At 66.1% G+C, this 54,872-nt stretch carries 59 protein-coding genes, 1 tRNA gene, 1 other RNA gene and 1 pseudogene (2 of these 62 cut by a window edge); 47 read left to right on the forward strand and 15 right to left on the reverse strand.

What is annotated here, in order from left to right; all coding sequences use genetic code 11:
- Window positions 1–240, forward strand: the 3' portion of a protein-coding gene (gene rpsO, locus FM104_RS07855; RefSeq protein ID WP_087130869.1) for a 30S ribosomal protein S15. Its footprint begins 30 nt before the window's first position; the window shows 240 of its 270 coding nt (coding positions 31–270); the start codon falls outside the window, past its left edge; it ends in the stop codon at window positions 238–240.
- Between the two features lie 95 nt (window positions 241–335).
- Here rpsO and FM104_RS07860 read toward each other — a convergent pair whose 3' ends face one another.
- Complete coding sequence (locus FM104_RS07860; RefSeq protein ID WP_087130870.1) at window positions 336–1,340, reverse strand: isopenicillin N synthase family dioxygenase; 1,005 nt, start codon at window positions 1,338–1,340, stop codon at window positions 336–338.
- 140 nt (window positions 1,341–1,480) lie between these two features.
- On the opposite strand from FM104_RS07860, the gene efeU reads away from it, so the two are divergent.
- Genes efeU through efeB form a run of 3 tightly spaced genes read left to right on the forward strand, consistent with a single transcriptional unit; the run spans window position 1,481 to window position 4,928 of the window.
- On the forward strand, window positions 1,481–2,422 hold the full coding sequence (gene efeU / locus FM104_RS07865) for an iron uptake transporter permease EfeU (protein ID WP_087130871.1): 942 nt from the start codon (window positions 1,481–1,483) through the stop codon (window positions 2,420–2,422).
- Entirely contained in the window at window positions 2,419–3,651 is a 1,233-nt protein-coding gene (gene efeO / locus FM104_RS07870) for an iron uptake system protein EfeO (RefSeq protein ID WP_087130872.1), read from the forward strand. Before efeU ends, efeO begins: the two co-directional genes overlap by 4 nt.
- Window positions 3,651–4,928, forward strand: coding sequence for an iron uptake transporter deferrochelatase/peroxidase subunit (efeB, locus tag FM104_RS07875; protein ID WP_087130873.1), 1,278 nt, complete (start codon window positions 3,651–3,653; stop codon window positions 4,926–4,928). The genes efeO and efeB overlap by 1 nt, the downstream gene beginning before the upstream one ends.
- Here the strand turns inward: efeB and FM104_RS07880 are convergent.
- Window positions 4,901–6,079, reverse strand: coding sequence for an acyltransferase family protein (locus FM104_RS07880; RefSeq protein ID WP_087130874.1), 1,179 nt, complete (start codon window positions 6,077–6,079; stop codon window positions 4,901–4,903). The two genes, efeB and FM104_RS07880, sit on opposite strands and share 28 nt — an antisense overlap.
- A 119-nt stretch (window positions 6,080–6,198) precedes the next feature.
- On the opposite strand from FM104_RS07880, the gene FM104_RS07885 reads away from it, so the two are divergent.
- From FM104_RS07885 to FM104_RS07895, 3 genes are read left to right on the forward strand one after another with little or no spacing between them, the layout of a single operon-like run.
- On the forward strand, window positions 6,199–7,398 hold the full coding sequence (locus FM104_RS07885; protein ID WP_179206729.1) for an LLM class flavin-dependent oxidoreductase: 1,200 nt from the start codon (window positions 6,199–6,201) through the stop codon (window positions 7,396–7,398).
- A 1-nt stretch (window position 7,399) separates the two neighbouring features.
- On the forward strand, window positions 7,400–8,044 hold the full coding sequence (locus FM104_RS07890) for an FMN reductase (protein ID WP_087130881.1): 645 nt from the start codon (window positions 7,400–7,402) through the stop codon (window positions 8,042–8,044).
- A 31-nt stretch (window positions 8,045–8,075) separates the two neighbouring features.
- Window positions 8,076–8,822, forward strand: a complete 747-nt coding sequence (locus FM104_RS07895; protein WP_087130883.1) for an SDR family oxidoreductase — start codon at window positions 8,076–8,078, stop codon at window positions 8,820–8,822.
- 79 nt (window positions 8,823–8,901) lie between these two features.
- On the opposite strand, the gene FM104_RS16495 is transcribed toward FM104_RS07895, so the two are convergent.
- Window positions 8,902–9,075, reverse strand: coding sequence for a DUF5302 domain-containing protein (locus FM104_RS16495; RefSeq protein ID WP_087130886.1), 174 nt, complete (start codon window positions 9,073–9,075; stop codon window positions 8,902–8,904).
- A 314-nt stretch (window positions 9,076–9,389) separates the two neighbouring features.
- Between FM104_RS16495 and FM104_RS07905 the strand changes: the two genes are divergently transcribed.
- The 5 genes from FM104_RS07905 to FM104_RS07925 all read left to right on the forward strand — a co-directional run bounded on the left by FM104_RS07905 (window position 9,390) and on the right by FM104_RS07925 (window position 14,803).
- Window positions 9,390–11,663 carry a polyribonucleotide nucleotidyltransferase gene (locus FM104_RS07905; protein WP_087130889.1) on the forward strand — a complete coding sequence of 758 codons (2,274 nt, stop codon included), beginning with the start codon at window positions 9,390–9,392 and terminating at the stop codon, window positions 11,661–11,663.
- Between the two features lie 215 nt (window positions 11,664–11,878).
- Window positions 11,879–12,904, forward strand: coding sequence for an aldo/keto reductase (locus FM104_RS07910; RefSeq protein WP_087130892.1), 1,026 nt, complete (start codon window positions 11,879–11,881; stop codon window positions 12,902–12,904).
- An 87-nt stretch (window positions 12,905–12,991) separates the two neighbouring features.
- A complete protein-coding gene (locus FM104_RS07915) occupies window positions 12,992–13,594 on the forward strand; it encodes a histidine phosphatase family protein (RefSeq protein ID WP_087130895.1) in 603 nt (200 codons plus the stop codon).
- 25 nt (window positions 13,595–13,619) lie between these two features.
- Window positions 13,620–14,363: a 4-hydroxy-tetrahydrodipicolinate reductase gene (gene dapB, locus FM104_RS07920; RefSeq protein WP_087130898.1), complete on the forward strand. Its 744-nt coding sequence runs from the start codon at window positions 13,620–13,622 to the stop codon at window positions 14,361–14,363.
- A 23-nt stretch (window positions 14,364–14,386) separates the two neighbouring features.
- Window positions 14,387–14,803: a hypothetical protein gene (locus FM104_RS07925; protein WP_087131221.1), complete on the forward strand. Its 417-nt coding sequence runs from the start codon at window positions 14,387–14,389 to the stop codon at window positions 14,801–14,803.
- Window positions 14,804–14,809: 6 nt separating this feature from the next.
- Here the strand turns inward: FM104_RS07925 and FM104_RS07930 are convergent, their stop codons facing one another.
- The 3 genes from FM104_RS07930 to FM104_RS07940 all read right to left on the reverse strand — a co-directional run bounded on the left by FM104_RS07930 (window position 14,810) and on the right by FM104_RS07940 (window position 16,327).
- Window positions 14,810–15,235 carry an OsmC family peroxiredoxin gene (locus FM104_RS07930; protein WP_087130901.1) on the reverse strand — a complete coding sequence of 142 codons (426 nt, stop codon included), beginning with the start codon at window positions 15,233–15,235 and terminating at the stop codon, window positions 14,810–14,812.
- Window positions 15,236–15,326: 91 nt separating this feature from the next.
- Window positions 15,327–15,905 (reverse strand): DUF4395 family protein, encoded by a 579-nt coding sequence (locus FM104_RS07935; protein WP_087130904.1) that lies wholly within the window; start codon window positions 15,903–15,905, stop codon window positions 15,327–15,329.
- A complete protein-coding gene (locus FM104_RS07940) occupies window positions 15,902–16,327 on the reverse strand; it encodes a thioredoxin family protein (RefSeq protein WP_256971560.1) in 426 nt (141 codons plus the stop codon). Before FM104_RS07940 ends, FM104_RS07935 begins: the two co-directional genes overlap by 4 nt.
- A 91-nt stretch (window positions 16,328–16,418) precedes the next feature.
- Between FM104_RS07940 and FM104_RS07945 the strand changes: the two genes are divergently transcribed.
- The 16 genes from FM104_RS07945 to dapF all read left to right on the forward strand — a co-directional run bounded on the left by FM104_RS07945 (window position 16,419) and on the right by dapF (window position 31,965).
- Entirely contained in the window at window positions 16,419–17,225 is an 807-nt protein-coding gene (locus tag FM104_RS07945) for a thymidylate synthase (protein WP_087130910.1), read from the forward strand.
- On the forward strand, window positions 17,222–17,698 hold the full coding sequence (locus FM104_RS07950; RefSeq protein ID WP_087130913.1) for a dihydrofolate reductase: 477 nt from the start codon (window positions 17,222–17,224) through the stop codon (window positions 17,696–17,698). Before FM104_RS07945 ends, FM104_RS07950 begins: the two co-directional genes overlap by 4 nt.
- Complete coding sequence (locus FM104_RS07955) at window positions 17,698–18,459, forward strand: SDR family NAD(P)-dependent oxidoreductase (RefSeq protein WP_087130916.1); 762 nt, start codon at window positions 17,698–17,700, stop codon at window positions 18,457–18,459. Before FM104_RS07950 ends, FM104_RS07955 begins: the two co-directional genes overlap by 1 nt.
- A gap of 48 nt (window positions 18,460–18,507) precedes the next feature.
- Window positions 18,508–19,485: a 4-hydroxy-tetrahydrodipicolinate synthase gene (gene dapA, locus FM104_RS07960; RefSeq protein ID WP_087130918.1), complete on the forward strand. Its 978-nt coding sequence runs from the start codon at window positions 18,508–18,510 to the stop codon at window positions 19,483–19,485.
- A gap of 60 nt (window positions 19,486–19,545) precedes the next feature.
- Entirely contained in the window at window positions 19,546–21,222 is a 1,677-nt protein-coding gene (locus tag FM104_RS07965) for a ribonuclease J (protein WP_087130922.1), read from the forward strand.
- 82 nt (window positions 21,223–21,304) lie between these two features.
- Window positions 21,305–24,055: an FtsK/SpoIIIE family DNA translocase gene (locus tag FM104_RS07970; RefSeq protein WP_087130925.1), complete on the forward strand. Its 2,751-nt coding sequence runs from the start codon at window positions 21,305–21,307 to the stop codon at window positions 24,053–24,055.
- On the forward strand, window positions 24,055–24,630 hold the full coding sequence (pgsA, locus tag FM104_RS07975; protein ID WP_087130928.1) for a CDP-diacylglycerol--glycerol-3-phosphate 3-phosphatidyltransferase: 576 nt from the start codon (window positions 24,055–24,057) through the stop codon (window positions 24,628–24,630). Before FM104_RS07970 ends, pgsA begins: the two co-directional genes overlap by 1 nt.
- Entirely contained in the window at window positions 24,627–25,130 is a 504-nt protein-coding gene (locus tag FM104_RS07980) for a CinA family protein (RefSeq protein ID WP_087130929.1), read from the forward strand. Before pgsA ends, FM104_RS07980 begins: the two co-directional genes overlap by 4 nt.
- Before the next feature lie 180 nt (window positions 25,131–25,310).
- Window positions 25,311–25,619, forward strand: a complete 309-nt coding sequence (locus FM104_RS07985; RefSeq protein WP_087130931.1) for a helix-turn-helix domain-containing protein — start codon at window positions 25,311–25,313, stop codon at window positions 25,617–25,619.
- 26 nt (window positions 25,620–25,645) lie between these two features.
- Window positions 25,646–25,867, forward strand: coding sequence for a DUF3046 domain-containing protein (locus tag FM104_RS07990; RefSeq protein ID WP_087130933.1), 222 nt, complete (start codon window positions 25,646–25,648; stop codon window positions 25,865–25,867).
- Window positions 25,868–26,110: 243 nt separating this feature from the next.
- Window positions 26,111–27,154: a recombinase RecA gene (gene recA, locus FM104_RS07995; RefSeq protein WP_087130935.1), complete on the forward strand. Its 1,044-nt coding sequence runs from the start codon at window positions 26,111–26,113 to the stop codon at window positions 27,152–27,154.
- Window positions 27,155–27,168: 14 nt separating this feature from the next.
- Entirely contained in the window at window positions 27,169–27,972 is an 804-nt protein-coding gene (locus FM104_RS08000) for a regulatory protein RecX (RefSeq protein ID WP_256971561.1), read from the forward strand.
- 38 nt (window positions 27,973–28,010) lie between these two features.
- Window positions 28,011–29,561: a tRNA (N6-isopentenyl adenosine(37)-C2)-methylthiotransferase MiaB gene (miaB, locus tag FM104_RS08005; protein WP_087130940.1), complete on the forward strand. Its 1,551-nt coding sequence runs from the start codon at window positions 28,011–28,013 to the stop codon at window positions 29,559–29,561.
- Complete coding sequence (miaA, locus tag FM104_RS08010; RefSeq protein ID WP_087130942.1) at window positions 29,554–30,468, forward strand: tRNA (adenosine(37)-N6)-dimethylallyltransferase MiaA; 915 nt, start codon at window positions 29,554–29,556, stop codon at window positions 30,466–30,468. The genes miaB and miaA overlap by 8 nt, the downstream gene beginning before the upstream one ends.
- 68 nt (window positions 30,469–30,536) lie before the next feature.
- The gene (locus FM104_RS08015) at window positions 30,537–31,088 is read left to right on the forward strand and encodes a dihydrofolate reductase family protein (RefSeq protein ID WP_087130945.1); all 552 of its coding nucleotides are present in this window, start codon (window positions 30,537–30,539) and stop codon (window positions 31,086–31,088) included.
- Window positions 31,089–31,092: 4 nt separating this feature from the next.
- A complete protein-coding gene (gene dapF, locus FM104_RS08020) occupies window positions 31,093–31,965 on the forward strand; it encodes a diaminopimelate epimerase (RefSeq protein ID WP_087130948.1) in 873 nt (290 codons plus the stop codon).
- Here the strand turns inward: dapF and FM104_RS08025 are convergent.
- A complete protein-coding gene (locus FM104_RS08025) occupies window positions 31,962–32,624 on the reverse strand; it encodes a class I SAM-dependent methyltransferase (protein WP_087130951.1) in 663 nt (220 codons plus the stop codon). The two genes, dapF and FM104_RS08025, sit on opposite strands and share 4 nt — an antisense overlap.
- A 293-nt stretch (window positions 32,625–32,917) precedes the next feature.
- On the opposite strand from FM104_RS08025, the pseudogene hflX reads away from it, so the two are divergent.
- Window positions 32,918–34,201, forward strand: a pseudogene (gene hflX / locus FM104_RS08030) (GTPase HflX); the annotation flags it as partial.
- A 73-nt stretch (window positions 34,202–34,274) separates the two neighbouring features.
- Here the strand turns inward: hflX and FM104_RS08035 are convergent.
- Window positions 34,275–34,934, reverse strand: a complete 660-nt coding sequence (locus FM104_RS08035) for an SIMPL domain-containing protein (RefSeq protein ID WP_087130955.1) — start codon at window positions 34,932–34,934, stop codon at window positions 34,275–34,277.
- A gap of 154 nt (window positions 34,935–35,088) precedes the next feature.
- Between FM104_RS08035 and ssrA the strand changes: the two genes are divergently transcribed.
- Window positions 35,089–35,458, forward strand: a transfer-messenger RNA (tmRNA) gene (gene ssrA, locus FM104_RS08040).
- Window positions 35,459–35,611: 153 nt separating this feature from the next.
- A complete protein-coding gene (locus tag FM104_RS08045; RefSeq protein ID WP_087130957.1) occupies window positions 35,612–35,806 on the forward strand; it encodes a hypothetical protein in 195 nt (64 codons plus the stop codon).
- Between the two features lie 99 nt (window positions 35,807–35,905).
- Here the strand turns inward: FM104_RS08045 and FM104_RS08050 are convergent, their stop codons facing one another.
- Entirely contained in the window at window positions 35,906–36,445 is a 540-nt protein-coding gene (locus tag FM104_RS08050) for a TetR/AcrR family transcriptional regulator (RefSeq protein WP_256971577.1), read from the reverse strand.
- On the opposite strand from FM104_RS08050, the gene FM104_RS16740 reads away from it, so the two are divergent.
- Window positions 36,341–36,826, forward strand: a complete 486-nt coding sequence (locus tag FM104_RS16740) for a hypothetical protein (RefSeq protein ID WP_256971578.1) — start codon at window positions 36,341–36,343, stop codon at window positions 36,824–36,826. The two genes, FM104_RS08050 and FM104_RS16740, sit on opposite strands and share 105 nt — an antisense overlap.
- A 45-nt stretch (window positions 36,827–36,871) precedes the next feature.
- Here FM104_RS16740 and FM104_RS08060 read toward each other — a convergent pair whose 3' ends face one another.
- Window positions 36,872–37,444 (reverse strand): hypothetical protein, encoded by a 573-nt coding sequence (locus tag FM104_RS08060; protein ID WP_087130966.1) that lies wholly within the window; start codon window positions 37,442–37,444, stop codon window positions 36,872–36,874.
- Window positions 37,445–37,475: 31 nt separating this feature from the next.
- The gene (locus FM104_RS08065; protein ID WP_087130969.1) at window positions 37,476–38,285 is read right to left on the reverse strand and encodes an inositol monophosphatase family protein; all 810 of its coding nucleotides are present in this window, start codon (window positions 38,283–38,285) and stop codon (window positions 37,476–37,478) included.
- Between the two features lie 125 nt (window positions 38,286–38,410).
- Between FM104_RS08065 and FM104_RS08070 the strand changes: the two genes are divergently transcribed.
- Together FM104_RS08070 and FM104_RS08075 are read left to right on the forward strand one after the other, a co-directional pair.
- A tRNA-Lys gene (locus tag FM104_RS08070) sits at window positions 38,411–38,483 on the forward strand.
- A 134-nt stretch (window positions 38,484–38,617) separates the two neighbouring features.
- Entirely contained in the window at window positions 38,618–39,100 is a 483-nt protein-coding gene (locus tag FM104_RS08075; protein ID WP_087130972.1) for a hypothetical protein, read from the forward strand.
- Window positions 39,101–39,116: 16 nt separating this feature from the next.
- Here the strand turns inward: FM104_RS08075 and FM104_RS08080 are convergent, their stop codons facing one another.
- Window positions 39,117–40,343: an MFS transporter gene (locus FM104_RS08080; protein ID WP_087130975.1), complete on the reverse strand. Its 1,227-nt coding sequence runs from the start codon at window positions 40,341–40,343 to the stop codon at window positions 39,117–39,119.
- Complete coding sequence (locus FM104_RS08085) at window positions 40,340–40,798, reverse strand: MarR family winged helix-turn-helix transcriptional regulator (protein ID WP_087130978.1); 459 nt, start codon at window positions 40,796–40,798, stop codon at window positions 40,340–40,342. The genes FM104_RS08080 and FM104_RS08085 overlap by 4 nt, the downstream gene beginning before the upstream one ends.
- Window positions 40,799–40,930: 132 nt before the next feature.
- Between FM104_RS08085 and FM104_RS08090 the strand changes: the two genes are divergently transcribed.
- Genes FM104_RS08090 through FM104_RS08130 form a run of 9 tightly spaced genes read left to right on the forward strand, consistent with a single transcriptional unit; the run spans window position 40,931 to window position 49,486 of the window.
- Complete coding sequence (locus FM104_RS08090; protein ID WP_087130981.1) at window positions 40,931–42,118, forward strand: substrate-binding domain-containing protein; 1,188 nt, start codon at window positions 40,931–40,933, stop codon at window positions 42,116–42,118.
- Window positions 42,119–42,137: 19 nt separating this feature from the next.
- Window positions 42,138–42,914, forward strand: a complete 777-nt coding sequence (locus FM104_RS08095; protein ID WP_087130985.1) for an ABC transporter ATP-binding protein — start codon at window positions 42,138–42,140, stop codon at window positions 42,912–42,914.
- Window positions 42,911–43,621, forward strand: a complete 711-nt coding sequence (locus FM104_RS08100; protein WP_087130988.1) for an ABC transporter ATP-binding protein — start codon at window positions 42,911–42,913, stop codon at window positions 43,619–43,621. Before FM104_RS08095 ends, FM104_RS08100 begins: the two co-directional genes overlap by 4 nt.
- Window positions 43,618–44,493, forward strand: coding sequence for a branched-chain amino acid ABC transporter permease (locus FM104_RS08105; protein WP_087130991.1), 876 nt, complete (start codon window positions 43,618–43,620; stop codon window positions 44,491–44,493). Before FM104_RS08100 ends, FM104_RS08105 begins: the two co-directional genes overlap by 4 nt.
- A gap of 2 nt (window positions 44,494–44,495) precedes the next feature.
- Window positions 44,496–45,596, forward strand: a complete 1,101-nt coding sequence (locus tag FM104_RS08110) for a branched-chain amino acid ABC transporter permease (RefSeq protein WP_087130993.1) — start codon at window positions 44,496–44,498, stop codon at window positions 45,594–45,596.
- Entirely contained in the window at window positions 45,593–47,176 is a 1,584-nt protein-coding gene (locus tag FM104_RS08115; protein WP_306298517.1) for a class I adenylate-forming enzyme family protein, read from the forward strand. Before FM104_RS08110 ends, FM104_RS08115 begins: the two co-directional genes overlap by 4 nt.
- Window positions 47,173–47,841 (forward strand): TetR/AcrR family transcriptional regulator, encoded by a 669-nt coding sequence (locus tag FM104_RS08120; RefSeq protein WP_087130995.1) that lies wholly within the window; start codon window positions 47,173–47,175, stop codon window positions 47,839–47,841. The genes FM104_RS08115 and FM104_RS08120 overlap by 4 nt, the downstream gene beginning before the upstream one ends.
- Window positions 47,838–48,590: a 3-hydroxybutyrate dehydrogenase gene (locus FM104_RS08125; RefSeq protein WP_087130996.1), complete on the forward strand. Its 753-nt coding sequence runs from the start codon at window positions 47,838–47,840 to the stop codon at window positions 48,588–48,590. The genes FM104_RS08120 and FM104_RS08125 overlap by 4 nt, the downstream gene beginning before the upstream one ends.
- Complete coding sequence (locus FM104_RS08130) at window positions 48,590–49,486, forward strand: alpha/beta hydrolase (RefSeq protein ID WP_256971563.1); 897 nt, start codon at window positions 48,590–48,592, stop codon at window positions 49,484–49,486. Before FM104_RS08125 ends, FM104_RS08130 begins: the two co-directional genes overlap by 1 nt.
- 96 nt (window positions 49,487–49,582) lie before the next feature.
- Here the strand turns inward: FM104_RS08130 and FM104_RS08135 are convergent, their stop codons facing one another.
- The gene (locus FM104_RS08135) at window positions 49,583–50,401 is read right to left on the reverse strand and encodes an IclR family transcriptional regulator (protein ID WP_087130999.1); all 819 of its coding nucleotides are present in this window, start codon (window positions 50,399–50,401) and stop codon (window positions 49,583–49,585) included.
- 81 nt (window positions 50,402–50,482) lie between these two features.
- On the opposite strand from FM104_RS08135, the gene FM104_RS08140 reads away from it, so the two are divergent.
- Genes FM104_RS08140 through FM104_RS08150 form a run of 3 tightly spaced genes read left to right on the forward strand, consistent with a single transcriptional unit; the run spans window position 50,483 to window position 53,089 of the window.
- Window positions 50,483–51,259 carry a CoA transferase subunit A gene (locus FM104_RS08140; protein ID WP_087131002.1) on the forward strand — a complete coding sequence of 259 codons (777 nt, stop codon included), beginning with the start codon at window positions 50,483–50,485 and terminating at the stop codon, window positions 51,257–51,259.
- Between the two features lies 1 nt (window position 51,260).
- Window positions 51,261–51,914, forward strand: a complete 654-nt coding sequence (locus FM104_RS08145) for a CoA transferase subunit B (RefSeq protein WP_179206722.1) — start codon at window positions 51,261–51,263, stop codon at window positions 51,912–51,914.
- Window positions 51,911–53,089, forward strand: a complete 1,179-nt coding sequence (locus FM104_RS08150; RefSeq protein WP_087131005.1) for an acetyl-CoA C-acetyltransferase — start codon at window positions 51,911–51,913, stop codon at window positions 53,087–53,089. Before FM104_RS08145 ends, FM104_RS08150 begins: the two co-directional genes overlap by 4 nt.
- A gap of 197 nt (window positions 53,090–53,286) precedes the next feature.
- Here the strand turns inward: FM104_RS08150 and FM104_RS08155 are convergent, their stop codons facing one another.
- Complete coding sequence (locus tag FM104_RS08155; protein WP_087131008.1) at window positions 53,287–53,565, reverse strand: hypothetical protein; 279 nt, start codon at window positions 53,563–53,565, stop codon at window positions 53,287–53,289.
- Between the two features lie 211 nt (window positions 53,566–53,776).
- On the opposite strand from FM104_RS08155, the gene FM104_RS08160 reads away from it, so the two are divergent.
- On the forward strand, window positions 53,777–54,872 hold the 5' portion of the coding sequence (locus tag FM104_RS08160; protein ID WP_256971564.1) for an MFS transporter. Its footprint extends 98 nt past the window's final position; the window shows 1,096 of its 1,194 coding nt (coding positions 1–1,096); its start codon is at window positions 53,777–53,779; its stop codon lies off the right edge, out of view.

The raw sequence follows: 54,872 nt of genomic DNA on the forward strand, positions 1-54,872 counted from the left end.
ATCATGGAAGAGTACGCGACGCACCCCGGTGACACCGGATCCCCCGAGGTGCAGGTCGCGATGCTGACGCAGCGCATCAAGGACCTCACCGAACACCTCAAGGACCACAAGCACGACCACCACTCGCGTCGTGGCCTGTTCCTTATGGTGGGTCAGCGCCGTCGTCTGCTCGGCTACCTCCAGGACACCGAGATCGCGCGTTACCGTGCGCTCATCGAGAAGCTTGGACTCCGCCGCTAAGAGGCACCGCGTCCCTGCGTGCAATCGCGCAGAACATTCTTGTGAAGGCCGCCCCAGGTGTGGGGCGGCCTTCAGTGTTCTCTGGCGGGGAGTGTTCAGGCGAGAGCGCCGACCAGGTCAGCGTGGTGGATCGCTGCCACATCGGGATGTGCGCGCAGGCGTGACTTCAGCGCGTTCTCGCCGTACAGGCTGTGGATCGGGTTCAACGGATCTGCCGTGACGCCGTGCGCCTCCGCAGCGAGTTCAGCGGGCAGGTCGATGATCGGCAATTGCGCATCGAGCGCCGGATTGAAGAAGAACGGCACCGAGATGCGCTCACCCGGTGCCTTCGGCGAGATCACCCGATGGTTGGTGGCTTTGAGATACCCGCCGGTGGCGTACTCCAGCAGCTCGCCGATGTTCACCACGAAGGCGCCGTCCACGTGCGGCGCATCCAGCCACGTGCCGTCTCGCTCGACCTGGAGCCCGCCTTTGCCTGGCTCCACCCAGAGCAGCGTCAGAACGCCGGAGTCCTTGTGCGCACCCACGCCCTGCTGCGGCTCTGGTTCATCGGTTCCCGGATAGCGCACGATCTTGATCAGCGTCGAGGGATCGCCGAAGTTCTCATCGAAATACGTCTCCCCGGCGCCCAGCGCCAGTGCCCACGCGCGCAGCAGCTTGCGTGAGATGCCGGACAGGTGCGCGTGCCACTCGGCGATGACCTCGCGCAGTTCGGGCTGAGCATCCGGCCACAGGTTCGGTCCGACCAGGCGGTTGAAAGCGGGGCCGCCTTCTGCGGCATCCCGCTCGGGACCGATGTCGATCTGCTCGCGCCAGTCGACTTCGCCCTGGGTGCGCTCGCCGCCGACACGCGTGTAGCCGCGGAAGTGCGGGCTCTTCACATTCTCTATGGCGAGCTTCTCCTGCTCGGGGAGTGCGAAGAAGTCGAGCGCCGCTCGGTGCAGCCGTGCAGTCAATTCGGCGCTCACACCCGTGCCGGTCAGATAGAAGAACCCGACGTCATGGGTGGCCGTGCGCAGGTCGAGGCAGAACTGCTCAGCGGCGCGCGCGCCGCGATCGAGTTCGGAGAGATCGAGGACGGGAAGAGTGAGATCGGCCATGACGAGAGAGTAGGCAGATTGCGCGACAGAGATGCCGAGTGTTGCGCAGGATTACCGATGGCTCGCTGTTCTCGGCACAGCGGAGCGGATGCTACAGTTTTTGGGTAAGGGCCGCCTTACCTAAACCTCGAAAGAAGCTCGTGCTCGCCACCTTTCTGATCGGCCTCCGCGAAGGCCTCGAAGCGGCACTCGTCGTCGGAATCCTTGCCGCCTATCTCACGCGGATCGGCCGGAGGGACGTGCTTCCTCGCATGTGGCTGGGCGTCGGCCTGGCGATCCTGCTGTCGCTCGGCATCGGGGCGGTGCTGACATTCGGGCCCAATGCGCTGACCTTCGAGGCGCAGGAGCTGATCGGCGGGACGCTGTCGCTGGTCGCCGTCGCCATGGTCACCTGGATGATCTTCTGGATGCAGAAGGCCGGGCGCACGATGAAGGCGTCGCTGGAGGGCGGCATCGATCGCGCTCTCGCGCAGGGCGGTCTCTGGGCACTCGTCGCGATCGGCTTCCTCTCGGTAGCGCGCGAGGGCATCGAGACGACGCTTCTGCTCTGGTCGATGGTGCAGTCATTCGGAGATGCGCCCGCAGCGCTCCTCGGTGCGCTGCTCGGGCTGCTCTGCGCGGTCGTCATCGGCGGGCTGATCGCCCGCGGTGCGGTGCGGCTCGACCTGCGTCGCTTCTTCGCATTCACCGGTGGGTTCCTCGTGATCGTCGCCGCCGGCGTACTGGCCTACGCGATCATGGATCTGCAAGAGGCGGGGGCAATTCCCGGACCGTTCTCCGCCGTCGCTCCGATCGATGTCACCGGGAACGTCGCCATCGGCTGGGCAGCATTTCCCTTCGGCTGGGCCTTCGATCTCAGTGCCACCATCGCCCCAGGCGGCCCGCTCGCTGCCATTCTGCAGGCGACCGTCGGCTTCATGCCGCAGATGACCTGGCTGCAGGTCGCCGCCTGGCTGCTCTACATCCTCATCGTCGGAACCTTCTTCGTGCGGGGCCTCCGCGCGAAGCGAACCCGCTCGACGGCGCCCGCGCCTCGCGTTGTGCGCTCTCCGGAAACCGCAGAAATCCAAGGAGTCCTATGACCACCCCGACTCGCCTGATCACTGCGGTTGCAGCGACCGGTGCCGCGGCGATCATCCTCGCCGGCTGCGTCGCGAAGAATGATGTCGCTGACGCAGCAGCACTCACCGTCTCTTCCACCGATGGCGAATGCGCTGTGTCGCAGACCACGGCGACCAGCGGCACGCTGACGTTCGACGTCAGCAATGATTCGACACAGGTGACCGAGTTCTATCTGCTCGCCGAAGACGGTCTGCGCATCGTTGGCGAAGTGGAGAACATCGCGCCGTCAGCATCCCGCACCCTCACCGTCGTCGCGCAGCCGGGTGAGTACTTCACGCTGTGCAAACCGGGCATGCTCGGCGCGGGAGTCGGCAAGGCGGGTTTCACCGTCACCGGTGACGTCGTCACGGTCGACGGTCCGGACAGCGAGCAGAAGCAGCAGGCAGTCGACCTCTATGCCGCCTTCGTCAAAGACCAGGTCGGTCAGCTCGTGCCGGCCATCGACGATCTCGTCGCCGCATACGAATCGGGCGACGACGACACCGCCCGTGCGCTGTTCCCGAACACGCGCGCTTTCTACGAACGCATCGAACCCGTAGCGGAGTCGCTCGGCGCCCTGGATCCTCGCATCGACTATCGCGAAGTGGATGCTGTGGCGGAGGGCATGGACTGGACGGGCTTCCACCGCATCGAGAAGGACCTCTGGGTGCCGGCCGAGGATGCGCTGAACGCAGACGGCGAGACCCCCGCATGGCAGGACTGGGCGCCGTCGACGACCGCAGAGCGCGGCGAGTTCGGCGATCAGCTCATCGCCGACGTGCAGGAGCTCTACAGCTACGTGCACTCCGACGACTTCACCGAGGCGCTGGATGCCCAGGGCATCGCCGGCATCTCCAACGGCGCCATCGCGCTGCTCGACGAAGTCGCCACCGGCAAGATCAGCGGTGAAGAGGACTGGTGGTCGGGTACCGACCTGTGGGACTTCGCCGCGAACGTCGAGGGATCCGAGATGGCGTTCTCGCTGGTGCGGGACCTTGCCGTCGCGCAGGGCGATTCCGGGGCGGATCTGGTCGATCAGATCGAGACCGGCTACGCCGCGCTGAAGGAATCGCTGATGGCGCACGGCTCGCTCGATGACGGCTTCATCGGTTACGGAGAGCTCTCGGGCGCGGACAAGCGCGAACTGACCGACTTGATCAACGCGTTGGCCGAACCGCTGTCTCAGCTGACCGGAACGGTGCTCTCCTGATGGCAGAGGGTGACGCGCAAGCGGCGGGTGGCTCTGCGGGGCTGAGCAGAAGGGGGCTGATCGGGCTCGCGTTGAGCAGTGGCGTGGTCGGTCTCGCGGCCGGAGGCGCCGCAGGTGTCGCTGGCGGTGCGGCGGTCGCGCGGGCAGAGCAAGGCCGAGGACACGAGGAGCCGTACGCCTTCTTCGGCCCCCATCAGGCGGGTATCACGACCCCTGTGCAGGACCACCTTCACTTCGCGTCGTTCGACATGATGCCCCGCACCAGCCGCGAAGACCTCATCTCGCTGCTGCAGGACTGGTCGTATGCCGCGTCGCGCATGACTCAGGGGCTCGAAGTCAGTGCAACAGGAGCCGTGGGCGGCGACGCGCAGACCCCGCCCGATGACACGGGTGAGGCGATGGATCTCGCCGTCAACGGACTGACCATCACGTTCGGCTTCGGTCCGGGGCTCTTCGAGAACGAGGACGGCGACCGCTACGGTCTCGCAGGCCAGCGGCCCGCCGGCCTGCAGCGACTGCCCGCATTCCTCGGCGACGACCTCGACCCGGAGTCGTCACAGGGCGACCTGTGCATTCAGGCGTGCGCTGATGACCCGCAGGTGGCTGTGCATGCGATCCGCAACCTCAGCCGAATCGCGTTCGGTCGTGCCCGGCTGCGCTGGTCTCAGCTGGGTTTCGGACGCACCTCGCGCACCACCTCCGCCCAGGCCACACCCCGCAATCTCTTCGGCTACAAGGACGGCACGGCGAACATCCTCTCGGATGACACCGAGGCTCTCGACGATCATGTCTGGGTGGGCGCATCCGATGAGCCCGACTGGCTGCGGGGCGGGTCGTATCTCGTCGCACGCAAGATCGCGATGCTCATCGAGACCTGGGATCGGGTTCGCCTGGTGGAGCAGAATGAGATCATCGGCCGCGACAAGGGCGCGGGCGCTCCGCTTTCCGGTGGGGATGAGTTCACGGAGCCGGACTTCCACTCCACCGCGTTCGACGAGAACAGCCATGTGCGCCTTGCGCATTCGTCGATGAACGATGGCATCCGCATTCTCCGCCGCGGCTACAACTACGTCGATGGCAACAGCGCGCTCGGCAGGCTCGATGCCGGGCTCTTCTTTCTCTCCTATCAGCGTGACCCGGCGCAGTTCGTCACCCTGCAGCGCCACCTGTCGACAGACCTGATGAATGAGTACATCCGTCACATCGGCTCTGGCATCTGGGCTGTTCCGCCAGGAGCAGAAGCCAGTTCCTACGTCGGAGCACCGCTCTTTCGCTGAGGTCTCGCCTGTTCCGCGGTGCGCCGTGAGCCGGTCGGATCGCTGCGGTGGTCATCGGACTGTGCGAGTGCCGCGCTGTCGAACATCCATCGGGGTCTGGGCTCGATCAGAGGCCGGAAGACCCGGCGCACGGGACGTGAGGCGAGCGCGAATGCGATTGCCACCGACACGAGCGTGATGAGCGGCAGCCACAGCCAGGTCGGGTCCAGGCCGCGGAGGATGCCGGATTCGCGAAACGGGTACAGCACGAAGGAATGCAGCAGGTAGATGTACATCGTGTACTGCCCGAATTTCGTCCACCAGGTATTGCGGCGGGGGACGAGTACGAAGAAGGCGGCACTGAGCAGGATCGCCAGGGCGATGAGGGCCAATCGCACTGAACCGCTCCACCACTGCTGAGAGCCGGTGAGGTCGGCGTACGAGGCCTCGTAGAAGAACCAATGCCGCAGGTCGATGTCGTCCCACGTCGCCAGCCATCGCCAGCAGACGAACGCCCATCCCGCGAGAACTGCGACCGCCGCGACGCGCAGCCACCACGGCCGGTGGTCGATGAGCTGAAGCCGGCGCACGACGTCGCGTTCACGCAGCCACCACCCCAGCGTGAAGAAGAACAGCAGGCCGAGGGTGCGCGACAGCGAGAATGTGCTGTCGACGTTCGACATGTATCCGACCCCGATCGAGATCGCCAGCGCCCACAGCAGTGGCCAGCGCAGCAGCGAGAGGTAGGGCAGCACGAGGCGGAAGATGCCGAGTGCCAGCAGGAACCACAGGGTCCATGACTGCTGCGTCAGATTCGGATTCGCCCGACCCTCGACCAGCCATTTGGTGAGGGTCCACAGCGCTTCGAAGATGACGTACGGCACGAGGATGTCGGTGATCACTCTCGCCATCTGGCGCTTGGTGGGGCTTGCGGATTTTGAGAAGTAGCCCGAGATGATCGCGAACGCCGGCATGTGGAAGGCATAGATCGCGAGGTAGAAGGCGTAGGAGACGTCGGAGTCGTAGGTCAGCCGCTGGATGCCGTGCCACATCACGACGAGAACGACGCACGCGAAGCGCGCGTTGTCCCAGAACGGCACCCGTCGGCGGGCACGTGGGGCAGGGGCGGTCGTCGACGCCGTGACGGGCGGCTGCTGCTCGGCGCTGCTCATCATCTGAGCGTACCTGCGGGAATAAGGTTGCACCTGATGCGTTCTACCAATTACATTCACTTGCATAGAACGGATGCTGCGGCATCCCGAGCGGAGACGAAATGAACGATCACGACGCGATGCAGTTCGGCATCATGTCGGTCAGCGACATCACGCAGGACCCGACCACCGGCGTCACGCCCAGCGAGCGCGAGCGCATCCAGGCCGCTGTCACCATGGCCACGCACGCCGAGGACGCGGGCCTGGATGTCTTCGCCATCGGCGAGCACCACAATCCGCCATTCTTCTCGTCCAGTCCCACGACGCTGCTCTCCTTCATCGCCGCGCAGACCGAGAGGCTGATCGTCTCGACCTCCACGACGCTGATCACCACGAACGACCCGGTGCGCATCGCCGAGGACTACGCGATGCTGCAGCACCTGTCCGGCGGCCGCATGGACCTGATGATGGGCCGCGGCAACACCGGTCCGGTCTACCCGTGGTTCGGGCAGGACATCCGCCAGGGCCTCCCGCTCGCGATCGAGAACTATGCATTGCTGCACGAGCTGTGGACCAAGGACGTCGTCGACTGGGAGGGCAAGTTCCGTACATCCCTGCAGGGCTTCACGGCCACCCCGCGTCCGCTGGACGGCGTGGCGCCGTTCGTGTGGCACGGGTCGATCCGCACCCCCGAGATCGCCGAGCAGGCCGCTTACTACGGCGACGGATTCTTCGCCAACAACATCTTCTGGCCCAAGGAGCACTATCAGCGCCTCATCGAGCTGTACCGTCAGCGCTGGTCGCACTACGGGCACGGCGCACCGGAGACGGCGATCGTGGGCTTGGGCGGACAGGCCTTCATCCGGACGAAGTCGCAGGACGCCGTGAACGAGTTCCGGCCGTACTTCGACAACGCCCCTGTCTACGGTCACGGCCCTTCGATGGAGGACTTCACCGAGATGACGCCGCTGACCGTCGGCTCCCCGCAGCAGGTCATCGACCGCTACGCCGCCATGCGCGACACCTTCGGCGACTACCAGCGCCAGCTTTTCCTGATGGATCACGCCGGGCTGCCGCTGAAGACCGTTCTCGAGCAGATCGATCTGCTCGGCAGCGAGGTGGTCCCCGTGCTGCGCAAGGAGCTCGCGCAGAATCGTGTGCCGGACGCCCCCGACGCGCCCACGCACGCGGCTCGCGTCCGCGCCGGATACGGCGATGGTCCGGCACGCGAGGCGCGCCCCGGTGCGAACCGCGGCGACAACCTCACCACGGGCTCGCCCTACCAGGACGCGCCAGTGCCCGCCGGTGCGGCGTTCGGCCTGAGTGCGAAAGAGGTCTGAGATGAACGACCGTCGTATCGCCGTGATCTCCTCCGGCCTGTCCAACCCGTCCTCGACGCGGATGCTCGCCGACCGTCTGCTCGCCGAGACCGTGAAGGCGCTGCGCGAGCGCGACGTCGAAGCTCAGGCCGACGTGATCGAACTTCGTGACCTCGCACACGACATCACGAACAACCTGCTCACCGGTTTCGCTCCCGCGCCGCTCGAGGAAGCCATCAACCGCGTGGTCTCGGCCGACGCGATCATCGTCGTCACGCCGATCTTCTCGACCAGCTACGCCGGATTGTTCAAGTCGTTCATCGATGTTCTCGACCCGGATTCGCTGACGGGTAAGCCCGTGCTGATCGGAGCGAATGCCGGGACAGCGCGGCACTCCCTCGCGATCGACTACGCGATCCGCCCGCTGTTCACGTATCTGCATGCAGAGCCGGTCTCTACGGGGGTGTTCGCAGCTTCCAGCGACTGGGGAAAGAATGCCGATGAGGTGGCGCCGTTGAGCTCACGCATTGAGCGGGGTGCACGCGAGTTGGCAGAAGCGATCGTTCGCCGTGAGCCCGCGCAGAGTCATGACCCGTTCGATCCGGCGAACTATCTGGGGGAGGGGCGCTCATTCGGGCACCTCCTGGGCGGTCTCGCAGGGGAGTGACGCGAGCCCTCCGGCGGGGGAGGATGGGGAGATGGACATCGCCATTGCCGGAGGAACCGGGGTCATCGGCACCCATGTCGCCGAAGTCGTGCGCGCACGCGGTCATGCGGTGCGCCTGCTGACGCGGAGCGAATGCATCGATGTGCGGACCGGTGTCGGTTTGGAAGGGGCCCTGCGCGGAGCGGATGCCGTCATCGATGTGCTCAATCCGCACGGACCCGATGCGAAGAAGCCTGAGGAGTTCTTCCGACGTACGACAGCGAATCTGCTGGAGGCGGAGGGGCTCGCCAGCGTTCGGCACCACGTGGCACTCTCGATCGTCGGGGTTGATCGGGCGCCGCACGGATACTACGCGGCCAAGCTCGCGCAGGAGCAGGTGATCACGGCGTCAGATGTGCCCTGGACGATTCAGCGTGCCACGCAGTTCCACGACTTCGCGGCGCAGATGTATGCGCGGGCCCGGATCGGGCCCCTGCGCATGGCGGTGCGGATGCGCACCCAGCCGGTGGATGCCGTTGAGGTGGCGACCCGGTTGGTGGAACTCGCGGAGCACCCGGCGCACGGCAGGGCCATCGACCTCGCCGGACCCCGTGAGGAGGATCTCGCCGCGATGATGCGCGCGTGGGCGCGGCACCATCACAAAAACGGATGGATGCCGAAGATCGGCCTGCCAGGCGGCTTCGGCCGTGCGATGCGCAGTGGCGACCTGCTGCCCGGCGTGCATGCAGATCTCGGGCAGCGCACGTTCGAAGAGTGGCTGGTCGCGCAGCCCGATTAAACCGCTCAGGTCGCAGTTCATGTCGCCTGAACTGCTGTCATGCGACACGAACTGCGACCTGAATGGCGGTGCGGGGGCTTCAGCCGCTCTTGCGACGGAACTCCCGCTTCATCTGCGGGGCGTTCGTGGCATGCACGGCGGAGTCGCCGTCCAGGTGCGACTCGCCATCGCGGCTCTTCGCATTCTTGCGATCGAGCGCTTCCTTGAACTTGCGCTTCATCTCCTCGGGGGAGGCTGCTTTGTCTTCGCTCATGTGGGTCAGCCTAGTGCGCTCCACAACTGGTACGGGAGCCTCCGCGGCATGATGCAGCGGCACTGATAGGATTGACGCGGTTGCCTGTGGCATCCATCAATTGCATACGCACGTACACGGAGCGGTCGGCTGGGAAGCTGGTCCCCTGTGGTGGGTTCCTCGTCGCACACGGCGCCGGGTGATCTTCTACTGGTGGCCAGCGCAGGTGACATTCGCGGGAATGCCCGCGCGCCTATTTCTGCCCGCATCCGCTCCTTCGCGAGAACTCGCGCGCCATACGGGCACGCGAGCCTAAACAAAGAAGGAGAGACCTCTTGGAAGGTCCTGAAATCACTGCCACCGAAGCCGTTCTCGACAACGGCCGTTTCGGCACCCGCACCGTCCGCTTCGAAACCGGTCGCCTCGCACAGCAGGCACAGGGAGCAGTTGCGGCTTACCTCGACGACGAGACGATGCTCCTGTCGGCCACCAGCGCCGGCAAGCACCCGCGCGAAGGATTCGACTTCTTCCCGCTGACGGTCGACGTCGAAGAGCGCTCGTACGCAGCCGGCAAGATCCCCGGCTCGTTCTTCCGTCGCGAGGGGCGCCCCTCCACCGAGGCGATCCTCGTGTGCCGTCTCATCGACCGGCCGCTGCGTCCGTCGTTCGTCGCAGGCCTGCGCAACGAGGTCCAGATCGTCATCACCGTGCTGTCGATCGCTCCGGGCGAGTACTACGACGCACTGGCCATCAACGCGGCCTCCGCGTCGACGCAGATCTCCGGTCTGCCGTTCTCGGGTCCGATCGCGGGTGTGCGCATGGCATTCGTCCCCGGCCAGGGCGAGCACGCCGACCAGTGGGTCGCATTCCCCAACGCCGAGCAGGTCGAGCAGGCCGTCTTCGATCTCATCGTCGCCGGTCGTGTGGTCACCAAGTCCGATGGCACCGAAGACGTCGCGATCATGATGGTCGAGGCCGAGGCCACTGAAGGCAGCTGGAACCTGATCAAGGCCGGCGCCACCAAGCCGAACGAAGATGTGGTCGCACAGGGCCTCGAAGCATCGAAGCCCTTCATCGCCCAGCTGGTCAAGGCTCAGGCCGAGCTCGCATCGCACGCCTCGAAGGAGCCGGGTGTCTACCCGGTCTTCCTGCCGTACAGCGAAGAGGTCTACAGCTTCGTCGCCGACCGTGCGCTCGCCGAGCTCACCGAAGTGTACAAGATCGCCGACAAGCAGGAGCGCCAGAACGCCGACGACGCGATCAAGGACCGCGTCAAGGCTGAGCTGATCTCCGCCACCGAGGCCGGCACACTGGCCGCCGGTGCGCCGCTGGAGTTCTCTGCCGCGTACAAGTCCGTCACGAAGAAGATCGTCCGCGGTCGCATCCTCACCGAGGGCGAGCGCATCGACGGTCGCGGCCTGGCAGACATCCGCCCGCTGGATGCCGAGGTTCAGGTCATCCCGCGCGTGCACGGCTCGGCCATCTTCCAGCGCGGTGAGACTCAGATCCTGGGTGTCACCACGCTGAACATGCTCAAGCTGGAGCAGCAGATCGACTCGCTGTCGCCGACGACGAGCAAGCGCTACATGCACCACTACAACTTCCCGCCCTACTCGACCGGTGAGACCGGCCGTGTAGGTTCGCCGAAGCGTCGCGAGATCGGGCACGGCTTCCTCGCCGAGCGCGCACTCGTGCCGGTGCTGCCGACCCGCGAGGAGTTCCCCTACGCGATCCGTCAGGTGTCTGAGGCTCTCAGCTCAAACGGCTCGACGTCGATGGGCTCCGTCTGCGCCTCGACACTGTCGCTGCTGAACGCCGGTGTGCCGCTGCGCGCACCTGTGGCCGGGATCGCCATGGGTCTGGTTTCCGACGACGTCGACGGTGAGACCCGCTATGCGGCGCTCACCGACATCCTGGGTGCAGAAGATGCGCTCGGTGACATGGACTTCAAGGTCGCCGGCACCAGCGAGTTCGTCACGGCGATCCAGCTGGACACCAAGCTCGATGGCATTCCGACGTCCGTGCTCGTGGGCGCACTCGCTCAGGCTCGCGACGCGCGCCTGACGATCCTGAACGTGCTCAATGCCGCCATCGACGCTCCGGACGAGATGGCACCGACCGCGCCGCGCGTGATCAGCGTGCACATCCCGGTCGACAAGATCGGCGAGCTGATCGGCCCGAAGGGCAAGACGATCAACTCGATCCAGGACGAGACCGGCGCGCAGATCTCCATCGAGGAGGACGGCACCGTCTACATCGGCGCCACCGATGGTCCGTCGGCCGAAGCCGCTCGTGCCCAGGTCAACGCGATCGCCAACCCGACCAACCCCGAGGTCGGCGAGCAGTTCCTCGGCACCGTCGTGAAGATCGCCCCATTCGGCGCTTTCGTCTCGCTGCTTCCTGGCAAGGATGGACTGCTGCATGTCACCGAGGTGCGCAAGCTCGCCGGTGGCAAGCGCGTCGAGAACGTCGATGACGTTCTCTCCGTCGGCCAGAAGATTCTCGTGAAGATCACGAAGATCGATGACCGCGGCAAGCTGTCGCTCGAGCCCGTGCTCGATGACTCGGCTGCCGAGGGCGAGCAGGCTGCAGAGACCGCTGAGGCGTGATCTGAGCGGATGCTGGTGATCCAGCATCCGTGAGCACAGACCCGGGATCGGACGAGCAATCGTCCGGTCCCGGGTCTATTCGTATCTGATGTGACTGAACCGTTATCGGAAGTTCGTGGCGCGTGCACTCGTGGCGGGCGTCCGGCCACGAAATGTCGCTTACCCTCTAAGTACGCACCCGGGTGCGCAGGCCTTCGGATTCGCGGGGTGAGACGATGAGACTTTTCGGCACAGGCACAGCCAGCGAGTCGTCGCGCGAAGAGAGTGTCACCGACGAGCATCCATCGGCGCCGATTCCCGTCGTGGGGCCCGGAGTCGGCGAGAGCATCCGCATCGCGCTCGGCGAAACCGGGCACAGCATTTTTCCGATGATGCTGGGGGCGGCCGAGTTCGGCTGGAACGTCGACCTGGAGAGCAGCCACGACATCCTCGACCGGTATCTGGAGTTCGGCGGCAACGCCATCCACACGGCCGATGGCTTCTCGGGCGGTCGCAGCGAGCACATCATCGGCCAGTGGCTGCGCTCGCGCGGGCGACGTGAGGAAGTGGTTCTCAGCGCCCGGATCGGCTCGCATGCAGACAACCCCGGGCTCGGCTCGGTGAACCTGGTGAGAGCTGTAGAAGGATCGCTCACCCGGCTCGGGGTCGAGCAGATCGACGTGCTGTATCTGGACGCGTCGCTCGATGAGGCCACCAACCTTGAGGAGACCCTCGCGACGGCCGAGTGGCTGAAGGAATCGGGCAAGATCACCGCTGTCGGCGCGTATTCGTTCGCGCCGGAGCGCTTGGTGGAGGCTCGGATCCTCGCCTCAGCCGGTTACCCGCGCATCGAGGTTCTCGACGAGCCGTACAACCTGGTGCGACGCACCGGCTTCGAGGGCGATCTGCGGTTGGTCGCCGCCGCGCAGAACCTCGCCGTCACGCCCTCGCATGCTTTGGAGCACGGCTTCCTCTCCGGCCAGCATCGCAGCAAGGCCTCTGCAGCCGGGGTCCGCGGGCAGCAGATGCGCAGTCACTTGAACCGTCGCGGCATCCGGGTGCTCGGCACTCTCGATCAGATCGCTTCGGAACTCTCGGTCCCCGTCGCGGCTGTGTCGATCGCCTGGCTGCTGGCGCAGCGCACCGTTGTCGCCCCGATCGTCAATGCCTTCGCCCCCGAGCATGTCGAAGAGCTCATGCAGGGTGCAGGCATCTCGCTCTCTCAGGCTCAGATAGCACTGCTAGCGCGCTCCGGCGTCTGACTTTCGTCGTAGCATCGACGGCCGGTGTCGGAGGCGTGCCATAAGCTGGAATGGCCCCGATTCGGTGGCGACGAAGTGAGCAGGGTTGTGACGCATTACATATATTTGGTCAGACATGGTGAACATCAAGATGCCGAGCACGGTGTAGATGACGGACCCCTCTCCCCGCGAGGCCAGCGACAGGCTGAGCTGATCGCCGATCGCCTTTCCGGGCTTCCGCTCGATGCGGTCTGGCATTCGCCATTGCTGCGCGCGGCTGAGACCGCCCGTTCGGTGGCGGCACGCCTGCCCTCCGTCGACCCGGTGCCCTCGGCGCTGCTGTTCGACTGCGTGCCCAGCGGTATGAGCGAAGACACCCCTGCGGCTTATGAGTCCTTTTTCGGCTCGGTGACCGATGCCGAGATCGAGGCGGGATCTGCGCAGATGGCCGATGCGACGGGGGAGTTCCTGCGCCGGCGCACGGGAGATGTGCACGAGGTCCTCATCACCCACAATTTCGTGATCTCCTGGTTCGTGCGCGAGGTTCTCGGCGCACCGGACTGGCGGTGGATGACCTTGAATCAGGCGCACTGCGGGCTCACGGTCATCGCCCAGAAGCAGGGTCGGCCATGGACGCTGCTGACCCACAACGATCTCGGGCACCTGCCGATGGAACTGCGCACCGGGCTTCCCGACGTTCCGACTGTCTGACATCGACGAATCTAGAATGGATTCCATGACCACACAGGTTGCTCTCGTCGGCGGCACAGGCAAGCTCGGCCGCATCATCCACGCGGTTATCGATGAGGTCGATGGGTTCGAGGTGCGCAACGTCCTCGGTTCCGCCAGTGAGCTCAGCGAACTCGACGGTGCAGATCTCATCATCGATGCGTCAACCCCTGCGGTGAGTCTCGATGTTGTTCGGGCAGCGATCGAGCGGGGAATCAACGTGCTCGTCGGGACGTCAGGGTGGTCGCAGGAGCGCATCGCACAGATCCGCCCGCTCGTCACTGATGAGTCAGCCGTGGTCTTCGTGCCGAACTTCGCGCTCGGCTCGGTGCTGGGCTCTGCGCTGGCTGCCGCGGCCGCACCGTTCTTCGTCTCGGCGGAGATCATCGAAGCACACCGCGACACGAAGATCGATTCGCCCAGCGGCACGGCGGTGCGCACCGCCGAACTGATGACCGCAGCGCGAGATGACGAGGGGCCGTTCCAAGCGCCCCATGTCGATCAGCGAGCCCGCGGACAGCAGGTCGCCGGAATCCCGGTGCACTCGCTTCGTCGCCCCGGCGTCATCGCGAAGCAGGAGGTCATCCTCTCCGGCGCGGGGGAGTCGCTCTCGATCGTGCATGACACGGTCGATTCTGCCGCCGCCTACGCACCCGGCATCCGTCTCGCGCTGCCGTTCGCTCGCGATGCGCGCGCGCTCACGGTCGGCCTGGAGAACATGATCGACATCGGGATCCGAGCTCGCTCGTGACGTCGCGCATCAGCGTCGCAGTCATGGGGGCTGCGCTCCTGCTGTACATCGCCACGGCGATCTGGCTGGCCGTGATGTTCTTCGCGGCGGGCTCTCCGGCATCCATCGGCATGGGGATTGCGCTCACCGTGATCGCGCCGATCGGCGCGTGGACGCTCGTGCGCGAACTGATGTTCGGCTTCTCCGCCGATCGGCTGGGCAAGACGCTGGATGCCGAGGGCGGCATGCCAGAGGCCCCGGCCGAGCTGACGCCTAGCGGGCGACTCCGCCGCGACGACATCGAGCCGCTGATCGCTGAGCACACCGCCGCGGCCGAGGCGGCAGCAGACGACTGGCGGGCCCGCTACCGGCTCGGCGTCGTGCAGGATGCTGCCGGGCGCCGCAAGGACGCCCGGGCCAGCATCCGCGAGGCCATTCGGCTCGAGAAGACGACCGGCTGAGCCCGCTCAGGCCAGGCTGGCTTCGAGCGAGATCTCGATGCCGGCGAGCGCCTGCGATACCGGGCAGCCGGTCTTCGCACCGTCGGCGAGCTCCTGGAACTTCTCCGGTGTCAGTCCGGGTACGGTGGCGTGCACGTTGAGATGACTGCCGGTGATGCCGGTTCCCGGCTTGAAGGTCACCGATGCGGTCGTGTTGACCAGCTCAGGAGGCGTGCCGTTCTCGGCCAGCGCATTCGAGAGCGCCATGCTGAAGCACGAGGCGTGCGCAGCTGCGATGAGCTCCTCCGGAGTGGTGGTGGTCTCGGACCCCTCGCTGCGGGACTTCCAATCGATGGGGAAGGTGCCGAGGTTCGACGTGGAGAATGCGACGGTGCCTGAACCTTCGGTCAGGGATCCGGTCCAAGTGGTGGCGGCTTCGCTGGTGACGGGCATGATTCCTCCGAGGGGTCGCATCTCGTGCACGCGCAGCGGGTTCGCTGCGCGTGGCCAGCCTACCCAGGCGGTGCGCGTACCGGTACTGGGATCAGGCGACACGGGTCGGGCGGCCGACAAGTCCCACCCGCTGCAGCAGCAGGAAGAGCTGACATCCGAGGCACAAGCCGAAGGCGGCGTTGAGGAAAGCGGCGAGAAACGCCGCGGCGGTGGCGATGGGGAGCGCGAGCGGCACACCGAGCAGATGCAGCAAGAGCCCCGCGGCTACGACGGCAAATCCCACACCCTGCGCGAAGCGCGGTGGACGGGAATCCTCCAACTCGCGCGGGGCTGAAAGGCGAGGGCGAATCGTGCGGCGGAAAAGCACGCCCCACGGCTGCGTGCGTGGTGAGAGCACGCCCCACAGGAACAGCAGCGCGATGATGGCGGTGAGCAGGAATGCCGGGTCGAGGGCGCGGTGCACGGCGCTGGCAGACTGGACGGACCACGTCGTCGGGAAGAAAAGGGCGTCGCTGAGCGGTTGATAGGCGAACCAGCCGAAGGCAGCCGTCCCGGACCGTTGGGCAGACAATCCCGTGAGGCCCAGCAGCGTCGTGATCAGCAGCAGCACCGAGGTGATCCATGCAGAGAACCTCGGTCCGCGCGGGTCGATACCGGTTTCGCTCGTCATCGTGCCTCCTGGAGCGCGGGCAATTCGGCGAGCGCCTCTTCGACGTGGTCGCGACGCGGTGCGCCGTGGAAGCGCGCAAGAACGGTCGCATCCGCTCCGACGAGAAACGTTGTCGGAGTGGTGAGCACCTGATATCGACGGGCGAGGTCGGGGCGGTGGGTGAGATCGACCTCGATGAGCTCGATGCGCGATCGAGTCGCCACCACGCTCCGCAGCATCCGGCGCACCTGCGGGCAGCGCGCACAGGTCTCGGTACCGAACTGAACGAGGGCCACACGACCTGGAACGACACCGAGATCGCGTACATCGACGGTGCCGCCGCCGCGTCGGCGTCGGCCATCGCGCGCCTGCCAGGTGATGCCCGCGACAGCCGCGACGATGACTAGACCGGCTGCCATGAGCAGAGCTGTGGAGAGGGGCACGGGTAGAGAATAAGCGCGCCTCGAGGCCGAACGGGCGGATATGACGCCGGATGACGGCCGAGGGGCACTCGGCGCCGGTATCCTTGCTGACATGAGCGCCGTCCCCACGCCCTACGAAGATCTGCTCCGCGATGTGCTCGAGAGCGGCACGCACAAGGATGATCGGACGGGCACCGGAACCACCAGTGTGTTCGGCCGGCAGATCCGATTCGATCTCGCACAGGGCTTTCCGCTGATCACGACCAAGCGCGTGCACTTCAAGTCGATCGCCTACGAGCTGCTGTGGTTCCTCCGCGGTGACTCGAACGTGAGCTGGCTGCAGGAGCACGGCGTCACGATCTGGGACGAGTGGGCGGATGCTGATGGCGACCTGGGCCCGGTCTACGGCGTGCAATGGCGATCCTGGCCGACGCCGGATGGCGGCAGCATCGATCAGCTGTCACAGGTGATCGAGCAGATCAGGGCGACCCCGGATTCGCGTCGCCTCATTGTCTCAGCGTGGAATCCCGCCGACATCCCCGATATGGCGCTGGCTCCCTGCCACGCGCTGTTCCAGTTCTACGTCGCCGACGGCAAGCTCTCATGCCAGCTCTATCAGCGCAGCGCCGACCTCTTCCTCGGCGTGCCGTTCAACATCGCCTCCTACGCGCTGCTGACGCTGATGGTGGCGCAGCAGACGGGACTCGAGCCCGGCGAGTTCATCTGGACCGGCGGCGACTGCCATATCTATGACAACCATCTCGAGCAGGTGCGCGAGCAGCTGAGCCGCGAGCCGTATCCCTACCCGACGCTGCGCATCGATGGGCAGCGCGAATCGATCCTCGACTACCGCTATGAGGACTTCGTCGTCGAGGGATACCAGCATCATCCGGCCATCCGCGGAAAGGTGGCGGTATGACCTGGGTGGGCCTGATCTGGGCCGAAGCCGCTGACGGCGTGATCGGCGCGCAGGGCGGCATGCCCTGGCATGTGCCCGAGGACCTGGCGCATTTCAAGGAGACCACGCTCGGCGTGCCGGTGATCATGGGGCGTCGCACCTGGGATTCGCTGCCCGAGCGCTTTCGCCCCCTGCCCGGACGCGAGAACGTCGTCATCACGCGCGATCAGGACTGGCATGCCGAGGGGGCCCGCCGGGCCGCGAACATCGAAGATGCGGTCCGCAGCCTCGAACGCGTCTGGGTCATCGGCGGCTCCGACATCTTCCGCCAGGTGATCGGCCAGGCGGATCGGCTCGAGGTCACCGAACTCGACCTGGCCGTCGCGGGCGACACCTTCGCGCCGCCGAAAGATGGCTGGCGCCTCGTCGATGAAGGCGAGTGGCAGACCTCGCGCACCGGCATCCGCTACCGATTCCTGGGATTCGATCGCTGATGCCCACCGCACTCATCACCGGTGCCTCCGCCGGTCTCGGAGCCGAATTCGCTCGTCAGATCGCAGCCAAGCACGGTGACCTCGTGCTCGTCGCTCGGCGAGCGGACGCATTGGAAGAGCTCGCGGATGAACTCCGCCGCGCCCATGGGGTGGGTGTCGAAGTGCTCACCGCCGACCTGGCGGACGAGAACGATGTGCACCGGGTTGCCCAGCGCATCTCGGATTCGGCGAACCCGATCGACCTGCTCATCAACAACGCGGGCTTCGGCCTGCCGCTGCAATTCGCCGACAACCCCATCGAAGACGAGGTGCGTCACCTGCGTGTGCACGTGGAGGCTTCGATGCGGCTTATGCATGCAGCCCTGGGCGTGATGCGCGGGCGAGGCGGACGCATCATCAACGTGGCGTCGGTCGCCGGCTTCATCTCACGATCCACCTATTCGGCCTGCAAGTCGTGGCTGATCGGCTTCAGTCGCTGGGCGAACGGCGAATACGGCAGGGACGGCGTGAGCGTGACGGCGGTGTGTCCTGGATTCACCCATACGACATTCCATGCCCGGATGGGGCTCGAACCGGGCAAGGAGGGCATCCCCGCGATCATGTGGCTCGACGCCGCAGATGTGGTGCGCGAGGCACTCCGGGACGCGGCGAAGGGCAAGGCAGTGTCTGTCCCCTCGCTGCGCTACAAGATCATCGTCGCGGTCAGTCGCCTCCTGCCCAGCTCGCTCACGGCGGGCGTGGCGCGTCGCGGACGAGTGTGAGTCTTCATCCGAACCGTGACGGCGTCGGCGAAACGCTACGCTGAGAGGATGATGCACTCGGGCAACCCTTTCGGACAGGTTCTTGTCGCGCTGGTCACTCCGATGACCGCCGACGGCGAAGTCGATTGGCCCGCAGTCGAGAAGCACATGGACCAGGTGATCGCCGACGGCGCCGACGGCATCGTCGTCACGGGAACCACCGGTGAGACCTCGACGCTCACCGACGATGAGAAGCTGCGGCTGGTCGAGGTCGGCAAGGACGTCTCCGCGGGCCGTGCGAAGATCATCACCGGCGGCGGATCGAATGAGACCGCGCACGCGATCGAGCTGTACAAGGCCAGCGAGAAGGCCGGTGCCGACGGCATCATGATCGTGACGCCCTATTACAACAAGCCGACGCAGGCCGGCGTTCTGACGCACTTCCGTCTCGTCGCCGATGCGACGGACCTGCCGGTCATCCTCTACGACATCCCGGGGCGCACCGGCGTGCCGATCAAGTACGAGACGATTCTGCGCCTCGCGAAGCACCCGAACATCCTCGCTGTGAAGGACGCCAAGGGCGATTTCTCGGAGGTGAGCCGCGTTCTCAACCAGACCGACCTGATGTACTTCTCCGGCGATGACTCCAACGCGCTGCCGCACCTCGCGATCGGCGCGACCGGCATCATCGGCGTGACGGGCAACATCACCTCCGCGCCGTACCGGACGATGGTGGATGCCGTGAACCGCGGCGATCTCACCGCAGCCACTGCAGAGCACCGGCGCTTGGAGCCGCTTGTGCGCGCGACCATGACCCACGTGCCCGGCACCGTGGCGGTGAAGTACATCCTGCACGGCCTCGGCCGCATCGGCAGCCCCCGCGTGCGCCTGCCGCTGGTGGGCCCGGAGGAGTGGGAGGCCGCCCTCATCGAGGATGAGCTGTCGGTCGTATCCGGGCTGCCCGGCGCCGATTTCTCGAACTTCCGCCCTGACCGCAACGCTGCGGCCGGAGGCGCTCTGCCCAAGGTGCACGGCACCACCCGATGATCGCCACCGCGCGCTGAATCAACACCAACGGACACGACGTGTCCGACTGAGGAGACGTGAATGTCCATCCCCATCGCCGCTCCCGAACCGCTCGCCCAGGGCACGCTCCGCGTGACACCCATCGGCGGTCTCGGCGAGATCGGTCGCAATATGACCACCTTCGAATTCGACGGCAAGATTCTCATCGTCGACTGCGGTGTGCTCTTCCCCGAAGAGCACCAGCCCGGAGTCGACCTGATCCTGCCGGACTTCGAGCCGATCAAATCTCGCCTCGATGACATCGTCGGCGTTGTGCTCACGCACGGCCACGAAGACCACATCGGCGCCGTCCCGTACCTCTTGCGGCTGAAGAACGACATCCCGCTGATCGGCTCGGGCCTCACCCTGGCACTGGTCGAGGCGAAGCTGAAAGAGCACCGCATCAAGCCGTACACGCTCACCGTCGTCGAGGGGCAGAAGGAGCAGGTCGGCCCGTTCGACCTCGAGTTCATCGCGGTGAATCACTCGATTCCGGATGCCATGGCCGTCGCCATCCGCACACCAGCCGGTCTCGCGCTGGCAACCGGCGACTTCAAGATGGATCAGCTGCCGCTGGACGGACGCATCACCGACCTGCGGTCGTTCGCCCGCCTCGGCGAAGAGGGCGTCGATCTGTTCCTGGTCGACTCGACCAATGCCGATGTTCCTGGCTTCACGCCCACAGAGCGATCCATCGGTCCTGTGCTTGACCAGGTCATCGCCAAGTCGCAGCGTCGGGTGATCGTCGCGAGCTTCTCCAGCCACGTGCACCGCGTGCAGCAGGTCATCGATGCGGCGCACGCGAACGGGCGACGGGTGGCCTTCCTGGGCCGCAGCATGGTTCGCAACATGACCATCGCGCAGCAGCTCGGATACTTGACCGTGCCCGACAACACGCTCATCGACTACAAGAAGGCGCGCGACCTGCCCGACGACAAGATCGTCTACATGTCGACCGGTTCGCAGGGCGAGCCGATGGCTGTGCTGAGCCGAATGGCCAACCTCGACCACGCCATCGAGCCCGGTGAGGGCGATACGATCATCCTCGCGTCCAGCCTGATCCCGGGCAACGAGAATGCCGTCTACCGCGTCATCGATGGGCTGACCAGGCTCGGCGCCAACGTCGTGCACAAGGCGAATGCCCGCGTGCACGTGTCTGGTCACGCCGCGGCTGGTGAGCTGCTGTACTGCTACAACATCCTCAAGCCGAAGAACGTCCTTCCCGTTCACGGCGAGTACCGTCACCTGATGGCCAACGCCAAGCTCGCGCAGGACACCGGCATCCCCGAAGAGCGCACGATCATCGGCGGCAACGGCACCATCATCGATCTGCGCGACGGCGAGGCGACCATTGCAGGCCAGCTCGACATCGGCTTCGTCTACGTGGACGGGTCGACCGTCGGCGGCGTCACCGATGCCGATCTGAAGGATCGCAGGATCCTGGGCGAAGAGGGCTTCGTCTCGATCATCGTCGTCGTGGACTCGTCGACGGGCCGCATCATCTCGGGGCCTGAGATCCACGCTCGCGGCGTGGCCGAAGACGATTCGGTCTTCGATGACGTGACGCCGAAGATCATCGCGGCGCTGAAGGAAGCTGCCGGAAACGGTGTGCGCGACAATCATGCGCTCTCGCAGATCATCCGGCGCACGATCGGTCGCTGGGTGAACCAGAAGCTGCGTCGTCGACCGATGATCGTGCCGCTGGTCATCGAGGCGTAGCCGGTGGTCGTGGCTGCCGCCAATATCGCGGAAAGCCACGTCATTACGCGGAAATGTCGGTGTTCGGCCGTAACGTGGAGACATGGCCAGGAGCACTACGAAGTCCGAGCGCGCGTCCGAGAGCGCCTCGCCTCGCCCGAAGCGGCAGGCGGCGCCTCGGGCGAACGCGAAGGCCGCTCCGGCGCCGAAGAAATACATCGATGACGCAGAGCGTCCTCCGCTGGCAGGGCGCATGTGGCTCGGCATCGCACACGGAGTTGGCGGACTCTTCCGCGCCTTCGGCCCTGAGGATCTCGAGAAGGATCAGCGCCGCGATGGCTTCCCGTTCCTGCTCGTGCTGCTCGCATGCGCAGGCGCCGTGGTCGAATGGTTCCTGATCGGCAATGACGTGGCCCAGGCGATCAGCGCCTACACGTGGGGCGGTCTGATCGGGCGCGCGGCGTTTGTGCTTCCGGTGCTGCTGCTGCTGCTCGCCGGCTGGCTGTTCCGGCATCCGTCCTCTGTGCACGACAACGGACGCATCGGAATCGGATTCGGGCTGTTCGTGCTGGCGCTGGCCGGTTTCTGTCACGTCGCCTCCGGCACCGCCGACAAACTCGGCGAGATCGTCCGCCCGCAGCCGCGAGGGGGCATGCCCGGCCTCAGCGCCGCCGGGGGCCTTTTCGGCTGGATGCTGGGGGAGCCGCTGGCGTTCCTCACCTCCGTCGTGGCCTACATCGTGCTGGCGGTGCTGGCCGTGCTCAGCATCCTCATCCTCACCAAGACTCCTCCGAACCGCATCGGCGAGCGTCTTGGCGACCTGTACGCCTGGATGTTCGGCGCAGAGAAGCCGATGCGCGCTCCGGCAGCAGAGGAAGCCCCCGACGACTCCGCGAAGGACGATGCGCTGCCGTGGTGGCGCCGCAACAAGACGGGCCGCGAAGAGGATCCCGACGAGGGCACCGATTCACAGGCTCTCACCGCGCTTCTCGAAGAGCCGAACAAGAAGGCGGCCTACGACCAGGCGGTCATCGTCGACGCCACCCCGCAGGATGCCGCGACCGAGGTGCTCACCGATGTCAGCGCTCTCACCGACATGCTCGGCGAGCAGAACGCCACCGGCCTTCTGGACGACGACGGATCGACCGGGGAACTGCCCGGGCTCGACGGATTCGGCACGGAAGGCCCCGGAACCGACGGCCTGAAGCCGCCCGCAGCCCCGTATGTGCTGCCGTCGCCCGCCGTTCTGAAAGCAGGACCGCCGCCGGTGACCCGTTCGGATGCCACCGATCACACCATCGCGCAGATCACCAGCGTGCTCGAGCAGTTCAAGGTAGACGCCAAGGTCACCGGCTTCTCGCGGGGGCCGACAGTCACCCAGTATGAGATAGAGGTGGGACTCGGCGTCAAGGTCGAGAAGATCCTGCAGCTGAGCAACAACTTCTCCTACGCAGTGGCATCCAACGATGTGCGCATCCTCTCGCCGATCCCGGGCAAGAGCGCGATCGGCATCGAGATTCCGAATGTCGACAAAGAGACCGTCGCGCTCGGCGATGTGCTGCGCTCGCCCGCGGCGCAGAAGAGCACCCACCCGATGACGATCGGCGTCGGCAAGGACGTCGGCGGAAACATCGTCGTCGCCAACCTCGCCAAGATGCCGCACCTGCTGGTCGCAGGATCCACCGGTTCAGGAAAATCGAGCTTCGTGAACTCCATGATCACGAGCCTGCTCATGCGTGCACGCCCCGCCGACGTCCGCATGGTGCTCATCGATCCGAAGCGAGTGGAGCTCACCAGTTACGCGGGTGTGCCGCACCTGATCACGCCCATCATCACGAACCCGAAGAAGGCGGCGGAAGCGCTGCAGTGGGTCGTGAAAGAGATGGACATGCGCTACGACGACCTCGCGTCGTTCGGCTTCCGACACATCGACGACTTCAACCGCGCTGTGCGCGCTGGCGAGATTCAGCTTCCTGCGGGCAGCGAGCGGGTGCTGAAGCCATACCCCTATCTGCTTGTGGTCGTCGACGAGCTCGCCGACCTGATGATGGTCGCTCCGCGAGACGTCGAGGATTCCATCGTGCGCATCACGCAGCTGGCCCGCGCCTCCGGCATCCACCTCGTGCTGGCGACGCAGCGACCCAGCGTCGACGTCGTCACCGGTCTCATCAAGGCGAACGTGCCCTCGCGCCTCGCCTTCGCCGTCACGAGCGTCACCGATAGCCGCGTCATCCTCGATTCGCCCGGTGCAGACAAGCTCATCGGGCAGGGTGACGCCTTGTTCTCACCGATGGGATCGTCCAAGCCCTTCCGGTTGCAGGGCGCATGGGTCGACGAGAGCGAGATCGTCGAGGTCGTCAAGCACGTCACCCAGCAGGCCCGACCCGAATACCGCCCGGACGTGCAGGAATCCGCAGAGTCCAAGCGCAAGGAGGTCGATGCGGACATCGGCGACGACCTCGAGCTGCTGCTCGCGGCTGCTGAGCTGATCGTCTCTTCGCAGTTCGGCTCGACCTCGATGCTGCAGCGAAAGCTGCGCGTCGGCTTCGCGAAGGCCGGCCGGTTGATGGATCTGCTCGAATCGCGCGAGATCGTCGGACCGTCTGAGGGCTCGAAGGCTCGCGATGTGCTCGTCACCAATGAGCAGCTGCCGAGCGTGCTCGCGAAGCTGCGCGGCGATGACGCACCAGCGTCTGCTCCAGCGTCCGCATCTGGTGCCGCCGCGGCTTCGGCACCCGAATCGCAGGGGCACTATGCCCATGACCCGGTCGAGCAGCAGTTCGAGGGTGTGCCCGTCGTCGAGAGCGAAGAAGACGGCGACGAAGACGCCTGGGGACTGACGGGCCGAGACTGATGACGATCCCGCGACAGCTTCCCAATGCGATCACGGTCGCGCGCATCCCGCTTGCGATCGTCTTCTTCGTGCTTCTGCTGCTCGCGGGCACGTTCGGCGCCGACGATCTTGCCCTGCGCTGGGTCGCAGCCGCCCTCTTCGTGCTCGCGATATCGACCGACTGGGTCGATGGCTATCTTGCGCGCAAATACGACATCGTCAGTGATTTCGGCAAGCTCTGGGACCCGATCGCCGACAAGCTGCTCACTGGCGCCGGTTTTCTCGGGCTCGCCATCCTCGGCGAGGTCGGCTGGTGGATCGTCATCATCATCCTCGTGCGCGAGTGGGGGATCACCGTTCACCGCTTCCTGATCGTGCGCGAGCAGGTCGTCGCCGCGGCCTGGATGGGCAAGATCAAGACCGTCGTGCAGGCCATCGCGCTCGGCTGGGCGCTGCTGCCGCTGCACGCGCTGATCGGGGTGACGCCCTGGGTGATCGTGACCCAGGTGCTGATGATCGCCGCCCTCGTGCTCACCGTGGCCAGCGGAATCGACTACGTGATCGCGCAGATCCGCGGTCGCAGGTCCTCGGAGTGAGCGAAGCGGCAGCTCTCATCACGGAGCTTCGAGTACGCGGCTGGACGCTCGGCGTCGCCGAGTCTCTCACCGGTGGGGGTGTCGCCGCGGAGATCGTGACGGTGCCGGGAGCATCCGCTGTCTTCTCTGGGGCTGTCGTCGCCTACGCCACCCCCGTCAAGCACACGCTGCTCGGAGTCGACGCGGACCTGCTCGCGGAGCACGGACCGGTCTGTGCGGAAGTAGCAGTGCAGATGGCCGACGGCGTGCGCAGAGCGGTTGCCGTCGGTGGACGCGCAGCCGACGTCGGCATCAGCACGACCGGAATCGCCGGCCCGGATTCTCCGGACGGGCAGCCGGTGGGCACAGTGCATATCGGTCTGGCGACACCGCTCCGCAGCAGCACGCGCTCCTTCGTGTTCGCCGGAGACCGGGGCGCCGTGCGCGTCCAGGCACGGGATGCGGCGATCGCACTCGCGCTCGAGGCGATCACACCCGCACCCGAGCCGATCCGGGAATAACCGCGGGTCCGCGCGGGTTGTCGACGATGTGCTCATCACCAGACACATACGAATGACGAAGAGTCGATTGCTCACAACACAAACACAGGCTGAAACAGTAGATTCAGAGGGATCCGGTCGGGTTAGACTGGCGATCCCCTTCGACACCACGTCGAATGGAAAGACGGAGAGGAGGTTCCGATGATCCTTGTCAGGCAAGAGATCGGCGACGTGCTGCGGGACTTCCGTCTGCAGAAGGGCCGCACGTTGCGTCAGGTGGCGGGTAAAGCGTCCGTTGCGCTTGGCTACCTGAGTGAGGTCGAGCGCGGGCAGAAGGAAGCGTCCAGCGAGATTCTCGCGTCGGTTGCAGAAGCTCTGGACGTGCCCATCTCGACGATCATGCGTGAGGTCGGCGACCGCATCTCGGTTCTTGAGGGACTCGGTGGCTTCCCCGATGTCGTCCCGGACGACCTGGTCGCCTCGGTCGAACCCGAGTTGTCGCTGCACTGAGCCGTTGAACGACTGACGACGGACGAATGCGACGCAGCGAATTCCTGCGCGCCGTCGATGATGAATTCGGCGGACGTGCCGACTCCCTCACCCACGATCTGATCCTGGGGCAGCTCGGAGTCACAGCGATCGAGGCGCTGGATGCCGGTGTGCCACCGCGCGATATCTGGCTTGCCCTCTGTGCGGAAGCCGATGTGCCGCCGGAACGCCGGTACGGAGTGGGACGACGCGAACCGCGCGCACGGTGATCGAAAGTTCGGCACACAATCGCGGCGTGTCGTCGAATGTGTGTTCGAACTCAGCGTATCGTTCTGCACAAGTGGTTTCGTGCAGCTTCTCTCCACAGTTGATGGGCTTGCCGACGCAATGTCGGTGGCCTCTTCTACCGTGATGGATGTGGCACCGAGCCATACGCCTTGTCGGAGAGACACCCCAACCGGGGTGGCCGCGACAGCCTACAGGCGACAGAACGCGAGCAGAAGGAACACATCATGCCATCACCCTCCGACCGCGAGAAGGCCCTCGAATCGGCCCTCGCTCAGATCGACCGTCAGTTCGGAAAGGGCTCGGTCATGCGGCTGGGCAGCGACGAGCGCGCACCGGTCGAGGTCATTCCCACCGGTTCCATCGCCCTCGATGTCGCTCTCGGCGTCGGCGGACTGCCGCGTGGACGCATCGTCGAGATCTACGGGCCTGAATCCTCGGGTAAGACGACACTGACGCTGCACGCCATCGCCAACGCCCAGCGCGCAGGCGGAATTGCCGCGTTCATCGACGCCGAGCACGCGCTCGATCCCGACTACGCCGCGAAACTCGGCGTCGACATCGATGCTCTGCTGGTCTCTCAGCCCGACACCGGTGAGCAGGCGCTCGAGATCGCCGACATGCTGGTGCGCTCTGGCTCCATCGACCTCATCGTCATCGACTCCGTGGCAGCTCTCGTGCCGCGTGCAGAGATCGAGGGCGAGATGGGCGACTCCCACGTGGGTCTGCAGGCTCGCCTGATGTCGCAGGCGCTGCGCAAGCTGACGGGTGGTCTGAACCAGACCAACACCACGATGATCTTCATCAACCAGCTGCGTGAGAAGATCGGCGTCTTCTTCGGCTCGCCCGAGACCACGGCCGGCGGAAAGGCCTTGAAGTTCTACGCTTCGGTGCGCCTGGACATCCGTCGCATCGAAACCCTGAAAGACGGCACCGATGCGGTAGGAAACCGCACACGCGTCAAGGTCGTCAAGAACAAGATGGCGCCGCCGTTCAAGCAAGCAGAGTTCGACATCCTGTACGGGGTCGGCATCTCACGCGAGGGCAGCCTGATCGACTTCGGTGTCGAGCACACGATCGTGAAGAAGTCGGGCTCCTGGTACACCTACGAGGGCGATCAGCTCGGCCAGGGCAAGGAGAATGCGCGCAACTTCCTTCTCAAGAACCCTGACATCGCACTGACGATCGAGAACCAGATCAAGCAGAAGCTGGGGATTGGCGTCAAGGCCGTAGCCGCTGCTGACGAGTTGGCTGAGCGCCGCCCGGCCTGATGTCCGGTGACCTGATGTCCGGTGATGAGGGACTCGCCCCGATCATTCCGATCTTCGGCGGCGCCGCTGCGCGGCGCCGCCCGGAGACGGAACCGTCCGACGACCATGCCCCGCGGGGCCCCGGGCCGCGTCATCCCGCGCTCTCGGGGGCAGCGCCGCGCACGCAGCGGCCCGCTGACGACCTGGCTGCCGAGCAGGCCATCGAGCAGAACGCGGAACAAGGCGACGGACGAAGCACTGAGCGAAATGCTGTGGTCGCGCTTCGTCCGCTCGGCCACCAGGTCGAAGCGGACGAAGCCGCTCCAGAACAGGACGCTGCTGAGATTCGCCGTCGTGCAGAGCACGCTCTGGTGCGGAAGCTGCGTGCAAAGGCTCTGTCCGTCTCAGAAGCACGTGCGGTTCTGCGCGGCCACGACCTGGATCGCGACTCCATCGACGACGTGATCGAGGACTTCACCTCGCGGGGCTACATCGACGATCACACGCTTGCTTCGCTGCTGGTCACCGCCGGCGTCGAACGCAAGGGGCAGGGTCGCGTCGCTCTGATGCGTTCGATGGCGCAGCGCGGGCTCCCGCGCGACGTCATCGATGCGGCTCTCGAAGAAGTCCCCGATGACGACGCCGAGCGCGCGCTGGACTACGCCCGCGGCAAGGCGAACGCGATGAGCAGACTCGATCCGGAAACCGCGCTGCGTCGTCTGCTCGGGCAACTCGCTCGGCGTGGCTATGGCGGCCCGGTGGCCATGAACGCCGCACGGACGGCGCTGCGCGAAGCCGGCGGCTCCGGGCGGGGAGTGCGCTTCGTGGACTCCGACTGACCCGAGCACTCGAGTCCGCTCGTAGAATGGCTAACACCATGAGTACTCCGCACAGCGAACCGACGATCATCGCGCCGTCGTCGGCAGCGATCGAAACCGACGGGCGTCACCGCTCGTACGAAGTGCGCACCTTCGGGTGTCAGATGAACGTGCACGACTCCGAGCGGCTGTCCGGCTCGCTGGAGAGTGCTGGCTACGTCAGAGCGGATGCCGGTGAAGACCCCGACATCGTCATCATCAACACCTGCGCGGTGCGCGACAATGCTGCCGGAAAGCTCTACGGCACGCTCGGCCACCTGGCATCGGTCAAGCGCCGCAAGGAGGGCATGCAGATCGCGGTCGGCGGCTGTCTGGCGCAGATGGACCAGCAGGCCGTGCTCGACAAGGCGCCCTGGGTCGATGTCGTCTTCGGCACGCACAACATGGGCTCGCTGCCGGGGCTGCTGGAGCGCGCCCGCCACAACGGCGAGGCAGAGCTCGAGATCCTCGAGTCGCTCGAGATCTTCCCCTCGACTCTGCCCACCAAGCGCGACTCCGCCCACAGCGGCTGGGTCTCGATCTCCGTCGGCTGCAACAACACCTGCACGTTCTGCATCGTGCCGAGCCTCCGCGGCAAAGAGAAAGACCGTCGCCCCGGCGACATCCTCAACGAGATTCGGCTCCTCGTCGAAGACGGCGCTATCGAGGTCACTCTGCTCGGTCAGAACGTGAACTCCTACGGCGTCGAATTCGGCGACCGACAGGCCTTCAGCAAGCTTCTGCGCGCCGCTGGCGAGATCGAGGGCCTGGAGCGCATTCGCTTCACGAGCCCGCATCCGGCCGCGTTCACCGACGATGTGATCGACGCGATGGCCGAGACCCCGTCTGTCATGCCGCAGCTGCACATGCCGCTGCAATCGGGCAGTGACCGAGTGCTCAAGGCGATGCGCCGCTCATATCGCAGCGAGCGCTACCTCGGAATTCTCGACCGGGTGCGCGAGCGCATCCCGTACGCGGCGATCACCACAGACATCATCGTCGGTTTCCCCGGCGAGACAGAAGAAGACTTCGAAGACACCATGCGGGTCGTCGAGCAATCCCGATTCACCAGCGCGTTCACCTTCCAGTACTCGATCCGTGAAGGCACACCTGCCGCGACCATGGCGGATCAGATTCCGAAGGAGATCGTGCAGGAGCGCTACAACCGTCTGCTGGCGCTGCAGGAGCGGATCTCGCTGGAAGAGAACCAGAAGCAGGTCGGCCGCGAGGTCGAGGTGCTGGTCTCAGTGGGGGAGGGCAAGAAGGATGCTGAGACGCACCGCCTCACCGGTCGCGCTGAGGACAACCGGCTGGTGCACTTCGAGCTGACACCGGGCTCGGAGCTGCCGCGTCCCGGCGATGTCGTCACGGTCACGGTCACCCATGGTGCGCCATTCCACCTCCTCGCTGATGACCCGTCTGGCGCACCGCTGCGCATCCGCCGCACTCGCGGCGGCGACGCGTGGGAACGCGGACAGGCAGAGACCTGCGGTGTTCCGGCCGTCACCGGTGAATCCGGCGCTCCGAGAGCCGTGTCCTTGGGCCTGCCGACCCTGCGCATCGGTGTCTGACAGCACGCCGCGGCTGTGGGCGGTCGTCGGGGCCACTGGCACCGGTAAGAGCGAGCTCGCCCTCGACCTGGCCGAAGCTTTGCGCACGCGCGGCAATCATGCCGAGATCGTGAACGCGGATGCGATGCAGCTGTACCGCGGCATGGACATCGGCACGGCCAAGCTCCCCGTCGGCGAACGGCGCAGCATCCCGCACCATATGCTCGACGTGCGCGACGTCACCCAAGAAGCGGCCGTCGCCTGGTACCAGCCACAAGCGCGCGCTGCCATCAGCGAGATCCACCGACGCGGAGACGATGCCATCCTGGTGGGCGGTTCCGGCCTGTACGTGTCTAGCGTGCTCTACGACTTTCGGTTCCCGCCGAGGGACCCCGCGCTGCGCGCGGCGCTGGAGGCAGAGCTCGACGCGCACGGACCCGGCCCGCTGCTCGAGCGACTGCGGGCTGCCGACCCGGCGACCGCCGAGCGAATCGATCCCAAGAACACCCGTCGCATCGTGCGTGCTCTCGAAGTGCTCGCGCAGGGTTCGAGCACGCACGGTGCCGCCCTGCCGGATGCGCCGGAACTCTGGCATCCGCACACCCGGATCCTCGGGCTGCACGTCGACCGTGCGGAACTCGTGACGCGGCTCGACGGCCGCGTCGAGCGCATGTGGGCCGACGGCCTGGTCGACGAGGTGCGGACGCTTCGTGGAGAAGGGCTGACAGACGGCACGACGGCACCCCGCGCGATCGGCTACGCGCAGGCGCTGGCCGAGCTCGAAGGGCGCATGACTGCTGTCGCGGCGGTCGCCGAGACGCAGGCGCTCACGCGCCGGTACGCGCGTCGGCAGGTGTCGTGGTTCAAGCGCTACCCGGGTATCGAATGGCTGTCGCCCCCGGTGGATGCTGCGGCGCTGCTGACCTGATCGGCATACCCAGCGGCGCCGACGCACACCCCATGGTCAACGTCCCCGCTGAGGGGCACGATGGAGATATGGCTACCCGCTACTACACCGCATCGAGCTTGGACGGCTTCATCGCGACGAGTGACCATTCGCTGGACTGGCTGCTGAAGCAAGACATCGACGACGACGGGCCGATGTCGTACCCGAGCTTTCGAGCAGGGGTCGGAGCCATGGCTCTCGGAGCCACCACGTTCGAGTGGATCATGGCGAACAACGGCTCCTGGGACTACACGCTTCCCGCCTGGGTGTTCAGCCATCATGATGTCGAGATCCCCGACGGCGCGAACATCCGCCGCGTGAAGGACGATGTGCGTGCGGTGCACGCCGAGATGACCGCAGCCGCGGGCGGCAAGGACCTCTGGATCGTCGGTGGCGGCGAACTGGTCGGGCAGTTCGCGGATGCTGGACTGCTCGACGAGGTCTGGGTGCAGTACGCTCCGGTGACGCTCGGGTCCGGCGCGCCGATTCTGCCGCGCAGCCTTGATCTCGAACTCCTCGACGTCGCGCGCAATCGTGATTTTCTGTGTGGACGCTACCGGGTGGTCGGCGCTCTGCACGTGGCTGCAGAATCTCTAGACTGAACGCATGGTCGCATTCACCAAAGGACACGGCACCGGCAACGACTTCGTGATCATCGAAGACCTCGATGGCGAACTCGACCTCACGACGAGTCGCGTGCAGGCGCTGTGTGACCGGAATTTCGGCGTCGGCGCCGATGGCGTGCTGCGAGTGGTGCGGTCCACCGCGATCCCCGAGGGTGCCGCGCTGCTTACGGAAGAGCCGGCCGCCGAGTGGTTCATGGACTACCGCAATGCAGATGGCTCCGCCGTGCAGATGTGCGGCAACGGCATCCGTGTGTTCGCGCACTATCTGCTGCGTTCGGGGCTTGCGACGCGGGAACCCGGTTCGACGCTGCCCATCGGCACGCGTGCCGGGGTGCGAGACGTGATGAGCAGTGATACGGGATACCAGGTCGATCTGGGGCGGTGGCGTCTGGCCGGCGGTGAGCCGCTGGCGCGTGCCCAAGGGCTCAGCGTGGCCCGGCCCGGCCTGGGAATCGACATCGGCAATCCACACGTCGTCGTGGCGCTCGCCTCCGACGAAGAGCTCGCCGGCCTTGATTTGAATCCGGCGCCGCTACTGGACTCCACGGCCGCGGCAGACGCCAACGTGGAGTTCGTCGTCCCGGGGGAGCCGCTCGTCCGCGACGGTGTCGGCCATGTACGCATGAGGGTGCACGAACGGGGCGTCGGCGAGACCCTCAGCTGTGGAACGGGCGCAGCAGCGGCCGCCCTTGCCGTACGGTACTGGGCTGGCGAGCGTGCGCCCCACCAGTGGCGGGTGGAGGTTCCCGGTGGCGTGCTCGGCGTGCGGATGTTCGCAGCCGAAGACGGCGAGCACGTCGGCCTGTCAGGGCCGGCGCAACTCGTCTATCGCGGCGAGATCGATCTCGCCTAGAGCTGATCTTCTGCGCGCTCGGCGACATCGACCGGTTCGGTGGGCGGCGAACCGTGCTTGCGCACCTTCAGCACCCGGTATCCGCGACCCGTCGCGGCACGGAACACGCTGTAGCCCGGGTTGAACGTGGTCGTCAGCCAGCGCTGCAGCGAATCGGAACCGAGGTTGCGCTGCACGACGAGCCAGGCGTCGCTGCGCTCATCGAGGCGGGGGATCCACCGCTCGAGCATGCTGTGCAACTCGTTCTTGCCCACGCGGATCGGCGGATTCGAACGGATCGTGCGGAACACGACGTCTTCGGGAACATCATCGGGGGTCACAGCGTTGACATTGGTGAGGCCGAGGGCCTCGGCATTGCGTCGGGTCAAGTCGAGCGCGCGCTGATTGACATCGACAGCCCAGATCCGCGCGTGCGGCGACGAAAGCGCCATCGTCAGACTGATCGGTCCCCAGCCGCACCCGAGGTCGAGGAAGTCGCCTCCGGGCGGCAGGGGAGGCATATTCGCGAAGAGGACAGCAGTGCCAGCATCCAAGCGGTCGGGACTGAAAACTCCACCCGCTGTGGTGAGTTGCAGATCGCGACCTGCCAGCTGTACACGGATGGTCTTCAAATTCTCGGCGCTCGCCGGGGCCGCGCTGAAGTAGTGATCGGACGGCATGCAGTGAGCGTACCGGACAGCGCGGGCTAAGGTTAAGGCGCCATTTCAGAGAGGGCAGAGTTCACCACCGGATGACGAACACCAACGACGAGACCGCGCACGGAGCAGTTGACCGCGTGCTGGCCAATGCAGACCCGCGCACGCAGGTGCGCACATTCGGGTCCGCCCAGGCGCTGCAGGACGCCGCGACCGCGAATCACACGGATGCGGACGGCGCGCAGTGGGATCTTGATGACCGGCATGCGCTCCGGCGCGTCGGCGGTCTTTCCACCGAGCTCGAGGATGTCACCGAGGTCGAGTACCGGCAGCTGCGGCTGGAGAACGTCGTCCTCGTGGGCGTGTACCCGCAGGGTGCCCAGGAAGATGCCGAGAATTCGCTGCGCGAGCTGGCTGCGCTTGCAGAGACCGCCGGGGCAGTCGTGCTGGATGGCTTGCTGCAGCGCCGGCCGCACCCGGATCCGGCAACGTACCTCGGCCGGGGCAAGGCGCAGGAGCTGAAGGACATCGTCGCCTCCGTCGGTGCCGACACGGTCATCGCCGACACCGAACTGGCATCCAGCCAGCGGCGCGCGCTGGAGGACGTCGTCAAGGTGAAGGTCATCGACCGCACCACGGTGATCCTCGACATCTTCAGCCAGCATGCCAAGAGCCGCGAGGGCAAGGCCCAGGTCGAGCTCGCCCAGCTCGAGTACCTCCTGCCGCGTCTGCGCGGCTGGGGCGAGTCGATGAGCCGCCAGGCCGGTGGTCAGGTCGGTGCTGGCGGTGCGGGCATGGGTTCGCGTGGACCCGGTGAGACGAAGATCGAATTGGATCGCCGCCGCATCCGCACTCGCATGGCGCAGCTGCGCAAGCAGATCCGCGACTTCGCTCCCGCGCGCGACGCGAAGCGCGCCGAACGCAAGCGCAATACGATTCCCTCGGTCGCGATCGCCGGCTACACGAACGCCGGCAAATCGAGTCTGCTCAACGCGCTCACCAGCGCCGGCGTGCTCGTAGAGAACGCCCTGTTCGCGACGCTGGATGCCACCGTGCGCCGCTCTGAGACTGCAGACGGCCGGGTCTTCACCCTCACCGATACAGTCGGCTTCGTCCGCAACCTGCCGCACCAGCTGGTCGAGGCGTTCCGCTCGACGCTGGAGGAAGTGGGCCAGGCCGACCTGATCGTGCACGTGGTCGACGGATCGCACCCGGATCCTTCCGCGCAGTTGCAGACCGTCCGCGATGTCATGGGCGACGTGGGTGCTCGAGACATTCCCGAGATCGTCGTGTTCAACAAGGCCGACCTCATCGACTCCGATGAGCGGCTCGTGCTGCGCGGTCTCGCACCCGACGCGCACTTCGTCTCGTCACGAACGGGGGAGGGCGTCGAAGAGCTGCGCGGCGTCGTCGAGCGGATGCTGCCGATGCCCGCCGTCGAAGTGCGCGTGCTCATCCCGTACGACCGCGGTGACCTGGTCTCTGCCGTGCACGAGAGCGGCGTGCTGCTCTCGGCCGAGCACGAAGAGGCGGGGACCGCCGTGCACGCGCACGTCTCTGAGCGCCTCGCGGCCGAGCTGCAGCCGTACTCGGTGTCCTGACAGACGGGCTCGACCGGCCAGTCCGGCATCTGTCTGCGCGCCGTCGGCTGGCCGGCGGCGCGAGACGTGCGTCTCAGTTGGCGGCGAAGCGGCCCTCCACGGTGGCGGAGACGGCGATCTCCTCGGCCTGGAACTCCATGGCCGGCGCCGCTGCATCCATCGACATCATCCCGCCCACAGCGAGCGCCTTCGACATCTGGCCAGCGCCCTCGGAGATCAGACCCCGATCGGCGATCTCCAGCGGTGTGACGTTCTTCAGGCCGAGTGCTTCGGCATATGCGCGTGCACGCGAGACCGCTACACCAACCGCCTGAGTCGCCACCTCGCGCTCCACCTCGGCCTCGGTCTGCGGCGTCAGATGCCAGTCGATGTAGCCCAGCGAGACGCCATCATCGACGGAGAGCTCCGTCGCCCAGACAGACATCTCGGAGATGTCGGAGAAGGTGGCTGTGAACTCGACCGTGGCGCGGTAGACCGGAGCGAGACGCTTGCCCTCGTTGTTCCATGGTCGCTCCGCGAGCACGCTCATGCGCTGACTGGTCCACTCGGTCACGCTGCCAGCGGTCTCACGCGAGGTGATGCTGTCGCGCACGGGGGCAGCGAGTGCCAGAGTGCGCTCGACGACGTCTGCGCGATCGGGGCCGTCCAGTGCGACGGTCAGATGGACAGTGGCGCGCTCGGGAGACACACGCAGCTCGTGCTCGCCACGGACGGTGATGATGACATCGCTCATGGCAGTGACTGTACGACACCGAAGGGACATTCAGACAGCCGGCAGGCGGGAATGGCGCGCGATTCGAATCCGTTGTACCCTGAGAGGCTGGATGCTGCGGCATCCACATGGTAATTCAACAGTGTGACAGTGGCTCCTTCGCGAGAAGGTTCACGGGGCTGATCGGTTTCGACGGCGCTTGTGTATCGACGAGAAGCGGGCCGAGGATGCAGGGTTATCTCGTGAACGCTCCCTGCAAAACCATAGTTGCCGAAACAAAGCGCAACGACTTCGCCCTCGCTGCATAAGCGAGCCCGATAGTCCGTCAGACCGTATGTGATTCCGATACGGACCCTGGCGTCATTTAGGAATCTTGCTGCGTGATGGCGTCTGGACGTCACGTGGGACTCTTCCCAGGCTGGGCTCGTCGACTTAGGTGTCTGTGACAAAGGTCGGAGCCGAGCAGAACGTCTTCACAGACTGCGCCCGGAGAAGACGCCGATTTTCAGTGTCGGACGGGGGTTCGATTCCCCCCAGCTCCACCAGCCGCTGTCACTGCGAACAACCCCGCGGTCCCTACGAGAGTGAGGGCCGCGGGGTTTTTCTGTGCACATTGACGACGATGCGGCGAGCGGCCTGGTCGCCGTGTTCACGGAAGGCGAGTAGGGTGACTCATCCACTACGAGGGAGGAACCACTATGGGAATCTTCGATGATGCGAAAGAGACGATCGACGAGGCCGCCAAGCAGGCCGGACGTGCTGTCGACGACACCGTGGAGCGCGTCAAGGACAAGGCTGACGAGATGAAGGCCGAAGCCGACGTGAAGAAGGCAGAAGCCGAGCGCGATTCGGTGAAGGCTCGCAATGACGCGAAGGAAGATCTCCGCGACTGAGCATCTGCGCTCTGCTGCGCTGTTGCCCAGCCTGAACTGCGCCCTCGTCGCTCTTCGGAGCGCCGAGGGTGCAGGCGTGCGACGGCGCTCCGAGCGCAGCTAGCGCGGACGCAGACCGTCGAGCGCGACCGCGAGGATCTCCTCGCCGAGCAGCGTGGGGTCGACCGGACCGTCCACCCGGTACCACTCGACGACGGAGTTGATCATGCCGAAGATCAGTCGCGTCGCAACGCCCGCATCGAGATCCGCCCGCACGAGCCCTTCGGACTGCGCCTCTCGCACCAGGGCGGTCACCATGTGATCGAATCGGCGTCGACGTTCCAGAGCGGCGAGTTCGATGTCGCTGTTTCCGCGCAGCCGCAGCAGCAGTGTGACCTGCGGCTGTCTCTGAGTGAGCACGTGCACCGCACCACGGATGATCGACCGCAGCCGCTCCGCAGCCGTCGGCTGCCGCTGTGCGGCATCCATGGCCTGCTCGAGACCGCCCAGTGCGTCTTCCAACGCGATCTCGAGGATCTGCTGCTTGGAATCGACGTGGTGGTACAGCGCGGATTTCGTCACCCCGAGCCGGCTTGTCAGATCCGATACCGACGTTGCGTCGTAACCCTGCTGATTGAACAGCTCGACGCCAACGCGAATGACATCCGCGCGATCATATCCGGGGCGTCCTCGCCGCACCGAACCGGCACTGCTCGCCGTCACGGCGTCCTCTTCGACATGCCAACCAACTTAGCGCGCATCCACGCCGACGAGGCCTGCGGCGTCATCGGCTCCGAGGCGGCTAAGCTGGAGAAGTTATCCGACGTTCTGGAGGCTTTCGACGTGGTCGATTTCATTGTGTTCATGGTGCTGTTCCTCGGTGGTTTCTACCTTTTCGGGATCTCCCACTCGCTTCCGACCGGTCAGGGCCTGGCCTTCACCGCAGGCATTCTCCTGGTGAGCCTCGCACTGGCATGGGTCATGCGTCAGCGTGGCTCCGCCACCAAGCGCAGCGACAACTGGAACCAGAACAACAAGTGAGCGTCGGGTGCCGCATGAAGCGCGGCACCCCTGGCAGGCGACTGCTCAGCTCTTCCAATCGATGAGCAGCAGTCCCTGCTTCGTGTCGGAGAACTTCACCCAGCCGTCTCCGAATTCATATGTCATGCCGAAACCGTCTTCATCGGTGGCGATGGCGTAGGCCGGGTCCTCAGTGAAGATCGTGTTTCCGTCTTCCGCTGAGCGCAACCACCCATCACGGACGAGATTCGATTTCGCCGCGTCTGCGGTGACCGTGTCGGTCGGCCCCCACGCATACATCTGACCGTGGTCGGATGCGGTGGTGAAATCCGCCCACATGCACAGCAGGCCGTCTTCGATCAGCGTCTCGCCGATGCGGAACTCTTCCTCTTCGAACGTCCAGCCCTGCGAGGTCAGTGCGTCGACTGTTCCCTCCGAGACGATCGTCTCGCAGGTCGGATCCGCGGATGGCTGCTCCGGTGCCGGTTGGCCTTCTGGTGTGGAGGAGATCGTCGCCTGCGGCTGCTCCGGCGTCGAGGTGGGGGTTGTCGACGCTTCGTCGGTGGGAGATCCACCGCAAGCGACGAGAGACAGCGCTGCGAGCACAGTGGCGGCAGCAAGGGGGATGCGATTTTTCATGTGATCCGTGGGGGAGAGGTGCGCAGCGCGCTCAGGGGCGGGGTACGTCGCGGAACAGGTCGAGGAAAGGGACGTGCAGGGTGCCGTTTGTGGCGAGTGCAGACAGCGCGCACAGGGTCTCCGCGCCATCGAAGGAAGTCATGCGTCCGCCTGCCTCGCGGACGATGGGAACGGCGGCGGCGATGTCGTACTCCTTGACATCGAACTCGGCGACCATGTCGATTCGCCCCTCGGCGAGCAGCATGTAGCTGAACACGTCACCGTAGGCGCGGTCTCGCCAGACGCGTTCGGCGACGGCGAGGAGCTCAGGCAGCTTCCCCGCATCGGCCCACTGCGCGATGCTCTGAAAGCTGACGCTGGCATCGTCCAAAGAGTCCACGTCCGACACCGAGAGGCGACGCGGCGCGTCTGGCGTTGCCGTCCACGCGCCGAGGCCTGCCGCGCCCCACCACCTGCGGTCGAGCGCGGGCATGCTAACAACGCCCACCTGCGGCACCCCGTCGACTGCGAGGGCGATCATCGTCCCCCACAGCGGCACGCCGCGCAGGAAGTTGGCGGTGCCATCGATCGGGTCGATGATCCACTGCCGGTGCGTGTCTCCGACCGAGCCGAATTCTTCGCCGAAGATGCCATCATCGGGGCGCTCGGCCGTCAGGATCTCGCGGATGGCCCGCTCGGTAGCGAGATCGGCATCTGTGACGTGCGAACGGTCGGCTTTGAGGGACACCTGCAGATCGGCGGCGTCGAATCGGGTCAGCGACTGTTCGTCGGCGGCGTCGGCAAGACGAAGAGCCAGGGCGAGGTCGGCATCGAAGCCTGTGGCGGCGGGGGAGACTGTCACTTTTCCAGGATAGCCCGCGCCCTCTGTCGCGAGCCTTGCTGCAACGCGCCCGAGATGATTACGATTTGGTACGCCTCCCCGCGGCTGGTAACGTAATTCCTCGGCCGGGGAAGTTTTCCGGCCATGCACCTCTAGCTCAATCGGCAGAGCAATTGACTCTTAATCAATGGGTTCAGGGTTCAAGTCCCTGGGGGTGCACGGATCAGCCTCAGAAACTCTCGCCAGTTTCTGAGGCTGTTTCACTTTCTGGGAGCCGTGGAATTCCCGAACCCGGCATCCGCCTCTTCCCTCACGCGTGAAGCGGTGAGATCATGACGAGCGAGGAGGCTCTCATGATCACACTCGATGACATCGATACGGATGAAGACGGCGCCCTGACGGCCAGCGTCGAACTGCCTGGCGGACGCCGAGTCACCGTGGAGTACGACTTCGACGAGGAGTTCGACCGCGGCACGGACGATGACGATGATCAGGGCGACGACGATGACGACCTCGAACGCGAAGACCTGCCGGACATGGACACCATGCAGGCGACCGTGCAATCGGCGCTCGCCCGGCTGACGGACGAGATCCTCGATTCGCGACAGCGCGAGGTCGCTGAGGAGCTCACCGAGACCACATACGAAGACGATGAAGACGTCGATCTCGAAGAGGCACTGGCGTCCGTCAAGGAAGATCTCGCGCTCGATGGGGTGGTGGTCTTCGGCGATGGCGGCATGACCCTGCTCTACATCGCCCCAGAGGAGTACCCCGACCTCATCATCTACTGCCTGCTCGATGACGACTTGAACATCGACGATCTCATGGTCGAATGAGCTGAGGGTATACCGCTCAGGCGGCGTCTCCGACGAGGATGGCCTCAGCGTCTTCACCCGCGCCCTGGCCGGCATCGTCGATGTGCGCGAGCACACGACGACCGAGCAGAACGGTCAGTGCAGCGATCAGCACCGATGTCGCGGCGAAGAAGTACGGCACGGTGTCGTTGAAGGCGTGTGCGAGAGCCGCAGCGATCGGCGGTGCCATTGCTCCGCCGATGAATCGCACGGCCGAGTAGGCGGAGGATGCCACGGAGCGCGGCAGATCAGTGGCTTCCATGACCGCTTCGGTGAGCACCGTGTTCATGATGCCCAGCAGCAGTCCTCCGACGATGATGGCGACGACCAGCGCTGCCGGATTGCCCACGACGAGGCCTGCGGCGATGAGATCGACCGCAAGCAGCGGCAGCATCGTCAGAATGATGGTCGTGCGCGCCAGCCGGCGCATCAGCACCGGGGCGACCCACACGCTGGTCACCGCAAGGCCGACGCCCCAGCCGAAGAACGTGAAGCCGATGCCCATCGCACCGAACCCGAGCGGGAACGGCGAGAACGCCAGCAGGACGAAGAAGCCGATGTTGTAGAACAGCGCCGCGACGGCGAGGATCGCCAGCGCCGGGCGGCCCAATGCGCGCAGCGGTGCGCTGAGCGGCATCGGCTGACGGGGGCTGGCTGGACCGCGCATCAACAGCAGAATCGCGACGAAGGCAATGGCCATCAGCACGACGACCCCGAAGAATGGCGCCCGCCAGCTCTGTTCGCCCAGGAGTCCGCCGAGCAGGGGGCCGACTGCGATGCCGATGCCGAGCGCAGCCTCGTAGAGCACGATGGCTGCCGCGCTTCCGCCGGATGCGGCGCCGACGACCGTCGCGAGGGCGGTGGAGATGAATAGGGCGTTGCCTAGTCCCCAGCCCGCCCGGAACCCGATCACCATGTCGACGCTGCCGCTCAGAGCGCACAGGAGGGCGAATGCGACGATCAGGCCCAAGCCGATGAGCAGTGTCGCCTTCGCGCCGATTCTGCTCGAGATCCAGCTGGTCACGAGCATCGCAAGACCCGTCACGAGCAGGTAGCTGGTGAAGAGTAGCTCCGTCTCGACCGGAGACGCCTGCAGGGAGTCAGCGATCGCCGGAAGGATCGGGTCCACGAGCCCGATGCCCATGAATGCGACGACGCACGCGAATGCGACCGCCCATACTTGTGCTGGCTGACGCCATACCGATCCTGTGCGGGTCGCGCTCATGCGCTTTCTCCTGTCGATTGAAGTGCGAAATTCTTCTGGTGCTCCTGGGTGTGCGCACCGAGGATCTCCGCGGTGCGTTGCAATGCTCGCCAGTCGTCAGCGCTGAGGGCGGCGAAACGGGGCGCGAGAGTCTCGCGCAGTTCCACCTGCCAGGTGTGCAGAGCAGCTGAGCCGGCTGCGGTCACGTCGACCAGCGTCGCCCGTGAGTCGGCCGGGTCGGGAGAGCGGGTGACGAGGCCAGCCTGCTCCAGTGCGCCGACCAGGCGAGTCATGCCCGGTTGGGTCGTCCGGGTTGCCTGGGCCAGAGCGCCCAGACGCATCCCGCCGTGCTGCTCGAGGATGCTGAGGGTGCGCCACTGTGCTGAGGGCGTCTCGTTCCCGGCTTCTTGTGCGGCAATACGAGCCAGCGCGTGCGCGGAGAGGATGATCGAGCTCACGACGTCAACCTTTTGCATATCACCAAGTATATATCACCTGGTATGTATGCGCAAAGTCGGCTTGACGAATCGGTAGCATCCGCATACGCTTCCAGTTACCTGAATCGGGTTTCATGTTTCCCGACCTTCCAACGTTGAAAGGCTCTGCAGATGCGGGTTTCGAAGAAGTTGCTCATCGGCTCGGTGCTCGCCACCGCTGCCCTCGTTCTCTCGGCCTGCGCACCGCAGGCAGACGCCGGACCCTCTGAAGGCGGTGACACAGGCCCGGAAGAGGTGCGAGTCGGCGTCATCACCAGTGAAACCGGCCCGCTCGCCGGGTACGGCAAGCAGTATCTCGACGCCTTCGCTGTCGGTCTCGACTACGCCACCGACGGCACCGGCGAGGTCGATGGCATCAAGATCGTCATCGAGAATCGTGACGACGCGGGTGACCCCGACACGGCGGTGACCGCGGCCAAGGAACTGATCGGCGATGGCGTCAACATCCTGATGGGCAGCGCTTCCTCCGGTGTCGCGCTCGCGATGGCCGAGCAGGCAGCGCAGAACAAGGTGCTCTTCATCTCCGGCCCGGCGGCTGCCGACGCGATCACGGGGATCAACGACTACACCTTCCGCTCCGGTCGCCAGTCCGCACAGGACGTCGCCACGGCGGGTACCTTCCTGGACGACATCCAGGGCAAGAAGGTCGTCGTGTTCGCGCAGAACAATGCCTTCGGACAGGGCAACGTCGCTGCGGTCGACGCCATCCTCGGAGGCAAGGGAGCGACCGTGGATTCGGTGCTCGTCGCCGAGGACGTCACCGAGTTCACTCCGTTCGCGCAGCAGGTGCTGTCTGCCTCCCCCGACCTCGTCTTCGTCGCGTGGGCAGGAGCCACTTCCGGAGCCATGTGGCAGGCGATGAGCCAGCAGGGCGTCCTCGACGAGACCCCGGTCGTCACCGGTCTCGGCGATAGCTCCACCTTCGGCGCCTATGGCGTCGCCTCGGAGCAGATCAACTTCCTCAACCACTACTTCGGCGGAGCCACCGACAACAAGGTCAACACCGCGATGATCGAAGGCCTGGAGAAGGCAGGCGCCGAGCCCGACCTGTTCAGCCCGGACGGCTTCAACGCGGCCATCATGCTCGTGCAGGCCATCAAGGAGGGCAAGGGCGACGTGGACGCCATGATCGCCGCACTCGAGGGCTTCGAGTTCGAGGGACCCAAGGGCGCGAACACCGTGCGCGCTGATGACCACGCGCTGCTCCAGGACATGTTCCAGGTGAAGCTCGTCGCCGAGGGCGACTCGTTCATCGCCGAGCTCGTCGCGACCGCCCCGGCCGCTGACGTCGCTCCGTGACCCGAAGGAATCACACCGCATGAATACCCCAGTCCCGCCCCTCGGCGGAGCCGCATTGCGAGTCGAAGGCCTCGGGCTCGACATCGGGGGAGCGACGATCCTCAAGGACGTTGACCTCGATGTCGCCCCCGGAGCACTCGTCGGAGTGATCGGCCCCAACGGTGCAGGCAAGACCACGCTGTTCAACGCCGTCTCCGGAGTGATCCGGCCGACCGCCGGCCGCATTCTCCTCGACGGTGTCGACATCACTCGCGACAGCGTGCCGCAGCGTGCACGGGCGGGACTGGGGAGAACCTTTCAGACATCGAGCCTGTTCCCACAGCTCTCCGTGCGCGAGAACGTGCGCATCGCCGTGCAAGCGGCAGAGGGGGGCAGCTATTCGCTGTTCCACTTCCCGAAGAAGACGGATGCCGCCAGCATCCGCGCTGAGGAACTGCTGCGCTCTGTGGGCCTTGCGCACCACCTCGACTCCCGGGCCGGCGACATCGGGCACGGCGACAAGCGCAAGCTCGAGATCGCCGTGCTGCTGGCCACCCGCTCGCGCCTGGTGCTGCTGGATGAGCCGATGGCGGGCGTCGCTTCCGGCGACGTCGCCGGGCTCGTCGACAGCATCCGCGGACTGCAGCGCGAGACGGGCTGCACCGTGCTGATGGTGGAGCACCACATCGAGGTCCTGATGGGCCTCGTCGACCTCGTCGCCGTGATGTACTTCGGCAACATCATCGCGGTCGACACACCGCAGCAGATCATGGAGAACCCCACTGTGCAGAGTGCCTACCTGGGAACGAGCGCATGACCGCCCCCATCCTTCAGGTGCGGAATCTGCGCGCATCCATCGCGGGTCAGCAAGTCGTCGAAGACGTCAGCTTCGACGTGCCGGCAACCGGCATCACCGCAGTTCTCGGACGCAACGGAGCGGGCAAGACTTCGACGCTGCGCGGCATTCTCGGACTCATCTCCCGCAAGGGCGAGGTGCTGCTCGATGGTGAGCGCATCGACAACCTCAGCACGCACCGCATCGTGCAACGCGGCGTCGGCTACGTGCCGGAGGACCGCGAGGTGTTCGCCGGGCTCACCGTCGCCGAGAACCTGGCGCTCGCCGAGCGTCAGCGCGAGCCGCGTCGCGAGTTCGTCGCCGAGCTCTTCCCCGACCTCGTCGCGCGCCGTGATCAGCGCGCGGGCACGCTTTCCGGCGGTCAGCAGCAGATGGTGTCGGTGGCGCGATCACTGCTGAACGACAATCGCCTGCTTCTTGTGGATGAACCCACCAAGGGTCTCGCCCCGAAGATCGTCACCGAAGTCGCCGATGCACTCGCCGAAGCGGCGACGATCGTGCCGATGCTGCTGGTCGAGCAGAACCTTGAGGTCGTGCGCCGACTGGCCGATAAGGCCATCGTGATCGCCGGCGGCCGCGTCGTGTACACCGGCCGCGCGGTCGACATCCTCGATGACCCGGAACTCACCCGGCGCCTGCTCGGCGTCAGTGCGGAGGCACACGCATGAGCACCCTGATCCTCACCCTCATCATCGGGCTCGGGCTCGGCGCGCTGTACTTCCTCGTCGCCAGTGGCCTCAGCCTCATCTATGGCCTCATGCACGTGCTGAACTTCGCGCACGGTGCCTTCCTGACCCTCAGCGCCTTCGTCGGATGGACCTTCGCGCAGATGATCGGCGCCTCGACCTGGAGCGGCTTCCTACTGTCGATCCTCGTCGGGGCGCTCGTCGGGGCGCTGTTCGCCGCCCTCACCGAGCTCCTGCTCATCCGTCCGCTCTATGAACGTCATATCGAGCAAGTGCTGGTCACGGTGGGGCTCTCCTTCGCCGCGATCGCACTGTTCGAGGGCGTCTGGGGCACCGACCCCATCACGATCGCGGGGCCGGCCTGGCTCAGCCAGACCACTCCGGTGCTCGGCGCCAGCATCCCGAACAAGTACTGGGTGCTGATCATCGCTGCGGGCCTCGTGCTCGCCGGCCTCGTGCTGTTCCTGAAGAAGACGCGCTACGGGATGATCATCCGCGCCGGGGTCGAGAACCGCGCGATGGTCACGGCGCTCGGCATCGATGTGCGCCGCTCGTTCACCCTGGTGTTCGCCATCGGAGGGGCCGCGGCCGGCATCGGCGGCGTGCTGGCCATGCACGCCATGACCTACGTCTCGGCGCACCTCGGCTCGACTCTGCTGATCTTCGCCTTCATCGTCACGGTCGTCGGCGGACTGGGCTCGCTCACGGGCGCCGCCATCGCCTCCGTCCTGGTGGCCGTGCTGCAGCAGGTTGCCAACACCTACCTCGGCGGTACCGGCGACTTCATCGTCGTGATCCTGCTCGCCATCGTCCTGCTGGTTCGCCCTGCAGGCCTCATGGGAAAGAAGGCCTGAGCATGCGCACCGCATCCCGCTGGATTCCGCTCGCCGTCGGCATTGCGCTGGTGGCCGTCCTGGCCGTCCTTCCGCTGCTGAACCTCTCCATCCCCGGCGTCCTTCCCGGGGCGACCTATACCCCCGGATCGCTTGCGCTGATGTCCCTGTGCATGGTGTTCGCAGCCCTTGCGCTGTCGTACAACCTGCTGCTGGGCACTGCGGGCATGCTGTCGTTCGGTCACGCGCTGTACTTCGGTGCCGGCGCCTACGGGCTCGGGATCCTTTTGAAGGCCGCTGACCTCCCGCTCGTGCCCGGCGTGTTCGCGGCACTGCTGGGCGGTATCGTCATCGCCGTCGTCACCGGCGCCGTGGCGATGCGCGTCAATGGCATCCCGTTCGCGATGGTGACGCTCGCCTTCGCGCAGGCCGGGTCCGTTCTCGTGCGCCGCAACCAGGCCGTCACCGGCGGAGAAGAGGGACTCGGGCTGAACACGCAGGGCGTTCCGGATTGGCTCGTCGGCGTGGTGAACACCCGCAACCTCTACTGGATCTCCCTCGCGGTGGTCGTCATCGTCTATCTCATCGTGCTCTGGGTCGATCGTTCTCGTCTCGGGCACCTCGCTGCGGCGGCACGCGAGAACGACCTGCGCGTGCGCGTGCTCGGGCTGCACCCGTCGCGTGCGAAGCTGCTCGTCTTCGTGATCGCGGGTCTGTGCGCATCGCTGGCCGGAATGGCCTATCTCCTGCTGCAGTCGGGCACGCAGCCCAGCGCGGTCGGCGCCGATCTGACGATCACCGTGCTGGTCATGGTCGTCCTCGGTGGCGTCGGGTTCCGCTGGGGTGCCATCCTCGGTGGTGTACTCTATACGATCCTCGATCAGCGACTCACCGTGCTCGCGCGCGCCGATGCGATCCGCGAGCTGCCCGATGTGCTGCGCGTGCCGCTGTCGGAGCCGCTGTTCATCCTCGGCGTGCTGTTCATCCTCGTGGTGATGTTCCTGCCCGGTGGCATCGCCGGCACGGTCGACTCGCTGTGGCGACGTCGTCGCGGCAAGGCGGCGCCCGTCGTCGGACTCGAGGCGATGGAAGACGACCGCGTGTTCGAAGAAGCGACGAGATGATGGACGCCGCGGCCGGGCCGCACACCATCGGGCGGTGGCTGCACGATCGGGCAGTCTCCGCGCCGGAGCACATCGCTGTCGACGACCGCGGCGTGCGCACCGACTACCGCACGCTGGCCGCGCGGGTCACCGCTCTCGCCGACCGGCTGACCGGTGCGGGGTACGGCGCCGGTCAGCGCGTCGCCACCGTCTCGGGCAACTCCACCGACCATGTCGTGGCGTTCTTCGCCTGCGCAGAATTGGGGATCGCCTTCCTGCCGCTGTCCTGGCGGCTGACCCCGGCGGAGCTGTCCGATCTGATCACGCGATCAGACCCCGCGCTGCTGCTGATCGAAGACGAGCATGCCGCCCTCACCACGGCAGCGCTCGAGCACGCAACGGCGCATCCGACTCACGTTCCGCTGGGAGTGGCCGGTGTCGAGGCAGACGTGCCGCCTGCCGGCATCCGATCGCCCCGGCGCGCCGCGCGCGACGACGACCCGCTGCTGATCATCTACACCTCTGGCAGCGAGGCTGCGCCCAAGGGCGTCGTACTCACCCACGAGAACTGCTTCTGGAACAACCTCGCTCTCGATCGGGCGATGCCGGTGTCAGCAGACGACGTGGTGCTCTCGATGCTGCCGCAGTACCATGTCGCGGCATGGAACGTGCAGCCGCTGCTGGCCTGGTGGCGGGGTGCGACCGTCGTGCTGGAGCGCTCGTTCGACCCCGGGCGCGTGCTGCAGCTCATCGTCGACCGTGGTGTCACCACGATGATGGGCGTGCCGACGCAATACCGGATGCTGTGTCAGCATCCGCTCTGGGAATCCGCGGATCTCTCATCGCTGCGCCGCATCGTCGCCGGCGGTGAGACTGTTCCCGAGGGTCTCGCATCGACGTGGGCCGCTCGCGGTCTCGCCTTCACACAGGGATACGGCCTCACCGAAGCGGGCCCCAACGTGCTGTACCTCTCCGCTGACCTCATCGCCCAGCATCCGGCTGCGGTCGGCCGGCCCTACCCCGGGGTGGACGTGCGCATCGTCGACCCGGAATCGGAACTCGAACTCGACGGTCCTGTCACGGGAGAGCTGTGGGTGCGCGGGGCGAGCATCTTCGCCGGGTATCTCGACGATGCCGAAGCGACGGCCCGCGCGATGCACGGCGAATGGCTGCGCACCGGTGACCTCGTGCACCGCGATGCGCAGGGCATTCACCGAGTGGTCGACCGCCTGAAGGAGATCTACGTCTCCGGCGGCGAGAACGTCGCACCAGCCGAGGTCGAACGCGCGCTGCGACGGCATCCGCTCGTCTCGGCATGCGCGGTGGTGGGAGCACCGGACCCGGTATGGGGCGAGCGCGGCGTCGCATTCGTCGTCGCCGACGCTCCCGTGTCTGCTGAGGAGCTTCGCACCTTCGCCGCCGAGCGCCTCGCCAATTTCAAACTTCCCGCACGGTTCGTCTTCGTCGACGAGCTGCCGCGTTCTGCGATCGACAAGGTGGCCAGGGCGGCCTTGCGCGAAAGAGCGCGCCACCTCATGACCCAGCAGTTCTCCACAGAACCGCGCACCACAGGCCCGTACGCTTCGGAGGCGACCTCATGACCATTCACGCCGACACTCCTCCCGTCTCATCCGCCACCGGCCGGCCGCTGACCAAACGCGGTCAGGAGACCCGGCGCCGGCTGCTGGAGGCGGCTGAGCAGGTCTTCGCCGACCTCGGTTACCACGAGGCGTCGATTGTGAAGATCACCGAGCACGCCGGAGTCGCCCTCGGCACGTTCTACCTGTATTTCGACAGCAAGCAGTCGATCTTCGAAGCGCTCGTGATCGATTTGAACAGCCGAGTGCGCCACTCCATGTCGGAAGCCATGGCCGGGGCAACCAACCGCATCGAGGCGGAGGGGCTCGGCTTCGAAGGGTTCTTCAGGTTCACTGCAGAGCATCCGGCACTGTACCGGGTCGTGCGAGAAGCCGAGTTCGTCTCGCCTGCCACGCTGAAACTGCACTACGAGCGCATCGTCGACGGGTACCGGGCGGGTCTCGACGCCGCCCAGCGCGACGGCGAGATCGCCGCCGAGCTCGACACGGAAGTCGTGGCCTGGGCGCTGATGGGCGCTGGAGAGCTGATCGGCATGCGGTATCTGCTCTGGGAGCGCGATGCCGAAGGCCGCCCGCCCGCAAAGATCGACCCGGCCGTACTGGCTGGCATGAGCGGATTCATTGCCCGGGCGCTGCGTCCGGACACCACGGAGGGGACAGACAGATGACCGAGCAGGATCTCACCGGTCGGCGAGCAGTGATCACCGGCGGTGCCAGCGGCATCGGCTTCGCCTGTGCACAGGAGTTCTCGCGCCGCGGAGCCCACGTCATCATCGCCGATCTGAACGGCGACGCTGCGCAGACCGCCGCTGACGAGGTCGGTGGTGAAGCCTGGGTGGTCGATCTGTCCGACACGCAGGCATTGGATGCTCTGGCTCTGGACGCCGACATCCTCGTCAACAACGCCGGCATCCAGCGGGTAAGCCCGATCGTCGACTTCGACCCGGATGCATTCCGGCTCATCCAGCGGCTCATGCTCGAAGCGCCGTTCCTGCTGATGCGTGCGGTGCTCCCCGGCATGTACGACCGGGGCTGGGGGAGGATCGTCAACATCTCCAGTGTCCACGGTCTGCGCGCCAGTGCATTCAAGTCGGCGTATGTGGCCGCCAAGCACGGGATGGAAGGCCTGTCGAAGACCGCCGCGCTCGAGGGCGGATCGCACGGCGTGACCAGCAACTGCATCAACCCCGGCTACGTGCGCACCCCGCTCGTCGAGAAGCAGATCGCCGATCAGGCGCGGCTGCACTCTATACCCGAGAGCGAGGTGGTCGAGAAGATCATGCTGACCGAGAGTGCGGTCAAGCGGCTCGTCGAGGCGAGTGAAGTCGCCTCGCTCGCCGGGTGGCTCGTGTCGGATGCTGCCGGCATGGTCACCGGCGCGTCGTACACCATGGATGGCGGATGGAGTGCTCGCTGATGACACATGTGTATCGCACCGTCGATGTGCCCGTCGAGGGCGGAGACCTGCGGGTGGGTGTCTGGGATCCCGACGGCGCCGCTGAGCACACGGTCCTCGCGATCCATGGCGTGACCTCTTCGCACCTGGCGTGGCCACTGGTCGTCGAACAGCTGCCGGGGGTGCGGGTGATCGCCCCTGATCTGCGTGGACGCGGCGCCAGCAATGCTCTTGACGGGCCCGCAGGCATGTCAGCGCATGCCGACGACATGGCAGCGGTGCTGGATGCTCTGGGCATCGAGGAGACGACTGTCGTCGGTCACTCGATGGGCGCGTTCGTCGCCGTCGCCCTCGCTCACCGGCATCCGGCGAGCGTGACGCGCCTGATTCTCGTCGACGGGGGACTTCCCCTGGCAGTACCTGCCGGAACCGATCCAGCCCAGCTCGTCTCGCTGATCCTTGGTCCGACCGCCGAGCGGCTGTCTCGCAGGTGGGAGAGCGTCGAACAGTACACCGCTGAGTTCTGGCGAGATCACCCCGCATTCGTCGACGACTGGAGCGACGAGATCGAGGCATACATCGCGTACGACCTCGTCCCGGATGGCGACCTGCTGCGCCCCGCGACCAGCTACGACACGATGGCTGAGGACACGCTCGACATGAACACCGGTACGGCGCTGCCTGACGCGCTCGCCGCGCTGCCCGCGTCGACGCTGTTCATCACGGTGCCTCGCGGCCTGCAGAACGAGGAGCCGGGGCTGTATCCGCCCGCGCACCTGGCGACGCTGATCTCCACGTACCCGCGTGTGCGGCACGAACACCTCGACGAGCTCAACCACTACACGGTCGTCATGGCTCGTCGCGGTGCGGCTGCATTGGCACCGCTGATCCGCAGCGAGTTGCAGGCGACGGGGTGACGGGCCCCGAATCGCCGCATCCGGGTTGAGGATGCGGCGATTCGAGCCACCTGAGCGAGTTCGGGTGCGATCAGCGCGCGTACGTGACGTGCGACGTCAGTGGCGCGCGCCGGCGAGGCGGGAGGACAGCTGGTGCGCGTGTGCGAGCAGGGTGCGGCCGAGCTGCGGGAGTCTATCGGGGCCGAAGCGGAATTCCACGCCGGTCAGGCTGAGCGCCCACTCCGGGCGGCCGTCGCGGTCGAACACGGCAGCCCCCATTCCCCATGATCCCTCCACGATCAGCCCGGGGTTCACGGCGTACCCACGGGCCTTCGTCTCACGAAGGCGGGTGCGCAGCGGCTTCTCGCCGTGCCGGCGTCCCCAGCGCTCTTCGAGCTCGGGGTGCCGTTCAAGGTAGGCATCCACATCGTGGTCAGGCTGGAACGAGAGGATCGCCAGGCCGGCGCTGGCCACTCCCAGCGGAAAGCGCACGCCCTCGCTGAGCACGAACGACCGGATCGGGAATGGACCTTCTTCCCGCACCAGGCACACAGTCTCATCGCCGCGTCGAGTGGAGAGGAACGCGCTCTCCTCGGTCTTCACCGCAAGTGAGCGCACGATGTCACGGGCGAGCTCGGTCACGTCATAGCGCGATGCCGCGACAGTTCCCATCAGGTACAGCTCAGGGCCCGGTGTCCACAGTGCTGTCGTCTCGTCCTGATCCACCAGTCCTTCCACGCGCAGCGCCGTCAGCAGGCGGTGAGCGGTGGAGCGGCTCAACTCAGCATCCCGAGCCAGCTTCTGCAGCGATGCGCCGTCGGCGCATGCCGTCACGAGTCGCAGCAGCGACGCGGCGCGCGCCACGGCCTGGGCGCCGGGCACGGTGCGCCTGCGAGAAGAGTCCTGTGCCACAATGTGGACGCTACCCGTATTCATGACCACATCGCAAGCACCGGCTTGCCGAGCACGGCACAGGAGGCGGATGCTGGAGGAGACCCCATCACGAAGGAGTGGTCTGTGATCGACAAACAGTTCGCATCGGCAGCCGAAGCCGTCGCCGACATCCCCAACGGAGCCTCGCTGGCTGTCGGTGGATTCGGCCTGTCCGGAAACCCGATGACGCTCATCGAGGCGCTGCATGCCCAGGGCACCACCGACCTCAGCGTCGTCAGCAACAACTGCGGCGTAGACGACTGGGGCCTGGGGATTCTGCTCGGCTCCCAGCGCATCCGCAAGATGACGTCGTCGTATGTGGGAGAGAACAAGGAGTTCGAACGTCAGTTCCTTGAAGGTGACCTTGAGCTGGAGCTCACCCCGCAGGGCACGCTCGCGGAGAAGCTCCGAGCCGGCGGCTCTGGTATCGCTGCTTTCTTCACTCAGACGGGTGTCGGAACTCAGGTCGCCGAGGGCGGGCTCCCGCGCCGCTATCACCCGGACGGGACGATTGATGTCGCCTCTCCGGTCAAGGACGTGCGCAGCTTCGACTTCCACGGCGAGCAGCGTGAATTCGTGCTGGAGGAGTCCATCACGACGGACTTCGCTCTCGTGCACGCTCTCGTCGGCGACCGGCACGGCAACCTGATCTTCAACAAGGCCGCGCGCAACTTCAACCCGCTCGCCGCGATGGCTGGCCGCATCTGCATCGTGCAGGTCGAGAAGCTCGTCGAACCAGGCGAACTCGATCCCGACTGCGTGCACCTGCCTGGTGTGTATGTGCACCGGGTGATCGAGGTCGGATCCGATATCGAGAAGCGCATCGAACGACGAACCGTTCGCAGTCAGGAAGGAGCCTGAGATGGCACTCACACGTGATCAGATGGCCGCGCGCGCAGCCCAGGAGCTGGATGACGGTTCCTACGTGAATCTCGGCATCGGACTGCCCACGCTCGTTCCGAACTACGTCCCCGACGGTGTCACGGTTGTGCTTCAGTCGGAAAACGGCATTCTCGGCGTCGGGCCATATCCGACCGAGGAGAACGTCGACCCCGACCTCATCAACGCCGGTAAAGAGACCGTCACTCTGCTGCCGGGCGCGGCGTTCTTCGATTCCTCGATGAGCTTCGGCATGATCCGCGGCGGCAAGATTGACGCCGCGATCCTCGGCGCCATGCAGGTGTCCGTCAATGGGGACCTTGCGAACTGGATGATCCCCGGGAAGATGGTGAAGGGCCCGGGCGGAGCGATGGATCTGGTGCATGGCGCGGGCCGCGTGATCATTCTCATGGAGCACGTCGCGAAGGACGGCTCCGCGAAGATCGTCAACGAGTGCTCGCTGCCGTTGACGGGCAGGGGAGTGGTCGATCGAATCATCACCGACCTCGCCGTGATCGACGTGACAGCCGACGGGCTCGTGCTCGTCGAGACCGCACCGGGTGTGAGCGTGCAGGACGTCATCGACGCCACCGAGCCGGCACTGGCCGTCTCGGAGAACCTTAAGGAGACCTCATGAGTGACATCGTCATCGTCGCGGCGGCTCGCACGCCTCAGGGTCGTCTGAAGGGGCAGCTCGCCTCGTTCACCGCTCCGCAGCTGGGCTCACTGGCGATCCGCGGGGCAATGGAGCAGGCCTCGATCTCGCCGACCGACGTCGATGCTGTGGTGATGGGCCAGGTCCTTCCTGCGGGATCCGGACAGAATCCCGCCCGTCAGGCGGCGATCGGCGCAGGTCTCGGCTGGGATGTGCCGGCGAGCTCAGTGAACAAGGTCTGCCTTTCGGGCCTCACGGCCATCATCGATGCGGCACGCATGATCCGCACCGGAGACGCCGTCACCGTCGTCGCCGGCGGTATGGAGTCGATGACGCGCGCGCCGCACCTGTTGATGGGCTCTCGCGACGGCTGGACCTACGGGAGCATCGAGGTGCTCGACCACATGGCCTATGACGGGCTCACCGATGTCTACGACCGCGAGAGCATGGGGGCCTCCACCGAACGGCAGAACCCTCGGTACGAGATGACCCGCGAAGCGCAGGATGCTGTCGCAGCGCTGTCTCACCAGCGCGCCGCAGCAGGACAGCGTGACGGCGCGTTCGATGCGGAGATCGTCGCGGTCACCGTGCCGCAGCGCAAGGGCGACCCGCTGGTCCTCACCGAAGACGAGGGTATTCGCCCCGACACGACCGTCGAGTCGCTCGGCGGGCTGCGGGCAGCGTTCGCCGAGGGCGGCACGATCACGGCAGGCAACTCGTCGCAGATCTCCGACGGTGCATCCGCGGTGATCGTCACCAGCCGGGAGAACGCCGCCGCGAAGGGGTGGCCGGTGCTGGCGACGATCGGTGCGAACGGCCAGACTGCAGGCCCAGACAACTCGCTTCAGGCGCAGCCGGCGCGCGCGATCGAACGAGCGCTCGAGAAGCAGGGCATCGGCGCCGCCGACCTGGACCTCGTCGAGATCAACGAGGCCTTCGGTGCGGTCGTCGCTCGCTCGCAGCAGGAACTCGGGCTCTCTTCGGACATCGTCAACGTCCACGGCGGGGGCATCGCCATCGGACACCCGATCGGTGCCAGCGGCACGCGGTTGGTTGTGCACCTCGCGCACCTTCTTGCACAGCGCGGGTCGGGCACCGCGGTCGCGGCACTCTGCGGCGGCGGCGGGCAGGGCGAAGCCCTCATCCTCACCCGCTGATTCGGCTGCTTCGGCGGGCTCACACCCAGGACTTCTGGCGCCGTGAGCCTGCCGAGGGCGCAGCATCCGCTGCACAAAGTGGCACGCGCTGCATCGATCGGTGGCGCGGATGCGGAAAAGTGGCGCGGATGCTGAGGCACGCGCCCGCGCGGACGCGGATGCTGACCGGCGCGGATGCCGCGCCGCCCGGGCACGGGTCAGCGCTTGGTGGCCTTGGCGGCCTTCTCGATCGCTTTGAGCTGCTTCTTCGCACGCTTGCTCTGCTTCGCGGCGAGCGGGGAGTCGATGGCGACCGGCTCTCCGTGGTGATCGCGGCGCATATCGATCGCGGCGCCGACGGCCAGGGCGAAAGTGACGCCCCAGCTGACCCAGGCCAGCACCGCGCGCCACGTGACGGGGGCTTCCCGCGTGCCGCGCAGCAACGAGATTCCGGTGGTGACGGCACCAAAGAGTCCTGTGCTGAAGAGATAGCGCATGGCCCCACGTTACCCGGGCCCGGCGCCCGTGCGCGACTGTCTCGGCCCAGCCATGAGGGCCCGGCTAAGATAGATGGGGGCGCGATGGCGTTCCACCAGCCGTGTATCTACCGGCCGTCGGAATCACGACGGAAAGCGGCGGCACCCGACCCGCGTCCGCTGACGCCCGAGAGCCATGTCACAGATACCACCTCATTCTTCTCCGCCGAACTTGTTCCGTCTCGTCGGTCTGCCCTATTTCCTGATCGCGTTCGTCGCGCGCCTGCCGTTCGCGATGATGGTCGTCGGCGTACTCACCCTCGTCGTCACGGCCCGAGGGTCACTGTCGGTGGGCGGCCTCACCTCCGCGGCGGTCGGCGCCGGCACGGCGCTCATCGGTCCCTTCCTCGGCGCCGCCGCCGACCGATTCGGCCAGCGACCGGTGCTCGTCGCCTCCGCTGTGCTGAACTCGGCCATGCTGGCGGCGTTCGCCTTCGTCGTCTACAGTCCGGCATCCTTCACGCTGGTGCTGCTCGCTGGCTTCGCGATCGGTGCCACTGCGCCTCAGGTGTCGCCGATGTCTCGTTCGCGGCTGGTCACGATCATCGACGAGCGGATGCCGCAGGCGCAGCGCCCCCGCACCACATCGGCGACGATGTCCTACGAATCCGCTGCCGATGAGACGGTGTTCGTGTTCGGGCCGTTCCTCGTCGGCATCCTGGCATCCTTCATCGCGCCATGGGTGCCGATCGCCGCGGCATCCGCACTCACGCTGATCTTCGTCGGGGCCTTCGCGCTGCATCCGACCGCGCGTCACGTCTCGATCACCCGTGGCGCAGACGGCGCCGCACCCTCCGCGGTCTCTGAGCTGTTCCGCCCTGCCCTGCTGGTCGTCGTTGTGGGAATCTTCGGTGTGGGGCTGTTCTTCGGCACAACTCTCACCGCGTTGACGGCGTTCATGGCCGATCGCGGCGCGCCAGAGCAAGCGGGACTCCTGTACGGGGTGATGGGAATAGGCTCGGCGCTTCTCGCACTCGGAGTGGCCTGGCTCCCCGTGCGCTTCAGCCTGCACGCTCGCTGGCTGGTCTTCGGATCGATCTTCCTGATCGGGTCAGTGCTGGTCGCTACCGCACCTTCAGTGGGGATGATGATCGTCGCCCTCGCCCTGCTAGGGATCGGCGTCGGACCGACGCTGGTGACGCAGTACAGCCTGGGGGCGGCGCGCAGCCCGCTCGGCCGCTCGGCGACCGTCATGACCATGCTCGGCTCCGGTGTCGTTGTGGGGCAGGCAGTCGGGGCAGCGGTCACGGGTGAGCTGGCAGAGAGCA

Origin of the sequence: Microbacterium esteraromaticum, from assembly GCF_900163815.1 — a bacterium.
GTDB lineage: Bacteria > Actinomycetota > Actinomycetes > Actinomycetales > Microbacteriaceae > Microbacterium > Microbacterium esteraromaticum_B.

What these genes read in the sequence shown, in the direction of transcription:
- FM104_RS07860 (WP_087130870.1), bottom strand. Translation starts at nt 1,340, where the DNA reads ATGGCCGATCTCACTCTTCCCGTCCTCGATCTCTCCGAACTCGATCGC.
- efeO (WP_087130872.1), top strand. Translation starts at nt 2,419, where the DNA reads ATGACCACCCCGACTCGCCTGATCACTGCGGTTGCAGCGACCGGTGCC.
- efeB (WP_087130873.1), top strand. Translation starts at nt 3,651, where the DNA reads ATGGCAGAGGGTGACGCGCAAGCGGCGGGTGGCTCTGCGGGGCTGAGC.
- FM104_RS07880 (WP_087130874.1), bottom strand. Translation starts at nt 6,079, where the DNA reads ATGAGCAGCGCCGAGCAGCAGCCGCCCGTCACGGCGTCGACGACCGCC.
- FM104_RS07885 (WP_179206729.1), top strand. Translation starts at nt 6,199, where the DNA reads ATGCAGTTCGGCATCATGTCGGTCAGCGACATCACGCAGGACCCGACC.
- FM104_RS07890 (WP_087130881.1), top strand. Translation starts at nt 7,400, where the DNA reads ATGAACGACCGTCGTATCGCCGTGATCTCCTCCGGCCTGTCCAACCCG.
- FM104_RS07895 (WP_087130883.1), top strand. Translation starts at nt 8,076, where the DNA reads ATGGACATCGCCATTGCCGGAGGAACCGGGGTCATCGGCACCCATGTC.
- FM104_RS16495 (WP_087130886.1), bottom strand. Translation starts at nt 9,075, where the DNA reads ATGAGCGAAGACAAAGCAGCCTCCCCCGAGGAGATGAAGCGCAAGTTC.
- FM104_RS07910 (WP_087130892.1), top strand. Translation starts at nt 11,879, where the DNA reads ATGAGACTTTTCGGCACAGGCACAGCCAGCGAGTCGTCGCGCGAAGAG.
- dapB (WP_087130898.1), top strand. Translation starts at nt 13,620, where the DNA reads ATGACCACACAGGTTGCTCTCGTCGGCGGCACAGGCAAGCTCGGCCGC.
- FM104_RS07925 (WP_087131221.1), top strand. Translation starts at nt 14,387, where the DNA reads ATGGGGGCTGCGCTCCTGCTGTACATCGCCACGGCGATCTGGCTGGCC.
- FM104_RS07930 (WP_087130901.1), bottom strand. Translation starts at nt 15,235, where the DNA reads ATGCCCGTCACCAGCGAAGCCGCCACCACTTGGACCGGATCCCTGACC.
- FM104_RS07935 (WP_087130904.1), bottom strand. Translation starts at nt 15,905, where the DNA reads ATGACGAGCGAAACCGGTATCGACCCGCGCGGACCGAGGTTCTCTGCA.
- FM104_RS07945 (WP_087130910.1), top strand. Translation starts at nt 16,419, where the DNA reads ATGAGCGCCGTCCCCACGCCCTACGAAGATCTGCTCCGCGATGTGCTC.
- FM104_RS07950 (WP_087130913.1), top strand. Translation starts at nt 17,222, where the DNA reads ATGACCTGGGTGGGCCTGATCTGGGCCGAAGCCGCTGACGGCGTGATC.
- FM104_RS07955 (WP_087130916.1), top strand. Translation starts at nt 17,698, where the DNA reads ATGCCCACCGCACTCATCACCGGTGCCTCCGCCGGTCTCGGAGCCGAA.
- dapA (WP_087130918.1), top strand. Translation starts at nt 18,508, where the DNA reads ATGATGCACTCGGGCAACCCTTTCGGACAGGTTCTTGTCGCGCTGGTC.
- FM104_RS07965 (WP_087130922.1), top strand. Translation starts at nt 19,546, where the DNA reads ATGTCCATCCCCATCGCCGCTCCCGAACCGCTCGCCCAGGGCACGCTC.
- FM104_RS07970 (WP_087130925.1), top strand. Translation starts at nt 21,305, where the DNA reads ATGGCCAGGAGCACTACGAAGTCCGAGCGCGCGTCCGAGAGCGCCTCG.
- pgsA (WP_087130928.1), top strand. Translation starts at nt 24,055, where the DNA reads ATGACGATCCCGCGACAGCTTCCCAATGCGATCACGGTCGCGCGCATC.
- FM104_RS07985 (WP_087130931.1), top strand. Translation starts at nt 25,311, where the DNA reads ATGATCCTTGTCAGGCAAGAGATCGGCGACGTGCTGCGGGACTTCCGT.
- FM104_RS07990 (WP_087130933.1), top strand. Translation starts at nt 25,646, where the DNA reads ATGCGACGCAGCGAATTCCTGCGCGCCGTCGATGATGAATTCGGCGGA.
- recA (WP_087130935.1), top strand. Translation starts at nt 26,111, where the DNA reads ATGCCATCACCCTCCGACCGCGAGAAGGCCCTCGAATCGGCCCTCGCT.
- FM104_RS08000 (WP_256971561.1), top strand. Translation starts at nt 27,169, where the DNA reads ATGTCCGGTGATGAGGGACTCGCCCCGATCATTCCGATCTTCGGCGGC.
- miaB (WP_087130940.1), top strand. Translation starts at nt 28,011, where the DNA reads ATGAGTACTCCGCACAGCGAACCGACGATCATCGCGCCGTCGTCGGCA.
- FM104_RS08015 (WP_087130945.1), top strand. Translation starts at nt 30,537, where the DNA reads ATGGCTACCCGCTACTACACCGCATCGAGCTTGGACGGCTTCATCGCG.
- dapF (WP_087130948.1), top strand. Translation starts at nt 31,093, where the DNA reads ATGGTCGCATTCACCAAAGGACACGGCACCGGCAACGACTTCGTGATC.
- FM104_RS08025 (WP_087130951.1), bottom strand. Translation starts at nt 32,624, where the DNA reads ATGCCGTCCGATCACTACTTCAGCGCGGCCCCGGCGAGCGCCGAGAAT.
- FM104_RS08035 (WP_087130955.1), bottom strand. Translation starts at nt 34,934, where the DNA reads ATGAGCGATGTCATCATCACCGTCCGTGGCGAGCACGAGCTGCGTGTG.
- FM104_RS08045 (WP_087130957.1), top strand. Translation starts at nt 35,612, where the DNA reads ATGGGAATCTTCGATGATGCGAAAGAGACGATCGACGAGGCCGCCAAG.
- FM104_RS08060 (WP_087130966.1), bottom strand. Translation starts at nt 37,444, where the DNA reads ATGAAAAATCGCATCCCCCTTGCTGCCGCCACTGTGCTCGCAGCGCTG.
- FM104_RS08075 (WP_087130972.1), top strand. Translation starts at nt 38,618, where the DNA reads ATGATCACACTCGATGACATCGATACGGATGAAGACGGCGCCCTGACG.
- FM104_RS08080 (WP_087130975.1), bottom strand. Translation starts at nt 40,343, where the DNA reads ATGAGCGCGACCCGCACAGGATCGGTATGGCGTCAGCCAGCACAAGTA.
- FM104_RS08085 (WP_087130978.1), bottom strand. Translation starts at nt 40,798, where the DNA reads ATGCAAAAGGTTGACGTCGTGAGCTCGATCATCCTCTCCGCGCACGCG.
- FM104_RS08090 (WP_087130981.1), top strand. Translation starts at nt 40,931, where the DNA reads ATGCGGGTTTCGAAGAAGTTGCTCATCGGCTCGGTGCTCGCCACCGCT.
- FM104_RS08095 (WP_087130985.1), top strand. Translation starts at nt 42,138, where the DNA reads ATGAATACCCCAGTCCCGCCCCTCGGCGGAGCCGCATTGCGAGTCGAA.
- FM104_RS08100 (WP_087130988.1), top strand. Translation starts at nt 42,911, where the DNA reads ATGACCGCCCCCATCCTTCAGGTGCGGAATCTGCGCGCATCCATCGCG.
- FM104_RS08105 (WP_087130991.1), top strand. Translation starts at nt 43,618, where the DNA reads ATGAGCACCCTGATCCTCACCCTCATCATCGGGCTCGGGCTCGGCGCG.
- FM104_RS08110 (WP_087130993.1), top strand. Translation starts at nt 44,496, where the DNA reads ATGCGCACCGCATCCCGCTGGATTCCGCTCGCCGTCGGCATTGCGCTG.
- FM104_RS08115 (WP_306298517.1), top strand. Translation starts at nt 45,593, where the DNA reads ATGATGGACGCCGCGGCCGGGCCGCACACCATCGGGCGGTGGCTGCAC.
- FM104_RS08120 (WP_087130995.1), top strand. Translation starts at nt 47,173, where the DNA reads ATGACCATTCACGCCGACACTCCTCCCGTCTCATCCGCCACCGGCCGG.
- FM104_RS08125 (WP_087130996.1), top strand. Translation starts at nt 47,838, where the DNA reads ATGACCGAGCAGGATCTCACCGGTCGGCGAGCAGTGATCACCGGCGGT.
- FM104_RS08130 (WP_256971563.1), top strand. Translation starts at nt 48,590, where the DNA reads ATGACACATGTGTATCGCACCGTCGATGTGCCCGTCGAGGGCGGAGAC.
- FM104_RS08135 (WP_087130999.1), bottom strand. Translation starts at nt 50,401, where the DNA reads ATGAATACGGGTAGCGTCCACATTGTGGCACAGGACTCTTCTCGCAGG.
- FM104_RS08145 (WP_179206722.1), top strand. Translation starts at nt 51,261, where the DNA reads ATGGCACTCACACGTGATCAGATGGCCGCGCGCGCAGCCCAGGAGCTG.
- FM104_RS08150 (WP_087131005.1), top strand. Translation starts at nt 51,911, where the DNA reads ATGAGTGACATCGTCATCGTCGCGGCGGCTCGCACGCCTCAGGGTCGT.
- FM104_RS08155 (WP_087131008.1), bottom strand. Translation starts at nt 53,565, where the DNA reads ATGCGCTATCTCTTCAGCACAGGACTCTTTGGTGCCGTCACCACCGGA.